This is a genomic window from Cohnella phaseoli (assembly GCF_003386235.1).
In the GTDB taxonomy this organism is placed as follows: domain Bacteria; phylum Bacillota; class Bacilli; order Paenibacillales; family Paenibacillaceae; genus Cohnella; species Cohnella phaseoli.
The window spans coordinates 115,344-173,014 of record NZ_QRDZ01000011.1 but is presented as its reverse complement, the minus strand read 5'-3'; the positions used below and the strand labels follow the sequence as shown (position 1 = coordinate 173,014).

Here is a 57,671-nt window from a genome sequence, read left to right as displayed (position 1 = left end):
GCTCCTGTCATGGGATTGTAACATACTTTTTAGCGAATCTTTGCGAATCCGGGAAGATAACGGGTAGGGTCATTTTCATATTGACGGCATGGCCGTGTTTGCAGTAATGTTTACTTATTGTAGTAAACTTGGTTTTGTATATTGAACTAAACGAAGGTGTCACTTGATGAACGAGAAAAAGTACTGGGCGCCGGCGATCGAGAAAGCGCACTATATCCTCAATCTTATTGCTAGGGAGCCTCACAAGTTGAGGCTAATGGATTTGTCCGCTCGTCTCGGCATTAACAAGAGCTCGATGTTTACTTTGCTGGCCACGCTTGAGGAGTTGGAATGGATCGGCAAGCGGGAGGACGGTACCTATGCGCTTGGTTCCACATTAGGGCATCTCGGCAGTGCATACTTGGGCCAGTATGATTTGGCGGCGCGATTTCGGGAAGAGGCGGCGAAAACGCGCGACCTGCTAAATGAAACGATTCAGCTTGCAAAATTGGATGGGGGCAGCGTGCTTTATCTTGAGAAAGTCGAGGCCCCGTCTCGCGTGAGGCTTGTCTCCGAGCCCGGCATGCGGTTTCCTGCCCATGCGACCGCGCTTGGCAAGGCCTTGCTTGCAGGAGAATCGGAAGATGCATGGTTAACGCGGCTGGGCGAGGAACCGTTTGAAGCATTGACGCCAAACACAATAACGCAGCGGGGAACGTTATCCGCTCAATTGCGCGAGGTCAAAGCTCATGGATACTCGACGGAAGAGCAGGAAGCGGTGATGGGGTTTTGCTGTACCGCGGCGCCCGTGCTCGGACCGGACGGGAAAGCGATTGCCGCAGTCAGCGCTTCCTTGCCTTTGCACAAGTGGCAGGACGGAAAGGAAAAGGCGATCGTCGAGATTAAACGGTTAGCGCAAAGGCTTAGTTTGTCTGAAACAGCAATAGAGAAGGAGTGAAGGGGAAATGGCAAGATTGGAGAATAAGATCGCTCTGATTACCGGATCGGGTTCCGGCATAGGACAGAGCGCAGCGCGATTATTCGCGAAGGAAGGCGCCGTCGTTATCGTGAACGACCTGGATGAGGTCAAGGGCGAAGCTACGGTTGCGGAAATTCAAGCGGCAGGGGGACAAGCCGTATTTATTGGCGCGGACGTGACCAAGGAAGACCAGGTTATGGGGATGGTTAGCGCCGCCAAGGAACGGTTCGGACGAATCGATGTTTTGTTTAACAACGCCGGCATTAGCGGCGTCGGCGCATTGCACGAGATCGAGTCGGACGCGTGGGATCGCGTGATGAACGTAAATATCCGCGGCGTCTTTTTGCCTTCGAAGCACATTCTCCCGCTTATGATGGAGCAGCGCAGCGGGTCGATCATCAACATGTCCTCTTGTATTGCCGAAATCGGGCTTGCCCGGCGGGCGTCTTATTCGGCGACGAAAGGTGCCGTGCTGGCGCTCACCAAGTCCATGCAAGTCGACTATGCGTCTTACAATATTCGCGTTAACGCGCTGCTTCCGGGAACAATCTTGACGCCGTTTGTGGAAAATTATTTGCAAACCTCCTACGATGACCCGGAGGCCGCTATCGCTGCCTTGAAAAGTCGCCAACTAAGCGGGGATCTAGGACGACCCGAGGATGTCGCTCAGGCGGCTCTGTTCCTGGCGTCGGACGAGTCAAAGTTTATGATGGGGTCTCCGCTGTACATAGACGGCGGCGTCACCTTCGGCAAAAACGCATAATAGAGTTGGAGGTCATCATTCGATGAAACTACTTACATTTGTTAAACAGGGACAACTGGCGCTAGGCGTGAAAACTGAAAAAGGCATCCTCGACGTGCAAGAGGCAGCGAAGGGGGCGGGGGTTCAACTTCCCGATTCTATCATGTCGGTTATCGAACAAGGCTCGGCCGTCGGGGAATTGGAGAAATTAGTTTTGTCCGTATCCGATGACAGCCCGGCCTGGCTGCAAGAATCCGATCTCCAGTTCGGCCCATGCGTCACGGAACCCAAGAAGATCATTTGCGTCGGACTAAACTACCGCAAGCATGCGGAAGAGACGAAAGCCGCCATTCCGGAGTTTCCGATCCTTTTTAACAAATTCCATAACACCATTACGGCTCATGGCAGCGAGATAGCGATTCCGCGCACGACGACCAGACTCGACTACGAGGCGGAGCTCGTGATCGTCATCGGCAAGCAGGCGAAATACGTTCCTCGCGAAGAAGCGCTTAACTACGTATTCGGCTATTGCTGCGTCAACGACTTGTCCGCGCGCGACTTGCAGCTGCGTACCCCTCAGTGGATGCTGGGAAAAATCGGGGACGGGTTCAGTCCGATCGGCCCCTACCTCGTGACGGCGGATGAAGTCGGCAACCCGAACGAGCTTGCGATCAAGGCGCGAGTTAACGGCGAACTTCGCCAGAATTCCAACACGGCGGATATGATTTTCCCGTGCGATGAAATCGTTAGCTATATCTCTCAACACTTAACCTTGGTTCCGGGAGACATCATCTTAACGGGTACTCCTGAAGGCGTTGTGCTGGGACTACCGAAGGAACAGCGGGTTTACTTGCAGCCTGGCGACGTCGTCACCATCGAAATAGAAAAACTGGGCTCGCTAACTAATCGGTTAGTGGCAGAGTAAAGTTCAGACCTCCACGATAAGCGAAATAGGGCTGTCCATAAGCAACTTAGCTTATGGGACAGCCCTATTTGCGCACATGAGTTTATGCCTACGAAGAGGCTTTCGCGTGCGAAAGTTAGTCAAACGAAACGGCGGACATTTGTCCGAAAAATCGTACAAAGTAGCTCCAATCAGACTCGACCGGCGCACATTTGTATGGAAAATCGTACAAAGTAGCTCGAATCGGACTCAAACGGCGCACATTTGTATGGAAAATCGTACAAAGCTCGAATCGGCGGACATTTGTCCGGAAAATCGTACAAAGTAGCTCGAATCAGACTCGACCGGCGGACATTTGTCCGAAAAATCGTACAAAGTAGCTCGAATCAGACTCGAACGGCGGACATTTGTAGGGAAAATCGTACAAAGTAGCTCGAATCGGACTCGAACGGCGCACATTTGTATGGAAAATCGTACAAATAGACCAAAATCAAGGGGGGAAGGTCCGATTTTACAGATACAGCAAGCTGCCTTCGTCGCGAATATGCTTCTCCCAGGCTTCTTTAATGCGGGCGAAATCTTGGGAACGAAGCGCTTCAATAAGCTGGTTGTGCTCAGCGGTCATTTGGGCGAGATCGGAATAACGGCTCGTATTTTTCATGAAGTGCAGCCTGATTCGGTTGACGATACCGTTCCAGATTTGCGCGGCGTACGAAGAGTCGTTGGACAAAAACAAAATGAGCTCATGAAATTGAATATCCTCTTCTACCAATCCTGCAATATCTCCGGCAGCGGCCAACTGCTCCATTTGTGCGGTTATTTCCTCCAGTTTGCGGTAAACCTCGTCGTTGATGTCGGCCAGATTATATTTGAGGGAGTACAGCTCCAGTTGAAGTCGGATCGGCAGCAGTAAATCCACGATTTCTTGCTCCTGTACATCGGCGACTACGGTTTCTTTATAAGGCAGGCTCACCACAAGCCCCATGGCCTCCAAATCACGCAAAGCCTCTCGTATAGGTCCCCGGCTTATTCCCATTTGCGCGGATATTTCTTGTTCCTTCAATTTTTCCCCCGGTTTAAGCTCGCCTTGAATGATGGCATTGCGAATATCCGTCGCGATCTTCTGACGAAGCGGGATCGTTTCTTGGCTCTTGAACTGAAATTTGGTCATGGGCATCTCCTCGCGTGTGACTCTCTTTCCAAATCATAACCTAATTTTTAATAAATGTACATTGAAGATAATCTACAGTCTATTGTTGACAATATTACATAGGTTAAATTATATTGAACTTGTATCGGTATTAGGTATAGGTACAGGTTCAACCTATTCCTCAAATCATGTCCTCCAGGAGGCTAATCCCATGAAAATTACAAAAGTCGAAGCAATCCCTGTCCGTCAGAAGGAAAATGTGCAGTTGAACAATGACAGCGCGCAGGACGGCATCATCATTAAAGTTCATACGGACGAAGGCATTGTCGGCTACGGCGAGGTGGATTCGGCGCCATGGGTTGTGAAAGCGATTATCGAGTCGCCATCCTCCCACCGCATTTGCCGCGGGTTGGGCGAGATGATTATCGGGGAAGATCCGTTTGAGATGGAGCGCATTTGGGAAAAAATGTACGTTGGCAGTCAGTTCTACGGAAGACGGGGCGTCGTCATTCATGCGATGAGCGGAATCGATATTGCGTTGTGGGATATTGTCGGCAAAGCGCTCAACAAGCCCATTTATAAACTGCTCGGCGGAGCGCAGCGCGGCAAAGTGCGGGCCTATGCGAGCACACTTATGCCGTATACGCCGGAGGAAGCCTACGACGAGACGAAGAAATGGGTCGAGCAGGGCTATACCGCGATCAAGCTGGGCTGGGGAGGATTCGAGCAGGGCAATCGTGAAATTATAGAGTTGGTCAGAGCCTCTCGCGAAGCGGCAGGGCCTGACGTTGATCTGCTGTTCGATCTCGGGTTCATTCCGTCCGACGATCATCCGATTGACGCCGCATCCCGCATGCCGCTCATTAAAGAGCTGGAGCAATATAAACCGTATTGGATAGAGGAGCCGCTGTTTGCCGACGACTACGACGGCTATCGGAAGCTGGCCGAGACGACGACAATTCGCATCGCCGGCGGCGAGAACGAAACGACGCGCTACGGGTTTAGGCAGCTGATCGAGCAAGGCGGCGTGGACATTATTCAGCCCGACGTAACCCGCTGCGGAGGCTTGAGCGAAGCGAAGAAAATCGCCCAGCTCGCCCATGCCCATCACCTGACCTGCGTTCCGCACGCTTGGAGCAGCGGCATCGTGATCGCGGCATCCCTGCATCTGATTACGGCGATTCCGAACGGCAGCTTGCTGGAATACTGCGTCGCCGAAACGCCGATTCGTCAGGAAATGCTGCAAAGCGATATCGTTGTCCGGGACGGTTATGCGCAGATTACCGACAAACCGGGACTTGGCATTGAGATTAATGAAGAAGCGCTTGAAAAATACCGCTGCGACAAATAAAAACACTGTAGACGCAATTCGAGAGGGTGTGCGGGAATGGAAACGAGAGCATGGGTGTGGAACGGAGCGCTCGTACCCGAGCTGACGTCGCTGCCGCTGCCGGAGCTGCGCGAGTTCGATGTTCTGGTGAAAATCCGGGCAATCGGCATTTGCGCCACGGATTTGCACATTATGGAACGTAAAGTTTCTTTCGCTGAACCGCCGTATGCGCTTGGACACGAAGCGGCCGGAGAAGTCGTGAAATTGGGCGCGGGCGTGACGAGGGTCGGTATCGGAGACCGCTGTACGCTCGATCCTAGTATTGGATGCGGCCGCTGCAGCGCATGCCTTACGGGCAACAAGCACCAATGCGCGCAAAACCGGGAATACGGATTAAATCGGTCGGGCTTCTGGCAGGAATACGTCGTGATCTCGGAAAATAATGTGTACCTGCTGCCCGAATCCGTCGGCTACGATGCGGCGTCGCAATGCGAAACGATTCACGTATGCTTGGGCGGAATGGATAAAATTCAGCTGCGTGCCGGAGAACGGGCGATCATTGTCGGCGACGGTCCGACAGGATTGTTTTTCGCCAGGCTGTGTAAGCTTCAAGGCGCTTCGCAGGTTACGGTGGCCGGGTCGAGAAGGAAACGGCTCGAGCTGGCGCGCGCTTACGGAGCGGATGAAGTCGTGAACATTAGGGAACGGGACTTGCTGTCGGCAGTTGAAGCGCAAAGCTACGACGTCGTGATCGAAGCCGTCGGCAAGGCGGAGACGATTCAACTCGCCCAGAAGCTCGTTGCGAACCGGGGGCGCATCCTGCTATTCGGCTTGCCCGAGCATAAAGTGGAAATCGACGTGATGGATCTCATTTTACGGGAAATCACCTGTATCGGCAGCGCCAATGCTCCGCAGGTATGGTCGCGTGTCGTCGATTTGCTTGCCGCCAAGCGGATTAACGTGGAGCCGATGATTACCGACCGATATCCTTATGAGCAATTGGATCAAGCGATTGCTTGCGCTTTTGCCGGGGGACAGGAACGGATTAAGGTTGTCGTAGAGAACAACGAATGAGGGGATGGGAATTGCGATGCGAGTATTAGCGGTTGGGGCGCATCCCGATGATGTCGAGATTTTATGCGGGGGTACGTTGGCCAAATATGCAGCAAGGGGCGACAAAGTAACAATCATGGTTGCCACCAACGGCAACGTCGGTTCTCCTACGCATACGAAGGAAGAGATCGCCGCCATTCGCCGGACGGAAGCGGAGAAGTCCGCTGCGATCATCGGGGCCGACTTGATCTGGCTCGGTTACGACGATGAATTTCTGTTTCACGACAGGGAGACGAGAATGGCATTCATCAACGCAATTCGCCAAGCGAATCCGGATGTGATGTTCGTGCACGGCGCCAGCGACTATCATCCGGATCATCGGATTAGCGGCGAGATCGCCAGCGATTGCCGCATCCCGGTTACCGTTCGGCTGATCGAGACGGAGTATCCGCATATGGGCAAGGTTCCCCATGTGTTCATCATGGACAATATCGGCGCGATCTCCTTTGAACCGGAGGTGTACGTCGACATCACCGACACGTTTGAGACCAAATGCAAGATGCTGCGCTGTCACGAAAGCCAGGACGCCTGGCTCCAACACTTGTACGGTATGGAATACGTGGAGTTCATGGCGAAAGCGTCGTCGCTGCGCGGCATGGCCATCGGCGTGAAATACGCCGAGGCTTTCCGCAGCTTGCCAATGTACCCGGTTAGCGGCGGACCTCACTTGCTTCCGTAAGCCGTAACGTAAATAGTCTATTATATAATTCCGCGCAAGAGGCCGGGAGTCGGACTGCATTTGATGCAGTTCGATCCCCGGTCTTTATTTGTTTAGCCATGCCCAGCGAAGCGCGCATCTTCTATTCCAACCGGACAACAAAGTACCAGCGATATCAACAGAGTCCGATTGTTGGCTCAAGTCGTTGTTTCTACAATTGTAGTAGAGAGTGCACCTCTACATTAAAGTTCAGAAGGTATATTACCAGGAGGGCGATTATGGCAAACAACGTAAAAAAGATGATTACTATTTTCAGTGCGGCAGCCATGGTGTTCACGATCGCGGCGTGCAGCAATAAAAACGAGTCCTCCGATTCGAGCCCTACGGCATCCGCACCGGCGTCGGCATCGGCAACGAGCCAGACGGAGAGTCAGTCCCCGGAAGCGGTAGATCCTCTTGGCAAATACGATCCGCCGATTGAGATTACTTTTGTCGGCACGATTAGCGACCAATTCGAGAAAACGACTCTGACCGACGGCGTCACGATGGAGGATAACGTCTGGACGAAGGCCTACTTGGATGAGCTTGGCATCAAAGTCAAATACAAATGGATCGCCAAGAGCCCCGAAGAATACAAGCAGAAGCTGAATCTGTCTTTGGCGTCGGGCGATATTCCCAATGTGATGAATCTGGATACGGCTGGCTTGCAGTCCGCTATTAGAGCCGATATTTTGCAGGACGTCGGCGGCATGATCGAACAATACGGAATTGATCAAGTCAAGAGCAACTATACCAGCTATGATTTCGACCCTTATATGGCGGCGAAGAACGACGGAAAGGTATATGCCATTCCGCAGATGTGGTCGGTCAGCGACAATGCCAGCGGTATTTTGTGGATTCGTCAGGACTGGCTGGACAAGGTAGGCCTGACCCCTCCGAAAACGATGGATGACGTCTACGCGATCAGCCAAGCATTTACCCACAACGATCCGGATGGTAATGGCAAGAAGGATACATTCGGACTGTCTATCAGCAAAGATTTTGTAATGGACCTTGGTGGATTTTTCTACGGGTACAATGCTTATCCGGGAACATGGCTGGAAAAGGACGGACAGCTCGTTAACGGCAGCACGCTTCCCGAAACCAAGAACTCCCTTGAGAAATTAGCCGCAATGTATAAGGACGGGCAGATTGACCCCGAATTTTACGCCAAGCCCGCAGACAAGATTGCCCAGGACATTGCTGCGCAAAAGCTCGGTATGATGTACGGATTCATGTGGAACGGCATCTATCCGCTGCAGGACAGCCGCCGCGACCATCCCGAAGCGGATTGGAGACCTTATCTGATCCCGGCTGCGGACGGAACGATTGCGAAACCGAAAGCGGATACGGGAATCGCCGGCTACTATGTGGTCGACAAGAACTTCGAGCATCCCGAAGCGTTGGTCAAGATGATGAACCTGGCTAAAACTCTTGGACAGAAAGATCCTGGCAAATACGGCACTTCTCCGGACGGCAAGGAACTGTGGAAGCTTTCGCCTATATCCGTGCCGACCTTGGAAGAGAATCTGAGCTATCACAAGAGAATGAACGAAATGGCTAAGACGGGCGAGGCTCCTGCCAACGCGGTCGAGCAGTTGATTTCCGACAATGTGAAAAAGTGGACGGAACAGAAGGATGAATCGATGTGGGGATATTACCGCATGCTCGGTCCCGGCGGCGTGGGCGAAATTGCCCAAGCGAATATTGAATATTACTTTGACAACAATTTGTGGGTCTATAATGCCTATCGCGGCGCTCCGACACAGACGATGAGCGATAAGGGCTCCACCATGGAAACTCTTGAATCCGAAACGTTCGTGAAGATGATTATCGGACAGAAGGACGTCGGGGAGTTTGACAAATTCGTAGCCGAATGGAAAAAGCTCGGGGGCGACGAGGTAACCAAGGAAGTAAACGAGTGGTACCAGAACGCCAAATAAACCGCTCAACGTAGAGACATTGCGAGCACGCACAAATAAAGCGCAAGTTGCAAAGAAAGGGGCTGTCTCGTAAGCAGCGCCGTTTGGGATGAGCGAGAGATAAAGCAGGTGTATATACCTCCCGGAGACTGCCTCATACGCCCCTAAAATTACCGTATAACGGGTTTAGCAATTCAAATTTTGGGGGCGTATCGCATCGGAGGGAGGTACATACACCTGTCACCTTATCATCGATTATCTTTCACACAGCAGTCTAAATAGCTTACGAGACGGCCCCGTTTAGCGGAGATGATCAACATGAATTTAATGAAAAAGTCGAAAAACCTTTCCCTACATCTAATGCTGCTGCCGGCGATGATCCTCCTGATTGTATTCAGCTACATTCCGATGGCGGGCATCTCCATTGCCTTTCAGGATTTTATTCCGGCCAAAGGGCTTCTGGGCAATCAGGAATGGGTAGGCCTTAAAAATTTCGAGCTTATTTTATCCAACCCCTTTGTTTACCGTGTGCTGCAGAACACCTTGATCATCGCCTTCGCCAAAATATTGCTCGGACTGGTCGTTCCCATTGTATTTGCTATTTTTCTCAACGAGATTCGCAATACGGCGTATAAACGGACGATACAAACTCTCGTTTATTTGCCTCACTTCTTATCCTGGGTGCTGCTGGCGGGAATTTTAATTGACATTCTCTCTCCTTCCACCGGGATCGTAAACAATATGCTCAAGTCTTTGGGGATGAACCCGATTTTCTTCCTAGGCGATCCGAAGTGGTTTCAGCCAACGATCATTCTTACGGATGTCTGGAAGGAGTTCGGCTGGTCGACCATTCTATATTTGGCGGCTATTACTTCGATTGATCCCAGCTTGTACGAATCTGCGAAAATGGACGGAGCGGGACGGTTCAGACAGATGCTTTCCGTTACTCTGCCGGGAATGAGCATGATTATTGCGATGCTCGCGATTCTCAGCATCGGCAATATTTTGAATGCGGGATTTGATCAGATTTTCAACCTGTACCATGCCGGAGTTTATGAAACCGGCGATATTATCGATACCTTTGTCTACCGGATGGGACTGATCGATGCCAAGTTTGGACCGGCGACGGCTGTAGGGCTGTTCAAATCGGTCGTGTCCTTGATTCTGATCAGCGTTTCCTATTATTGCGCTTATCGATTTGCCGATTATCGGATTTTTTAGAAAGGGGGGAGGAGCTTAGCGATGAACCAAAAGACAAACAAGTCGTATATCTTCCCTATCGTAAATGGAACCGTTCTGGGAATTCTCGCGCTGACGTGCTTGGCGCCGCTGCTGCACATTTTTGCTATAGCCTTCAGCGATAACAACGAGGTGGTTAAGGGCACCGTCACCTTGTGGCCCAGAAACTTTACTTTGAGCTCGTTTACCTTTGTGCTGGAACGCGAGGAATTCTGGAGAGCGTTTGGCGTGACGCTGGAGCGAATCGCCATCGGGCTTCCGCTGAATATGTTCCTTACGATTATTACCGCCTATCCGCTGGCGAAGGAGAGCACGGCGTTCAGGCCGCGGACGTTCTATGTCTGGTTTATGTTTTTTACGATGCTGTTCGGCGGAGGACTCATTCCGACTTACATGCTGGTCAGGCAGCTGGATATGCTCGATAGCATCTGGTCGTTGGTTCTTCCAGGAGCGCTTCAGGTCTACAATATTATTCTTTTGCTGAACTTTTTCCGTCAACTTCCGAAGGAAATGTCGGAAGCGGCCTACATGGATGGCGCCGGGCATTGGCAGACGCTGTGGAGAATTTATGTGCCCACCTCGATGGCGGCTCTGGCCACGCTTATTTTGTTCACGGTGGTCGCCCATTGGAACTCCTGGTTTGACGGGATGATCTACATGAACATGCCGGATAATTACCCGCTGCAGACTTTTCTGCGTACGGTGATCACGATGCCTGATTTTAAGTACTTGAAGGCGGATGACTGGAAAACTCTCCAAAGCATCTCGGACCGTACGACAAGATCGGCGCAGATTATTATTGCTTCCGTTCCGATCCTGCTGGTTTATCCGTTCTTGCAGAAATACTTCGTCAAGGGAATTGTCCTTGGGAGCGTAAAAGGTTAATTGAAGGCTGCGTAAGAAGCTTGAACCAGAAAGGAGAATAGGAGCATGTTGAAAAACAAAAAGCGCTTATACCGGGGATTGCTGGCGTTGGTGACGGCGGTTGTGCTGTTTGGCGGCGCGAATGCCGCGATGGGGCTGCTTGCCGCCGCAACGCCGGGCGAGCAGTTTGTCATTAATAGCGATGGGGTTATCACGGAATACGTAGTAGCCAACGATCAATACGCAGCATATAAGCATATCGTTATACCTGCAACCGTTCAAGGAATCACGGTGAAAGCGATCGGGGAAGGCGCCTTTCAGGAGAAAAAGATTAAATCCGTAACTTTCCCCAGCACCCTTGAGCGCATAGAAAAAAGAGCCTTTTACAACAACTCTATTGAATCGCTTCTGTTTCCCGCCGACTTGCAAGAGATCGGCGTGGAAGCATTTGCCTTGAATCAAGTGAGTGCGCTTTCATTGCAAGAGGGGCTCGATACTCTCGGAGAATCGGCCTTTTCCGGAAATAAGCTGAGCGCGGTAGCCCTGCCGGAAGGGATCGCCAATTACGGCGGGTGGATATTCCAATATAACCGGATCGAAGAGGTGCAGCTGCCGGCGGATATGAGGGAGATCCCGCAAGGGATTTTCAGCGATAATAAGCTTTCTTCAATCGCGTGGCCCGCAGATGTGACCCAGATCGGCGCGGCGGCGTTTGCCTACAATCAATTTGTCGCTCTGGAATTGCCTAGCACTCTTATCGCGATCGGGGACAGCGCCTTTGAGCAGAACGAGCTATCTCAAGTCGCATGGCCGGAAGGGCTGCAGACGATCGGCAGTTGTGCCTTCAGGGGCAATGAGCTGACCGAGCTGGATGCGCCGGACAGCTTGACCGACCTGGGCGACCGCGCCTTCGCCAATAATCTAATTTCTGAGCTGACGCTGCCGCAGGGGCTGGCGGATCATATCGGCGAGTATGCCTTCCGCCAAAATCGGCTGGAATACGTCTATGAGCCTGTATACGAAGGAGAAGGGGAAGTCCGGGGCAAAGCGTTGCCCTATGCAAGGATTGCCGTAAGCGACAAAACGGGACAGGAACTGGGCAGAGCGCAGGCCGACGGCAAGGGCGTCTTTCGCGTTGTTCTCGCCGGCGGACGACAGACCGGAGCGGACGAGCGGTTCTATGTAGCCGTTCAGGGCGGGGATAGAACCGCCATTCAAGCGATTTCTAAAAATTAAGCTTACAGGAAAGGTGTTAAATATGAGGAGAACTATTCATAAATCGATTTCCTGTGTCCTGTTGCTCGCGCTCCTGTTGACCTCCGGTTATGCGGTGCCGTCGGTGCGGGCAGCTCAAGCCGACCCGCCGATCACCGCCATCCATGTCCCCACGGTTGCGAATAAAGCTCCCGTCATTGACGGAGTCATCGAGGATGCGGAATGGGACGAGGCGGCGCAAAGCGCGGGTTTCGTCACCTTTACCCAGTCGGAGGCAGTACCGGAGCCCACCTTCTTTAAGGTTTTCTTTACGGAGGACAAGCTGTATGTTGCGGTTCATTCCATGCAGAAGGAAAGGCCGAGCGCCAGGGTGACGGAACACGACGGCCCGGTGTATACCGAAGATTCGATCGAGATTTTTTTCCAGCCGGACCTTGCGCAGCAGACCTACTATCAGTTTGTTATTAATGCGATGGGGGTCAAATACGAAGGCCGGGAAAGAGATTCTTCATGGGGGAACGACGGGGACTGGAGTGCGCGCGCGACTACAGGGAACGGTTACTGGGATCTGGAAGTGGAGCTTCCCGCAAGTCTGTTCGGACTGAACGGCTTCTCGGCAACGGAATACGGCTTTAATATTAGCCGATCCCAGTCGGCGGGAGATCAGGGCGGTTCCGGACCTATGGCGATTCCTGCCATGATTCAAAGCTCTTGGTCGCCCTACTACGGTGGAACGTTCCACGACTTTACAGCGTTTGGCAGGCTTTACCGGGACGATCAGAATCCTAGCGCGCTGCGTCAGACCGTCCATGCCGCCGATTTGAAGAGCGGGTTTCAGACGGTTTCCAGCGTGACTAATGCAACCTATGGCGATCTGACGTTCAAAGCGGTGCAAGAGGTGAGGAACAGCAGCACCGGCGCGCTGCTGGGGAGCGCTCAGGAACAGACGCTAACATTGGCTACCGGAGGCTCGGGAGATTTGAGCCTGAACAGCCCGCTGGAGCAAGGCAAATGGGAGTGCATCCTGATCGTGACCGACGCGGACAGCGGCAAAGTGTACTACAGCAGAAAAATACCGGTCGATATTCCGCCTCCGCTCAAGGTGCGTTCTTACTGGAGCGAACAGAAGGCGGAGCTTAGTCTGGACAAAAATGATGTGAACACCGCATTTCCTGCGACAAGCGCTCTGTTTGAATTGAAGAATGAGCAAGGAACGGTCATCTCCGCACAGGAAGTGAACGCCGATGCCGCCGGTGTATTCAGGGCATCAATGGATATGAACGCTCATCCGGCAGGAAGCTACCAAATTGTTGCCACGTTAAAAGGCAGCGGGAATTCCCATCCGCTTCCTGCGGTGTCTCTGGAAAAGCCGGTCACGCCGGAATGGTGGAATTCCGATTTGGGTACGGAGGATATTGTGCTCGCGCCTTGGACCGGCGTGAAGACTGTCGGCAATAAAGTGGAGGTTTGGGGAAGGGAATATGCCTTTGGCGGTTCCCCCTTTGTGAGCCAGATTACCAGTCAGGGGCAGGAGCTGTTGGCTGCGCCGATTCGGATCGAGGGAGAGGCTGACGCGCGGGAGCTTCATTTTTACGAAACCAACGATATAGGGATAGAAAAGACGGATACCGCAGTCCAATATTTGAACGAGTCGGTATCGGACGATTTGAAGCTGAGCGTGAACAGCAAGGTGGAATACGACGGATTTATTCGGTTTGACGTGCAGTTGGCATCCGATTCCGACACTCCGGTGCAGCTCCAGAACCTCAAGGTGAACATTCCGATGAGGCCGGAAGCTGCGACGCTGTTCGATGCGGATACGACCGATTCTCCTTTAAGGGGCAGCTATCCTTACTGGAGCGGGGCGCGTTCGGGGAAATTCCCCGATGAAGCTGCGGGCAGCTTTACTCCGCATATTTTTGTAGGAAACGATCAAGTGGGACTGACGTGGGTCGCCGAATCGACGGAAAATTGGTCGTTCCACAATCCCGATGATGTGCTTGCGCTGAAGAAGCAAGGCGGAGCCCATGTGCTGCAAATGAATGTGATTGACAAGGCAATCGAGATTGATCGGGACACGCCTCTGGTCTTCACCTTTGCCATTCAGGCTTCTCCCATCCGGCCTCAGGCGGAAAATAAGCAGGTCTTCATCTATGGAAGCAGCGCGTATGGCGCCGATCTATGGTCAATGAACACCTTCTCGCAGAACAAGGGGCAATTGAGCTATCCCGCCAAGGATTATGTGACGGCAGAGCACGGGGATTTGACGGTTAAAATGTCGCCCAAGGACTGGACCAACTATAGCTGGTCGGGCGGTTATCCGGACGATCCGCAAAATGAAATGGCGACGCCGGTCGTTGCGGTCCGCTTCCCCAACGGCAATAGCTTCGGGCTTTACTATAGTTTGGCCGCTCCCAAGTTCTTCCTGGCCACTGAAACAGGGTTTAATCAGAACCGGGTTCGCCATAAAATTCAGGAGTTCACCTACGATCGCGAGTGGAATTACTCTTGGGAGCGAGAGGTCCGGTTAACATGGGACGAACACTCGCTGAAGGTTGGCATCGGCAACGGATGGCCGATTGAGTATGAAGAGATGGCGGAAATCCCCCTTGATTTCGGCTTGATGAATGCGTCCATGCAAGAGGCCAAAATTGTTTATGGAGCCGGATTTATTTACAACAACTTCACCGCGAGAGCGGAAAATGGCGACCCGATCGTGTGGGAGCTTCAAGTGGAAGATGAGAATGTACCGGGGAGAGTATTGACCGGGCAGTATCAGCTTCTTCCCAATGAGACCTGGCCCACGGAAAGCAGAATCTACGTAGGCGGTCCCGATCTTAACGGCAGTCGCGACTGGCCATGGTTTTTGGATCGATTAAAGAAAGACAACTACCAGCTGCTCAAAATTCACGAGGACTGGACGGAATCCCAAGGCTATCCGATGACGCGAGAGCAAGGAAGAAAAGACGCCCTCCATGCATTGGCGGCAGCGGCCAATGAGAAGGGCATCCCTGTGATCCCGTACATTGGCTTCCAATTGGGGAACAATACGCCGGAATTTCAAACCTACAAGGATGAAATCGTGACGGAACCGTTTTTCCTGCCTAACGGCTGGGTGCGTTCGGATACGAATCATATCGGGGCGAATATTTCGTATGCGGGGCAGTACCAGAATTTCATGCTGTGGAGCATTAACAAACTGCTCCTGGAAGACGGCATCGGCGGTCTGTACATGGATAGCACCGCGATCCCGCCAATGGATCAGAACCTACACCATGGCGCGGGTTATTATGATCGCGACGGAGTTTTGCAGCCCTCCTATTCCATCTTCGAGTACAGGAATTTTATGAAACGTCTTCGTACGATGGGGAAGGCCGTTCGCCCCGATTTCTATATGGACCTGCACACGCCTGTCGGCACATGGACGCCGACTGCGGGATTTTCCGACAGCATATGGAAGGGGGAGCAATTCTTAAATGCGGAGGCCAATCCGTCGGAAAACACCTTCCGCAGAGAGGTGACGCCGGAGCTGCTGCGGGCAACGATGGGAAAACAGACGGGACTGGCTATTAACTTCCTGAATTACGCGCAGGTGGATACCGCATCGGCGGTAAGCGCGGTGCTGGATATTCCGGTGAGGCTGGATGGGCTATTGCGAGCCAAGATGATGAAGTACTACGACCTGAACGACGCGCGGTTTATCCTGTACAGCGACAGCAACATTGCAGGCTCCAATGAAGAGACGCCTATGTCGTACTATAAGCGTTCCGACGGCGCAGTGGTGGCGGTTGCGGCGAACCTGAGCCGGACAGATCAGCCGAGGGATGTGACCTTCACGCTGCCCGAAGGTTTGATTTTGCCGGGAAGTGCGGCGACCGACGCCATCAACGGGGATAATCTGTCATTGAACGGAAACGCATTGACGGTGCATTTTGAGAAGGCGTGGCGGTACAAGTATATTTTGCTGGCTCCCGAAAGCGTGCAAAATCCGGTGAGATATCCTTTCGAATGGCCGACTATCGGTTTTCCCAACTAAATGAAGAAGGAGGCAGATCCGATATGAAAAAAAGAATATGCGGGGCTTTGCTCAGTCTGTGCATGACGATGCCCCTGCTGCCCGCGGCGGCGTCGGCGGCGGGACCGGGAACCGGGGCGATGACTGCCGGGACGGGCGGAATCGTCGACGGAAACACCCTTTATTTCGGCCGGTATACGGAGAATGGTAGAACCTATGAGGTTCCTTGGCTCGTGCTGGATGCCGACAAAACCAATACCCATAAGGGAGGCGCGTTCCTGATTTCTAAATATTTGCTGGGAAGCACGCCCTTTGAAGCCGTATGGGACGGCGACGACAACGACGGACAGGCACAGCCCAACGAATGGCAAAGCAGCGACGCGCAGAGGTGGACTCGAAGCTTTGCCGGATCGGAGCACTTTACGGCTGCGGAGCTGTCGGCCATGCAGGCAACAACGAAAGCGGACGGTCCGTATTTAGAGTACGGCGCAAGCGAGCTGATTGGGGAAAAGGCGTTTTTCCTGTCGGGAGAGGAAGCGGCGACCTATTTTCACAGCGATCAAGAACGGGAAGCGGCATTTATCGCCGATCCGGTCGGCAGCGGCGCCGGCTGGTGGTGGCTGCGGTCGCCGTATGGGGACAAGCCTCATAGCGCCGGCGTAGTCTCGGTAGTTCAGCGCTATACCCGCGTGTCCTACGCCGACGGCGCACGCCCCGCTTTTAACCTGTCGCTGTCCTCGGTTCTCTTCTCCTCCGCGGCCCAGAGCGGCAAGCTGAGCGGAACCGTAGGCGCCGCCGCACTAAAGGCGGTTTCAGCCGGTACGCCGTCGGAATGGAAGCTGACCGTTCGGGATAGCAGCAGAACGTTCACGGCGGAAAGAACGGGATATAACGCGACGAGCAAAGTGATGACTATCGGTTACACGGGCGCGGCGACGGGAGCCAATGAATATATTTCGGCCGTAGTTATGGACCTAAGCGGTGCTGTGAAATACTATGGAAATATCGCACAGCCGCAGAGCGCAAGCGGCAGCGTTAAGCTTGACCTATCCGGCGTGAGCTTGGGTGCGGACGATAAGCTTTATGTGTTCTCCGAAGCGACAAACGGCGATAACAAGACCGACTACGCCAGCGCATTGCAGGAGCTGAGTCTAAGCGGCAGCTCAACGGGCGGTTCATCCGGCAGTTCGTCCGGCGGTGGCGGCACGGTGACAACCGATCCGAAGCTCCCGACCGAGGAAGAAAAGGAAATCTTGCCTTCCACCCCGGTCGGAACAGATCATTTTATCGACGTGAAGAAAACCGACTGGTTCTACGACGCGGTGAAGTACGTCTATGAAAAAGGGCTGATGAAGGGCGTCTCCGATACGGCCTTTGACCCTGGAGCAACGACGGCGCGCGCGATGCTGGTGACGATTTTGTACCGCCTGGAAGGTTCGCCTGCCGTGAGCGCAGCTCACGCTTTCAGCGACGTGGCGACGGCTAAGTACTACGCGGATGCGGTAGCTTGGTCGGTCGAAAACAACATCGTGGGCGGATACGGCAACGGCAAGTTTGGCCCGGAAGACGCGATTACCCGCGAGCAATTGGCGACGATTCTGTACCGGTACGCCGCCTTCAAAGGGTATGACGTGTCCGCCAGAGCCGATCTCTCCGGATTTGCCGATGCAGACTCCGTGTCGGCCTACGCGAAGGACGCCATGCGCTGGGCCAACGCCAAAGGGTTTATTCAGGGGGCCGGCACGAATCTGACACCGAAAAGCAACGCATTGCGCAGCCAGATGGCGGCCATTATACAAAGATTCCTTGAATTTTACAAATCATAATGAAAAAGCGCCGCCGTCACCCCGTTGTGGCGACGGCGCTTTTATAGTTGGACAACAAAGTCCTAACTGCGTCAACAGAATCCGATTGTCCGCTCAAGCCGTTGTTTTTACAATTGCAGTAGAGCGTACTCTACAACGATGGGAGTAACGTCATGGCTAACATCAAGATCAAAGCAGCAGGAGCCGCAACGCTGGCGCTTATGCTTGTGGCGCTCGGCGCTTGCAGCGGCAAAGGGGAGGATCCGGTCGCCGAGGAAACGGCGAAGCCGACGAACGGTCCGATAGGCAAATACGACCCGCCAATCGTGCTGACGACGGGCCGGGAAATATCGGAAACGTTGAAATTCGAGGAAGGGCGCTCGATCGACAACAACGTCTGGTACGATGCTTATCGCGACGCATTAGGGGTTGAAGTCAAGAACGATTGGGTCGTCAAGGGCGGCGAAGCCTACACGAATAAATCGAATATCGCCATTGCCTCGGGCGAAATACCGGACGTTCTGGCCGTGAATGCGCTGCAGCTGAGAAATTTGGTGGAAGCCGACATGATTGAGGATTTGACCGCTGTGTATGACGAGTACGCATCGCCCTTTACGAAAAGTTTGCTGAAGGAAGACGGCGGGCTGGCGATGAAGGCGTCCGCGTTCGGAGGGAAGCTTTATGCGCTCCCGCTGACGAACAGCAACCTGGACGAAGTGTCGATGCTGTGGGTGCGCGACGATTGGATGAAGCGACTGAATTTGCCGGAGCCGACGACGATGGACGGCATGATCGCCATTGCGAAGGCGTTTACCGAGCAGGACCCCGACGGCAACGGCAAGGACGACACGTACGGGCTGGCGCTCGTGAAAGAGGCGCAGATTCCCGGCTTCTTCAACGGCTTCCACGCTTATCCTGGAACCTGGGTGAAGGGGCAGGACGGCCAGGTCGTATACGGCAGCATTCAGCCGGAAATGAAGGGCGCGCTGCTGAAGCTTGCGGACATGTATAAGGCCGGATACTTCGATAAGGAATTCGGCGTGAAGGACGGACCGAAATACGACGAGCTGATCGCTTCCGGAAAAGTTGGCATGATGTACGGGCCGATGTACGCTCCGCTTGCCAATCTCAAGAATAACAAGCTGAACGATCCGCAGGCGGAATGGCGAGCGTATCCGATCCCGTCGGCGGACGGCCAGCCGGCGTTGGCTCAAGTAGGCGTATCGGCAAGCTCCTTCTATGTCGTCAGGAAAGGTTACAAGCATCCCGAGGCGGTTGTGAAGCTGTTGAATTTCTGGAATGAAAAAAACTGGGAAAATGCCGATGTGTCGCTGTCGCGCAACGTGGACAAAAATATTGAGACGTGGCCGTACGGGCTGGTCAAAGCGTTCCCGGTGCTCAAAAACGTGAAGGCGCACCGTGCCGTTAAAGCCGCGCTGGAGAGCCGAAATCCGCAAGGACTCGATCTTGAGCAGCAAATTTATTACGACGCGATTCAAAATTGGTTCGAGACAGGCGACATTGCCGGCAACGGCTGGGGGTTCTATCGCTCCTTCGGCAAGGATGGGGCGGGGATGGAAATGATCGACGGCTACTTAAACGAGGATAAGCTGAAAAATACCGAGTTCCTCGGCGGCTCTACCCCGACGATGGCGGAGAAATGGGCGACGCTGAACAAGATGGAGTCGGTCATGACGATCAAGATCGTCCTTGGTCAGTCGGGCATTGAGGAGTTCGACAAGTTCGTCAAGGATTGGAACGAGCTTGGCGGAGAGAAAATTACCGAAGAAGTCAACGAGTGGGTAAAAGCCGTCAATTAGCAACCGGAAGGGGGACGCATGGAAGGAACGAGGTGAGACAATGCGGCTGGAAACCGGACGCTGGAAACGAAATCTGGCGCTTCATGCGATGCTGATGCCCGGCGCGGTATTTATTTTCCTGTTCAATTATATTCCGCTGGCAGGCATCGCGATGTCCTTTCAGAAGTTTATCCCGAGCAAGGGGTGGTTCGGCTCGAAATGGGTCGGATTGGATAATTTCACCTACATGCTGCGTCTGCCGGATATCGGCCAGGTGATTTACAACACGGTGCTGATCGCCGTATTGAAAATATTATGCGGCCTGATCGTACCGTTTCTCACTGCGCTGCTGCTCAACGAAATCAGGAACGGCCTGATCAAGAGGGGCGTACAGACGCTGATTTATCTTCCGCATTTTTTATCGTGGGTCATTCTCGGCGGCATTCTCATGGATATTTTGTCGATGCAGGACGGGATTGTAAATCGTTTCCTCGGGTTGTTCGGCATTGAGCCGATTTTTTTTCTGGGTTCGAACGCCTGGTTTCCGTATACGCTTGTGCTATCCGATACGTGGAAGGAATTCGGATTCGCCACGATCGTTTATTTGGCGGCGCTGACGGCGATCGATCCGACTTTGCATGAAGCCGCCTATGTAGACGGGGCCGGGCGCTGGAGGCAGACGCTCCATGTGACCTTGCCCGGAATGGCGCCCACGATTGTGCTGCTGGCCGTGCTGAGCCTCGGCAATGTGCTAAATGCAGGTTTCGATCAAGTGTTTATGTTATACAGTCCCCAGGTGTACGAATCGGGAGACATTATCGATACGCTCGTGTACCGTGTCGGGATCGTCGAGACGCAGTACAGCATTGCTGCGGCTGTCGGTCTGTTTAAATCGGTCATCGGCTTTGTTTTGATTGCAATGTCCTATCGCCTGGCGTACAAATATGCCAATTATCGTATTTTTTAGCCGGAACGGCCCTGAAGGAGGCTTCTGGCTGTATGGTCGAATACAAGTCGTTGTCCCGCAGACTGTTTCTGATCTTCAACTACAGCTTGATGATTGCGGTCGGGCTGATCTGCGTCCTGCCCTTCGTACATGTATGGGCGATTTCCTTGAGCGGCTCGGGTGCGGTCTCGGCCGGTGCGGTCAAGCTTTGGCCGGTCGAGGCGACTTTCGACGCTTATAAACACGTTTTAAACAAGCCGGAATTCGGACGGGCGTTTGCCGTATCGCTGCAGCGGCTCGTGCTTGGAACGGCGATCGCCATGCTGATGACGGTGCTTGTCGCTTATCCGCTGTCCAAAGAACCGAGGGCTTTCCGTCAGCGTCCGCTTTATTTATGGTATTTTATCGTACCGATGCTGATTGGCGGGGGGCTTGTCCCGGTGTACATGACCATCCGCAGCTACGGTCTGCTGGACACGATGTGGGCGCTTGTGCTGCCTACCGCCGTGCCGGTCTATCATGCGGTGCTGCTGCTTCATTTTTTCCGCGGACTGCCGAAGGAGCTGGAGGAATCGTCCGTCATGGACGGCGCCGGGCATTGGACGATTTTATTGCGAATTTATTTGCCGCTGTCGCTGCCCGCGCTGGCCACGATTACGTTGTTTACGATGGTGGGGCACTGGAACGCCTGGTTCGATGGACTGATTTATATGAATCGCAACGAGAATTACCCGCTGCAAAGCTACTTGCAGACGATCGTGGTCAGGCCTGACGTCACGCAGACGGTTGATGTGCGGCAGCTTGCCGATATTACGGAGCGGACCGTCAAAACTGCGCAAATTTTTCTTGGAACGCTGCCTATTTTAATCGTTTATCCGTTCTTGCAGAGATTTTTCATTAAAGGGATCGTGCTCGGCAGCGTGAAGGGCTGAATGCCGGGAAGCACGGAGAGGGGCTTACACAAGATGAAACTTAACTATAATATCGACCCGGCTTTGCTTGTGGACGAAGTACAAGGTCCGAGAGTCATTGCGATGATGAAGGAAGCGGGCGTGGATACGATCTGGCTGTGGGGATATTTTTACGGCACGACGTGGAGCAGTCTGGAGACGATTGCCGAGGCCGGAAAAATTGCCAGAAGCCACGGCTTCGAAGCGGCGATTATTCAATTGCCCGTCGGTCATCCCGGCAACAGCTTGAACCCCGACGATGCCGACGTGCTGCTGAAAATTCCCGACCATTGGCGTTATCGTCAGGACAGCGCGGGTAAGCCGAAATACTATATCGGCGACATCGAGCCCGTCATGGTGCGCGAGAACGTCGAGTCGATTGTGGCGCTGCGCGATGCGGGCTTTAAGCGGTTTATGATGGACGACGACTTGCGGCTGGGCGAGCTGGGAGACGAGATTCAGGGCTGTTTTTGCGAGATTTGCGTGAGCGAATTCGGGCAGGTCTCCGGGCGGACGTTGACGCGGGAAGCGCTTGTGCAGACGCTGCAGAACAAGACGGACACGGCATTAATGAAGGAATGGGTGCGCTACAACTGCTCCAAAGTAACCGACATGATGAAGGAAATGAACGTTCCCGGCGTCGAGCTGGGCATCATGGTCATGCATCTCGGCGACGAGCGGCACGGGATCGATATGCGCGAGATTAAAGATGCGGTTCCCGGCGTCGAATTTCGTGTCGGCGAGCTGCACTTCAGCGACGGGGAATTCGGCAGTCCGGAAGGGAAGGCGAGCGAGCTGCTCGGCATTCAGTATCATTTGAACCTGGTCGGCCGCGAGCATGCGGTGAGCGAGACGACGGTGTTTCCGCCTCGTTCGCTGAGCGAGAACAATCTGATCTGCAAGGTGAAAATCGCCGTATCCGCAGGCATTTCGGACATCTATTTCATGAGCGGCACATGGCTGATCGACGAGTCGTATTGGAGCGCCTGGAGCCGGCAGTATCCGGCCATCCGGCAGATCGCGGACTGGTGCGACCCGTACGAGCGGGCCTATCCGGTACACCTGGCCAAAGGCACGCACGGCGCATACGGCGAGCCGGTCGAACCGCCGCTGCTGCCTTATTACGCCGGACTGCCGGTCAAACCGGTGCGCGGCAACGAGCCGGACGCAACGGGAAAGGTGCTGCTGTTTTTCGGGGATTACCGGATCGGCGACGAATGGGAGAAGTGCTTCCCGTTATATAAGACCGTTATCGTCGATCGCAAAGCGGCGGAGCGTAATAAAGGCAATCTGGATCGGTTGCCGGAGAACGTGCGGCTCTGGGAGCATGAGGCGGGCACATTGCCGGCGGAGACGGAGGTTGCGCTGCTAAGGCGCGAGCTTGAAGCTTGCGGAGCGTTTAAGGCTGATTTTCCACGTATTATTGAAGGCGTCAATCTGGCGCTTGTTTCGCTGCCGGAGAGAAACAGCGTTATCGTCATGAACCTGGAGGAGCGCCCGAACGCCGGGCTGCTGGGGCTTGGCGACCGTCGGACGTCCATCGAGCTTCCGGCGCTCGGATTCGCCCTGGTTGAAGAACGGGACGGGCAGTTCAACGTTCATTTGTTTTAAGATATTGGCCTGAGCGCGTACACGACCGAATAACCATGTGGAGGTTAGTGCGTCATGGAGAACATGAACGACAAGGAATCTGAGAAATCCGCCAGCGTGTCCCGACGTCAATTTCTGGCCTATACGCTTGCAGGCACAGCCGCGCTTGCCGCTGGCGGAGCGTTCAGCCCGCTTACGGCTTATGCGCAGGGGGGCGAGCAAGCGGCTGCATTGACTGTTTCGAGCGACACGATTAGCGTCAAAGATTTCGGCGCCGTCGGCGACGGGGTCACGGACGATACGGCGGCGTTGACCGATGCCGCCGATTATGTCAATGCGATTGCGAACACGGACGGAACGCCTGTGCAGCTCTATTTTTCGAACGGCACTTATCGATATTCCTCGGGTCTATATTTCAATAGGCCGGTTATTCTGTGCGGCAGCGGCGGCGCGAAGCTTGTCTATGAAGGGACCGCTCACGCCGTCAAGCTCGGCAAAGACGGGATCGGCTACAACGATCCGGTTAACCCGCAAACGAAGCATGAATTTTACGGCGTTCGCGATCTGATCTTGTCGGGAGGCGCGAATGCGCAGCACGGCATTTATGTGAATACATTCGTGGTGAATCCCCGCATCGACCGGTGCGTGTTCAAAAATTTCGGCAGCGCGGCCGGCTACGCGATCTTTTTTCAATCGGACAACTGGAACTGCTACGTAACGGACTGTATGTACGAGAGCGCCAACGATATTGCCAAAAACTTCATCAGGGCGAACGGAAAATCGGCGGCAGGCGTATCCGACAACGGCAATTCCCGCTTAAACGTCGTAGACTGCTTCGCCAATATCGGCGGTACGACTGCGGGCGGGACGGGCGTCTATGTGAGCGGCTGGAAATCGGTCGTTCGCGGCGGAGGTTTCCAAGGGTTTAAGTACGCCGTGCATATTGCGGACAACACGAATTATGTGGAAGTCGATTCGACGTATGTGGAAACGATCTATAGCGGCTGCGAGGCCGTCATCGCCATGGGCGACCAGCCTACGGCAGCCGTATCGTCGTTTTATCTCACGGGGCTCAAGCTCAAGGACATGTACGTGAATTTGCATAATGTCTCCAACGATTATGTGTCAACCGATACGAAGTTTCTCGTATGTCTGAATGACAAAATCGCGCTCCGCAACGCGGACATCTCCGTCGATGTGTATATGGGCGGGAAATATCCGCTGCTGCTGTTGAACCCGATCGCGGGACAGAGCGGCATTGACATTCGCAGTACGGGCAATCCGAAAATGTACGCCGCATCCGCTCCTAGCATGCCGCTGCTCTCCGATGCCGAGCGCGCGGTCAACTACGGGACGAATACGTGGTTCGACATTTGGCAGCGCGGGAACGGGGCAAGCTATACGATCGCCGGTTCGGGGATATTCAAAGTGGCCGACCGCTATTACGTGAGCCGCGACGGCATCGGCGGCTCAGCAGCCGTGACGAAGGAAACGTTTGCTCCCGGTCAGACGGCGGTGCCTGGGCATCCAAGCTATTTTCTGCGGTTAACGAACAGTCAGACGGCCACGGGAGCGACGTACCATACGCTCATTAATATGATCGAGGACGTGACGAAGCTGTCCGGCGAGCGCGTGTCCTTGTCGCTGTATTTGCGCTGCTCGAAGTCGATCTCCGTGCAGCCGGTGCTGGCGCAAATATTCGGCTCGGGCGGCTCAAGCGCGATCTATACGTCGGCCGGAACCACTGTCATCGGCACTTCGTTCGCGAAGGTTGTGTTTACGTTCGACGTGCCCCGCGTGGACGGCAAAACATGGGGCGCCAATCACCGGCTGGAGATGCATCTTTCGCTGCCGGTCAACCAGACGTTTACGCTCGATTGGGGGCCGTGGAAGCTGAACAAGGGAGAGTATCCGACGGAAAACTACCGGCCCGACAAACTGGAGGAGCTGCGCAGATGCAAAGCGTTCTACGAAAAAGGGAACCTGAACCAGCTCATCGCGACCCACCAGCGGGGCGCGGTCCATTTTGCCAGCGAGAAGTACCGTCAACCCAATTGCAAAGCGCATGTCGTCTATCAAGACGGCTCCGCCAACTATAATGCCGTTGTTTCCATCTTTACGACAACCGACATGGCCTATACACTGAATGCGATGGCGACCGATTCTTCCGTCGATTGGGAAGCGGACGCGGAACTGGTGTAAGCTTGCTGAGGCGGACCTTAGACGGATCTAGACAGTTTAGGCGGATCTAGCGCCAGCATGCGAGAGGGAAGGATGGAGAAGCGAACGATGCCGAGGGACAAGCAGCCGAGATGGGGAATTTACAAGAAGTTGGTAGGCTCGTTCCTTCTCATTCTGATTCCGATCTATGTGATCAGTCTCTGGATGAATCAGCAGGGAGCGGATGTCGTCAGACAGGAAATCGCCAAGTCGATGCAGCAAAAAACGGATTACGTCATGACGTCGCTGGAGAACGAGATCGAGCGGATCACGACGTTGCAGCAAACTTTTATCAACGACGCCGATCTGAACGACTTGAGCATACGGGCGGCGACGCTGACCGATTACGAGCGGACGAAAGCGTTCAAGGATTTGCAAGCCAAAATCGTGATGCTGGCCGAGTCCAGCAAGCTGATTCAGGATGTGTTCGTCTTGATGCCGAAGCTGGACAAGCGGTTGTCGGCCAAATCCAGATTTAACGTCGATACGATGGATCGGGGAGAGTACGAGAGCCTGCTCAAAGCGAAAAATCGGCTGTTCAACCCGGTGTACTACAAGGGGAGATTGCTGCTTCCGCTCGGTTACCCGAGCGCGACGCGCTCGCAATATTTGCTGGTCATCGAGCTGTCGAGCGAGAAGATCGGCCGGGAAATGGACGTGTTCCGTTCTTATGAAGACAATGTCACCTATTTGACGGACGATTATAATCAAGCGACGTTGTATGCGTATGCGGACGGCGTGGAGGCGGCGGACCGGATTCAGTCGCTGGAGCAGGACGGCAGAGGAGAGTTGACGATAGACGGCATGCCTTATCTCGTATTTTCGAAGCGATCCGATATGCTGCAATGGAGTTTGAGGACGGCTTTGCCGGAAAATATCGTGCTTGATCCGGTCTATTCGATCAAGCGCTGGTACGGGTATTTGTCGGCAGTGTCGATTGTCATCGTGCTGATCGCTTCGCTGATGATTTTTCGGCTGATTCATCAGCCGCTCAAGAAGCTCGTTACGGGCTTTCGCAAGGTGGAGCAGGGCAAGCTCGATATTGTGATCGAACGCCGCGAGCATGACGAGTTTGCTTATCTGTACACGCAGTTTAACCGGATGGTCGCGAAGTTGAACGAACTGATCCAGGAAGTGTACGAAAAAACGATCTACAGCCAAAAGTCGGAGCTCAAACAGCTGCAATCGCAAATTAATCCGCATTTTTTGTACAACAGCTTATACATTCTCTATTTGATGGCCGACGAGGAGGATTACGACGGCATTCGGATATTGTCCAGACATCTCGGAGACTATTTCAAATTTCTGACCCATAACAAAGCCGACATTATCCCGCTTGAGCAGGAGCTGAACCATGCCCGCGTATACGGAGCCATTCAGGAAATCCGCTTCAGCAACCGCATTTCGTGCGAGTATACGGTAGAGGGCGATCCGTCCGAGTGGCAGGTGCCGAGGCTGATCGTCCAGCCGGTGCTGGAAAATGCGTTCATCCACGGCCATGAGCATACGGAGGAGAACGGACGAATCTCTGTACGTGTGCGCTGCGAGCACGAGGCGCTTACGATTACGGTGGAGGATAACGGCAACGGGATCGATGAGGAAAAGCTGGCGGAAGTCCGGAAAAAGCTGACGCTTCGGCACGATGAGACGGAAACGCACGGCATTGTCAACGTCCATCGGAGATTGGGGCTGTTGTACGGAAGCGCCAGCGGAGTTCGCATCGATCCGGTAGCGGGGGGCGGGACGGCGGTTACGCTGCGGATAGAGGCGCGGCCCGTCGATAGGGGAGAAGAAGGGGAGTGGCAGCTTGCATCATATTCTGGTCGTCGATGACGAGCCGTTGATCGTACGCGGAGTGTGCAACATTCTAAGCGAGCTGGAGCAGGCGCACCTCCGCTACGCTTATACGCCGCGCGAGGCGAGACGGCTGGCGGAAGAGAGCCGCATCGATATTCTGATCACCGACGTGCGGATGCCGGGCATGAGCGGCCTGGACTTGGCTCTTCACATCCGCGAGCTGTGGCCGCGCTGCAAGGTTATTTTTTTGTCGGGACATGCGGACTTTGAATATTTGCAGTTTGCCTTGCGTCACGGCGCCTTCGACTACTTGCTGAAGCCGGCGGACAGGGAGACGATCCTCGGCTTGTTTCGCCAAGCGACGGACCGGATCGAGCAGGAAATCAACGAACAGGCCGTCATGGAGAGGACGCGGCAGCAGATCAAGGACGCCCGGCCGCTGCTTGTCGAGACGCATCTGCGCGAGCTGCTGGCCGGAGACGCCGCTGCGCTGGAAGAATTGCCGGAGCAGTTGGAGATGCTCGACCTTCCGTTGCGCGCCGACATGCCGTTAGTCGTGCTTGTCGGGCGGATCGACAGTTGGCCTTCGCATCTGTCACCGAAGGACAGGCTGCTGATGGAGTACGCGGCCTGCAATATTATGGAGGAGTATTTGCAGTCGTTCAGCCGGATTGTTGCGATTAAAGACGGCAAGAGCTTCGTGTGGCTCATCCAACCGCTGCGCGATGAGGAAGGCGAGCAGCGGCATCATCTGTATATTCGCGAAACGCTGGAACAAATACAGCAGTCCATCCGACAGCTGCTCCGGCTGCCGCTGTCGATCGTGCTGTCCCCTCCTGCCGTGGCCTGGAGCGCACTTGCCGGCGAATACCGCGCGATGTGCGGTTTGCTGCAGCAAGGAATCGGTCTGGATGAAGAAATTATTATAAGCGGCGCGGATGAGAAAGAGGCGGTTGGCGAGGAGGAGCGAGGCGGCGGGGAGCACGAGCATATCGCGACTGCCGTCGGCCGGTTGCGGCTGCAGTTGGAGACGCGGGAACGGGAAGCCTTCGGCAAAACGTTGTCGGCGCTGTTCGAGTGGGGGCAGAAGACGGTATTTGTCGGCTATCCCGTTCAGCTTGAGCTGTTCAGCTCCGTATCGGCGATGTTTCTGGGGTTTATGAACAAGCGCAAGCTGGCGCAGACGATCGGACAAGCCTTCGATCTGGCACTGCTGTCGGCTTACCATGCGCACGATACTTGGAACGATCTGCTCGACTACTATTTGCGCTTGGGCGATGCGCTGTTTAACCGGATCGAGGCGGAGCGGACCGATCAGAAAAGAGAAATTATCGATAAGATCGACCGTTATATCGCCGACAATCTCGACAAAGACTTATCGCTGCCGCGGCTGGCGGACCTCGTGTATTTGAGTCCGCATTATTTGTCGCGGACATATCATGCGGTCAAAGGTTATCCGCTGGCGGATCACATTGCGGAGATGAAGCTCGCCACAGCCAAGCGGCTGCTTGCGTCGCAGGATATGAAGGCGCAGGATGTCGGCCGGATGGTCGGCTTCGAGGATATGTCGTATTTCGGCAGGTTTTTCAAGAAGCATGCGGGCATGACGCCCGGCGAATATAAGGAAGCGGTGAAGAGCGGGATATGAATGAGAATGCGAATGCAGGTGTGAGTGAGGGTGCGAGTGTGGGGGCGAATGAGAATGCGAGTGCGAGTGCGAATGCGAATGTGAATGTGGATGCGTCAAGTTGGGTGTCCCCTTCTCAGCCGGTCAAAATCATTCTCGATACCGACATCGGTCCGGATTGCGACGATGCGGGCGCGCTGGCGGTTCTTCATGCGTTGGCCGACAGAGGCGAAGCCGAGATCGTCGGCGTGATGCACAATACGTCCAGCCCGTGGGGAGCGGGGTGCATCGATGCGATCAGCGCTTATTACGGGCGTCCGAATCTTCCGATCGGCACCCTGAAGGACGAAGGGTTCCTCGTCGGCGAGCCGTACGAGAAATACAACAAATATGTGTCGCAGCATTATCCGAATCGTTACCCCGACGGCTCCGGCGTGCCGGACGCGACGGCGCTGTTTCGCAAGTTGCTTGCTGCGGAGCCGGATCGCGCCGTGACCGTGGTCGGCATCGGGCCGCTGCGCAACTTGCGTCTGCTGCTCGAATCGGGGCCGGATGAGGCGAGTCCGCTTGACGGGGAGGCGCTTGTCGCGGCGAAAGTTCAGCGGCTCGTCGTGATGGGCGGCGCGTACCCTTCCGGCGAAGAGTGGAACTTTCAGATGGACCCGGCTTCCGCCAGTCAAGTATGTGAGCGGTGGCCGACGCCGATTCTGTTCTGCGGCTTCGAGATCGGGGAGAACCTGTTGACGGGAGGTCGGATGTTCGAGGAATTGCCGGTCAACCATCCGGTGAGGCAAGCCTACGCGTTATTTCTGGACGGCAAAACCGACCGGAGCAGTTGGGACTTGATTACTGTGCTGTGCGCTGTGAGAGGCTTCGTACCTTATTGGGATATAGAAGCCGGAGGGAAAGTCGACATCGATGAGCGCGGCGGGAACGTATGGCGGCAGGCGGATTCCGGCAATCACGCTTATTTGAAGCCGAAGCTTGATCCGATTCAGGCGCAGCGTCTTTTGGACGAGTTGCTCGTATGGAGGCGATAACGGTGACCATGGAGCCGCTTAACCGTAAAGTCGTTGTTTTCGGAAGCTTGAATATGGATATCGTCGTTAGCGTGGACAGATTGCCGCAAGCGGGGGAGACGGTCACTGCGCGGGGAAGCCGATTGTTGCCCGGCGGCAAAGGGGCGAATCAAGCGGTCGCTCTCGCCCGCCTTGGCGCAGATGCCGTGCTCGTCGGCGCAGTCGGGGACGACGAGTTTGGCGTACGTCTTGTCGAAGCGGCGCGCCAAGAGGGGCTGTCCGCAGAAGCGATTCGCATCGTTCCTTCCACGCCGTCCGGAACGGCGATGATCTATCACGCCCCGAGCGACAATTGCATCGCCGTCGTGCCGGGCGCCAATGCGTGCTGGGATGCTGAGCTCGTCGCTAGCTGCCACGAGATGATCGCCGGCGGGACGATCGTGCTGGCGCAGCTCGAACTGCCTTGGCAGGCGGTCGCCCGCGCATTCGAGCTGGCCAGGCAACACGGCGTTCGAACGGTGCTGAATCCGGCGCCTGCGCCCGCGAGCGGCATTCCCGAATCGCTGCTGCGGCTGACCGATATTCTCACGCCTAACGAAAGCGAATTTCGAGCGCTCTGCGGCCGCGATTGCGATACCGACGAGCTTCTTGAGGCAGCGCTGCTGGAATGGGAGGCGGCATACGGTCATCGGGTGCTCGTCACGCGCGGAGCGATCGGCGCCTCTTATCTGGAAGCCGGACATCTGCGCACGGTCCCTTCCCTTGCCGTCGAAGTCGCCGATACGACGGGGGCCGGCGACACGTTTAACGGCGCATTATGCTTCGGCCTCGCCAGCGACTGGCCGTTCGAGCGGGCCGCGCACTTCGCTGCCGCTGCGGCTTCCCTATCGGTGACCCAGCTCGGCGCGCAGGCAGGCATGCCGACTTTCGCAGCGGTCATGCGCCGGCTATCCCCGGAGCCGCAAAGTATATGAGCCGGTCGGCCTGGCCCGGCGGCCCGCCAAGGCGGATTATCCGCCTTAATTCCGGCCGCCGGGCCAATTCGGTTCAAATAAGACGGATTATCCGCCTTGTTTTTCCACAAATCAGCTTTTCTCGAATTTAAGGCGGAAAAGCCGCTCTGTTTTTCGCGGAATGGCCGGATTCTCAGATTTAAGGCGGATTTTCCGCTCTGGCGCGCCATGGTAGGAATGTAAACTGCCCGCTCGCACTCCCATAACGGTCCCGCAGACCGCTAGACGCGCCAACTCCCCCACCCACACGCCTATAACGGTCCCGCAGACCGCTAGACGCGCCAACTCCCCCACCCACACGCCCATAACGGCCCCGCAGACCGCTAGACGCGCCAACTCACACTCACCCGCTCACACGCCTATAACCTACTTTCCACCCTCCCCCACGTAATAGATTGCATCCCTATACGTTCGCTTCAAGAAAATCAGCCTCCGCTATCGTTTTCCCTGCTTGAACCGTCGAGAAAGGAACTTGAACAACGCGCTCCGAAGCTTTAGACTCGAATTATGGCCGCTTGGTTAGGAAAGCGAGGGGAACGTACAATGATCGTAATAGGTTTGACCGGGTGGAGGGATCACGATTCGCTGTACGCGCCCGGAACGGCGGCGAAGGACAAGCTTAAGGTTTACGCCAGGCATTTTGCCATTGTGGAGATGGACAGCGCCTTCTATGCGGTGCAGCCTCCGGACAGGATGGCGCGTTACGCGGAGGAGACCCCGGAGGGTTTCGGCTTTGTCGTCAAAGCTTACCAAGGGATGACGGGACACTTGAGAGGCAAGCCGTATTACGACAATGACAACGATATGTACGGCGCGTTCCGAGACAGCTTGACGCCGCTCCGAGAAGCCGGGAAGCTGACGGCCGCGCTGTTCCAATATCCGCCCTGGTTCGACTGCAATAAGGAAAACGTTCGTTTGCTGCGCGAGACGAAGAAGCGAATGGAAGGCTTTCCTTGCGCGCTCGAATTCAGGCATCAGAGCTGGTTCGCTCCCGAGATGAAGGAGAAGACGATTGCGTTCATGCGCGACGAAGGCTGGATTCATAGCGTCTGCGACGAGCCGCAGGCGGGCAGCGGCTCGATTCCGACCGTTCCTGAGGCGACCTGTCCGGATTTGACGCTTGTCCGCATGCACGGCCGGAACGTTGGAGGCTGGAATCAAAGCGGCAACGCCAACTGGCGAGAAGTTCGCTATTTATACGATTACAACGAGAGCGAGCTGAACGAATGGGGCGCGACCCTTGCTCGATTGGCGGAGGGCAGCCGCTGCGTCGGTGTCATTTTCAACAATAACTCTGGCGGGCATGCGGCAGGAAACGCCAAGCAGATGATGCGTTTGCTGGGACAGGCCGTATACGAGCTTCCGGTCGTTCGCGAGCCGGAGCAGCTTGATTTGTTTAATTTCTAGCTAAGGCGGAACAAAGGCGCAGCGAAGTATACGCCATTTTCGCGCTGTTTTTTTGTCGTTCCTTCCGATTTACGCGAGGGAGACAACGAATAAGGATCAGATTAAGGAGCATTTTTCTTTTATAACGGAGGGGGACACTAGCGATGGAGACAGCTAAAATCAAATTTGATCGCTTTCCGGGCGATGTGCATCGGGCGGTTACATTCAGCTTTGACGATGGGCGGGAGCATGACCGCAGACTTGTGGCGGCGATGAATCGTTACGGGTTGAAAGGAACCTTTCACCTGAATTCCGGCTTCTTCGGGAAGGAAGGGTACATTCGCGCAGAAGAGGTTGCCGAGCTATTCAGAGGGCACGAAGTATCGGCTCATACGGTTGACCATCCGTTTCTGGATCAATCGCCCGACGACCAGATCGTACACGAAATTATGACGGACCGCGCGGCGCTGGAGGAACTGGTCGGATACCCGGTACGTGGCATGAGCTACCCTTTCGGCACCAGCAATGACCGCGTCGTAGCCATATTGCCGTCGCTCGGCATCGAGTATGCCCGCACCACGGGGAGCCATGGCGAGTTTCGTATGCCAGACGATCCGTTGCGTTGGCATCCGACCTGTCATCATAAAGAGGGGCTTCAAGCGACTGAACGTTTTTTACAGTCACAGCCTCACCAGAGTCGGATGGAGCTGTTGTTCATATGGGGACATAGTTACGAATTCGAGCATGACAACAATTGGGAGCTGATGGATCAAATCGGTGAACGGCTTGGCGGCCATCCTGCCATCTGGTCTGCAACAATGGCAGAGTTGATCGCTTATCGCAGGGCGCTGGATGCACTGCGATTCTCGGTAAATCGGAAATTGGTACATAACCCGTCCGCCATCGAAGTATGGTTCAGCGTTGATGGGGAACCGGTGAAGGCTGAACCGGGAGCGACGCTCTCATTATAGGCTTTTTACCTGTTCGGGTTTCAGGAGGGAGATAGCATCGGAGGGAGCTTTCGGAATGCAATGAGCTTCCTATTCATTGGTTTAACCTATATAAAGACGAGAGGATTGGCAACTTATGCTTAGATTCGGCATCATCGGAACGAACTGGATTACGGAGGATTTCATCGACGCGGCAAAAAGAAACAACGATATTGAGCTGACTGCGGTCTATTCCCGAACAGAGGAGAAAGGCCGCGCGTTCGCGGACAAGCATGGCATTCCGCACGTGTATACGGATCTGGAACGGTTCGCCACCAGCGCGGAGCTTGATGCCGTCTACATAGCCAGCCCGAACGCGGCTCATGCCGATCAAGCCATCATGTGCATGAGCAAGGGAAAGCATGTGCTGTGCGAGAAACCGCTGGCCTCCAACGCTCGCGAGGTGCGTCGCATGGTCGAGGCTGCGAAAGGGGACGGCGTGCTGCTGATGGAGGCGATGAAGTCGACGTTTACGCCGACGTTCCGCGCGCTGCGGGACAATCTGCATAAAATCGGAAAAGTGCGCCGGTACTCCGGAAGCTACTGTCAATACTCTTCGCGCTATGATCTGTACAAACGCGGAGAACTGCCCAACGCCTTTAACCCGGCCCTGTCGAACGGCTCGCTGATGGATCTGGGCGTCTACTGCCTCTATCCGCTCGTCGTATTGTTCGGAGCGCCGGAACGCATTCAGGCTAGCGCCTATATACTGGAATCAGGCGCGGACGGAGCAGGCAGCCTGCTGCTCGGCTACGAGGGAATGGACGCGGTCGTCCATTATTCAAAAATTGTGGATTCCTACGCCAGCGCAGAAATTCAAGGGGAGCTCGGCACGATCGTATTCGATAAAATCAGCCGCCCGGACAATGCGCACATTCGATATCGCGACGGTTCGATCGAGGAGCTGACGCAGCCTCAAGAAGATAACGCGATGTATTACGAGGTACGGGAGTTTGCGGATTTGCTCGCGGACGGGAAGCGGGAATCCGACATCAATTCCTATGACAGCTCGATTAAGGTGATGGAGCTGATGGACGAAGCCCGCAGGCAGACGGGACTCGAATATCCGGCGGACAAGGAGTAAGGCGTGTCGGCCGTTAATCGGCTTCGGGCATTCAATTCTGTACTTCGCAGATCGGAGGCTGGGTGATCGAAGAGTTCGGCGGAGCCGTTTTGAACCGCGGCATGGCCGGTTTCGCGTTTCTCGGGCTGCTGTTTGGCCTCTATTTGGTCAAACGACCGTCCGCAAATCTAGCGCAGCGAGGCGAATAATCGTGGAAAATAAACAAATCGGAGTTATCGTGGAGCAAGGGCCGCAGCAATGGGCGATCGTGCAGCAGAGAAACGGAGCGGCATCTATCGGTTTGTCCGGCAAGTGGCGCATGGACGAGCCGGTTCGCAAGGCTCAGGCTTATGCCCGCGTCATTCGCGAAGAGAGCGGGGAGACGGTCGTCGATTGGACGATGGCGGAGATGCTGGAGGAACGCGGCTGGAGCGTCGTCTTGAACAACGTTCCGGCAGGCGGCCTGTACCGCATCGAGACATGCTTGCAAATCGACGGCAATCCCGCGATGGAATGGGCCGCTCGAGGCGATATGATTCACCATATCGGCGTCGGCGACCTGTGGATTATCGCCGGTCAGAGCAATGCGGCCGGCTACGGCAAAGGACCGGTCAACGATCCGCCGGAGCTCGGCATCCATCTGCTTCGCAACAACGGCAAGTGGGATCTCGCTACCCATCCTTTTAACGAATCGACCAATACGCTTCATATCGTCAATCGCGAGATGACGAACCCGGGGCATTCTCCTTTTCTCTCCTTTGCCAAGCTGCTGAAGAAAGAGCTCGGCTATCCGATCGGCCTCTTGCAGACGGCGCTCGGCGGCTCGCCGCTGAAGGCATGGAATCCCGCGGAGGACGGGAGGCTTTACCGCAACATGCTGAGCACCGTGCATGAGGCGGGCGGTTTGGTAAAAGGAGTCGTCTGGTACCAAGGCTGCAACGATTGTTATCCGGGAGAATACGAATCTTACGGGGCGCGTTTTCGGCAGATGGTCGACCAGTGGCGGGCCGATCTGGGCGAACCGGAGCTCCCGTTCTCCACCGTGCAGTTGAACCGTTATACGGGAATCGACACGAAGGAGGAGGACGACCAAGCGTGGGGGCTTGTGCGGGAGCATCAACGCCAAGCGGCTCGCCACATTCCGCACGTTACGGTGATCCCGGCGATCGATTGTCCGTTGTCCGACGAAGTTCACAACAGTCCCGCCGGCAATCTGCTGATCGGCGAACGAATGGCCCGAGCGGTTCTGGCTTCCGTCTATGGCAGAGACGTCCATTTCCGGGCCCCGGAAATCGCCGACGCACGCTATTTCGTCTCCGATGACGGAACGCCTGCCGTCGAGCTTGCCTACGACCATGTCGGAGGATATCTGCTGACGATTGGGCCGAACCAGCCGGTGTTTACGATCGAGGACGAGGCTGGCCGGGCGGAGATCGAAGCCTGGTCGATCTCCGGGAGAAACGCTATCCGGATTAAGCTGAAGCGTCCTCTCGAAGGCCAAGCTCATCTTTATGGCGGATACGAGAGGAATCCCGCGGTCTACTTTCCGCTCGACAGCTTGACGTACATGCCGCCGTTGTCGTTTTACCGCTATCCTGTTCACAACTGAGAAAGGCGGTGCCGCCAATGGCGAATACCCACGTCTATACGAAAAAAGAAGAGATCGCCAACGCGATCACGCACGGGATCGGAACGCTGCTCAGCATTGCCGGACTTGTGCTGTTGATCGTCTTCGCAAGTCTGGAAGGCACGGCTTGGCACGTCGTCAGCTTTACGATCTACGGCGTAACGATGCTGCTGCTATACACAGCTTCGACGCTTGTGCACGCTTTTCCGGAAGGCAAGGTCAAGGATCTGTTCGAGACATTCGACCATTCTTGCATCTACTTGTTCATCGCGGGCACGTATACGCCGCTTCTGCTGGTAACTCTGCGTAGCCCGCTTGGCTGGTCGCTGTTCGGGGTGGTCTGGGGGCTGGCGATAGCCGGCGTCGTGTTCAAAGCGTTCTTCACAAAAAAGTTCTTGGTGCTGTCTACGCTGTTCTACGTTCTGATGGGCTGGTTGATCGTCTTCGCCTGGAAACCGCTGAACGCGCTGCTCGTTCCCGAAGGGCTCAGACTGCTGATCATCGGGGGGCTGCTCTACACGATCGGCTCCGTGTTCTACGTGTGGCGCGGTTTTCCTTATCATCACGCGGTCTGGCATCTATTCGTCGTCGCGGGGTCCGTGTTTCATTTCTTCGCGATCCTGCTGTACGTGCTGTAACCCGTTGTTCCTCATGGATCCTATCCTTGCCGCCTGTCGACTATTATTAAGGGATTGAAGGTGATCAAATGGCCAAACGAAAAACTTTACCCAAGGATTTTGACGCTTTGATTGAGAAAAAGGATATCGAAGCTTTGAAGGCCGTGTTTAGAAAATGCGAGTTGGATGCTTACAGCGGCAACTATATGAAAGAGCCGGCGCTCAGTTGCTTCAATATCCCTGATGAATGGGTGCGCTGGCTGGTAGAGCAAGGGGCCAATATTAACGCGGTCGATGCCTATGGCAGGGCCCCGCTGCATGCACATTCCATGCGAATGAGCGGAGATGTGGAAGTGTTTTTGAAGCTGGGCGCCGATGTTGAGCTAAAGGACAAATATGGCGATACGCCGCTGCATATGGCCGCAGGTTCTGCCAACTTTCGTTGTGTGCAACAGCTAGTTAATCATGGCGCTAATATTCGGGCTGTGAATGACAGCAGGATGACTCCGCTGGATAAAGCCCTTATAAACGGTGGAAACATTCACCTTGCCAACCTCGCGAAAATATCGGACTTATTGTTAAGCAAGGGTGTGGAGACAACCGAAACGATGCGGGCAGCGGTGACGCGTTTAGGAGAAAATTTCGAGTTCCATAGAGCCAACTTCAATAAAGATATGTTTGCGGAGACGGAAGAAGGGTTGTATCGCTTGTACGAGCTGTTTGCGGTAGAACCTGTTGCCAGACGGCAAATGCACGACGGCAAAGCGCCGATCCTGTTGCAGAAGCAGAACTGGAAGGAAAATTTCAGCGATTTGTGGGCCTTGCTGGTTCCATCAAGCGGTTCTGCGCAAACGGCGCAAGGCGAGGTTGTCCGGATCGCAGGCAAGGTGCGTGACGAAATATTCCGCAACGGCGGCGGAAACTGGGGGCCCTATTTTAAAAAAATGCTGGATAAATACAAGGAAGTGCTCGCTGCCGGGAATCCGCTGCCTTCCGAGTTGCTGGAAGAAGCGGGGCTGGTGGTCGACAAGGTTCGAAGAAGCGGCGATGGCGATGAGGAGTTGAACCGTTTATGCGAATGGGCTGTGATCTGGGTTAGGCAAAATCCCGACCCTCTCCCGTTGGGCAAGACCGATTATTGAGCAAGGGTGAACCGGGCCCCTTCCCTTCCAGTCGGGTGCGATCAAATGTAATGGACATTCGCTGCCAAGGGGCGAGTCCGTTACCATTTCCGCAGGTTAATGATAAAGAGGCGGGGGCGCCGGTTCCGAGCCGATTGCAGTCATCCTATCGATAGAAACCGATTGCTTTCACGTTCTTTCTATTGCTATAATCAAGTAACTTACAGATGTTACATTTGCACAATTGGGAGATAACAAGATGGCAAACATTCGATTGCTACAAACGGCAGTTGAGAAGGAATCGGCAATACGGCTGGCGGACAGCGTATTCCGCAATGAGCGGCAGATTTCAATGGGGACAGCCTATCCCAACGTTTTTTCATTAAGTCTGGGACAGTCGTTCGGTGCGTTTGTAGAAGACAGGCTGGTCGCTTTTATGGGCTTTGTTCCCGCGATTATACAGATCGGGAAAGCGAGATTGCGCATCTACTCCGTTGGGGCAGTGTGTACGCATGCGGAGGCGAGAGGGAAAGGGTATGCAAGCGGCTTAATGTCCGCGGTTATCGAGCATGCCCAAGCATCGGAAGCCTCGTTGATTCTAGTGTCCGGACATCGCTCTCTCTACGAGCGAGCAGGTTGCTATCCGTTCGGCAGTATGAAGCGCTATTCTTTGTCTGCCAGGAATGTTCAGGGGGCAGCTTCTGGAATTCAGGTGAGGAGATGGCTGCCTACGGATTTGTTCCGACTGACCGAATTGGCCAGGGCGAGATTCAGCTGTTATGAGCAAAGCTTGACGGATATAGCCGCATTGATCTGTAGCGAAGCGTATGCAAGCAATGTTATGTTTCACCATCAAGTATGGGTTGCCGAACAGGGCGGGCAAGTTAAGGCTTTTGCAGTCATTGCGGCTCCTGACGAGGGCGACGTGTCAGAGTCATTATCCGCACGTTCCCCATTCGTAGTGGAGTGGGCCGGCGATACCGAGGCGCTATGTGCGATCTATGCCCATAACCTTGGAGCGGGGGTGTGGGATCAGCTTGAGGTTCAAGTCAATTGGTACGAGCGGCAGTTGCATGAATATTTCCGAGCGATTCCGAGCGAGACGTTGCAGAATTCAGGTTTGATCCATTTGGTCAATCTGCGGCAGCTATGCGTTCAACTGGAACCGTATTTGATGGAAACAAATCGATCGGCGTCGGAACTGGAGGCGCAGTTGGAACCGCTCGACGATGAGCGGCGTATTCGAGCTTTATTCGATCCGCCTTCCTCCGGTCATCCCGGAACGGAAGATTTGCCTTTGCCGTTTCCGTATACCGTGGGATTAAATTATGTGTAGGCATTGAAGTGTAAGATGCATTTGATCGCGAGCGAGGGATAGTTATGAATAAGCCAACAACGATACATGATATAGCCAGAGCGGCCAATGTCTCATCGGCGACGGTGTCGCGCGTACTCAGCAATAGCAGCTACCCGGTCAGCAAGGCAAAGCGAGAGCGTATATTGTCGCTTGCCGAGGAGATGAATTATGTTCCGAATCTGCTTGGCCGGCAACTGAAGGGAAGCAAGAGTACAACAATCGGGGTCATTGTTCCTTCGATTATGAACCCGTTCTACTCGTCTGTCTTGTTCGGGATTGAAGAGATTGCCCGGCAAAACAATTTTACTGTCATTGCTTGCAATTCGCTTCATGATCCGCTGCTGGAAGATGAATATATACGGACGATTCTGGAGAAACAAATTAAAGGCGTTGTGATCTCCTCGATCTCCAGCGACAAGTCTCAATTTAAGAGCATGATTAAAGCGGGCGTACATGTGATCGCCATTGATCAGAAGATTGAAGAAGATCAGATCAGCCAGATCGAATTCGACTACCAGAAAGGGGGGCACTTGGCGACGAAGTTCCTACAATCCAAAGGGCATACGCGGATCGGCTATGTGACTTCGAAAGTCGATCGACCAAGCCGCAAAAGCATCCTGTCCGGTTACATGGAAGCGATGAAGCTGGAGGGGCTTGAACCACTGGTGGAAGAATCGAAGGCGGACTTCGTCGACAATGCCTTATCGGAATTCGATACAGGCAAGATGCTGACGGCGAGGCTGCTAGGAAGGCCCGTACCGCCGACCGCTATATTTGCTTGTAACGATATGATGGCGTTCGGCGTCATTCGCGAATTGTCGGAACGGAATATTCGCGTGCCGCAAGACATATCGGTTATCGGCTTTGACGGCATTGATCTTGGTCAGATGATTAATCCGCAGCTAACGACAATTAAACAGCCGGATTATGAAATGGGCAAGCTTGCTTGCAAAATGCTGCTGGATAAGATGAATGGAGCGGATGTGCCCGCGTATGATATTATTCTTCAGCCGGAGCTGCTGGAAAGGGGCTCTGTCGAGCCGCGATAGACTAGAGCTATGGCATGTACAGCTCTGCACACTAAAGTACTCGATTACTAAATATACTGTTTAAAAATGGATTTATGAGTGATTTCACATAGAATTCTCGACAGAAAAGTTGCCTTGAAAGGGTTTCCATGCTATAATCCAAATAGAAATCGATTACTTTTACTTCTTTCTGTGGACGTTAACGATTTCTGTTATCCCGATTAAACGCAATTTATAAGACGAAAAGGGAGCTGGTAGGTTTTGAAAAAGAAATACGGGTTATGGACGACGATGTTAGCTATGTCTCTAGTGTTCACGGCGTGTTCGTCTAACAACGGCGGTTCTGGGAATTCGCCGGCCGCGTCGCCATCGAACGCATCCCCGCAAGCGAGCGAGTCGTCGGCGCCGCCATCGAGCGAGCCTACGAAACAGCTATCGTTGACCATCGGTTTGCCGGGCTCCTATGATGTTACGAAGAAAGAGATTATCGATCAGTTCATCGCCACTCATCCGCATATTACAGTCAAGGTTGAAGACGCGCCATGGGGCGATTTCGTATCCAAGATCGCCACGCAAATTGCCGGCAATTCAACGCCCGATGTGTGGTTCCAAGAGAACGCTACCATTCTGGGCTATGGCAAGCGCGGCGTTGCCGAAGACTTGGGGCCTTACATCGAGCGCGATCTGAACGCTTCGGATTATATTGATGCTCTATTCTCGGCCAAGACATCGGAAGGTCAAGTGTGGGGAGTTCCTCACGGTATTAATGCGGTGGCGTTGGCTTACAATAAGAGCGCTTTCGCAGCGGCCAACGTAGATCTGCCGACAGACGATTGGACTTTCGCCGACTTGATCGAAGCGTCGAAGAAGCTGACGATCAAAGAAGGCAAAGATACGAAGCAAGTCGGGTATATCGGAAATACGTCGATTGCAACGGGATGGTTCCCGTGGATCAAGCAAGCGGGCGGCTTGGTTCTCGACGATACCAAAACGAAATCGATGCTTAACGATCCGAAAACGCTCGAAGGATTGAAGCAATTGCGGCAAGGCATCGAAGAAGGCTACTTTACGAATAACGACTTCATAAAAGTGAACGGCACCGAGATGGATGTGTTCGCAACCGGTAAAGCGGCTATGTACCTGATGCAATACAGCCAGCAAGTCGGAATGAATACGAGCTTCCCGGATGCGGATTGGGATGTCGTGAAGGTGCCGAAAGCGGTAGACGGCAATCGCTACGTGCCGATGGTTACAAATTCCTGGCTGATCTCGTCCAGAGCATCGGACGATAGCAAGGAAGCGGCATGGCAATTCCTGAAGTTCTATCTGGGCGATGAAGCGCAGAAGATTGTTGCGGAAAGCGGTGCGTCGATCCCGGTCAAAAAATCCGCTTACGAAGTGTTTGGAACGAGCACAACTAAGCCATTGAACAAAAATGGCTTTATCGAAGGCGTATCCGAGGGCGGCGTAACGACGGATGAGAACGCGAGCTGGGCGGAGTGGAGATTGCTTGTTCAGCAAGAGGTGAATGATGCGGTTGTTCAAGGGACGAAGAGTGTAGAAGACGCTTTGACAGCCGCTCATAAGAGCGTTCAGCAAGTGTTGGACGAAAATCAATAATCCATCGTTCGTATATCGTTGAAAGGTGCTGTCTTGTTGGGGCTGGCGCCTTTCAATGCGTAGAAAGGCAGGAGCTTTATGCGCAAGCAAAATTACTGGGGTTATCTATTTACGCTCCCGTTCGTCATTAATGTCGTTGTATTTCTAATATTTCCTGTTGCTTTCTCCGCCTATATTTCCTTTACGCAGTACGATTTGTTTAACGCTCCCAAGTGGGTGGGGTTAACAAACTGGACGACGATGTTTCATAAGGATGAATTCTGGATTTCGATGCGAAACGTGTTTGCATTTGCGCTAATTTTCGTACCCATGCAAACGCTATTTGCTTTTTTGATCGCATTTCTGTTAAATCAGGCGATTCGGGCCAAATCCATGTTCCGTTTGTTCTATTTTATGCCCGTTGTGACGCCTTGGCTTGCGGGCGGCGTGGTCTGGACTTGGATGTTTAATTACCAGTACGGGGTGATCAACTGGTTTCTTAGTCTGTTGCATATCGATCCTATTCATTGGATAGACAATAAATCGTGGATTGTCGTCATCGGCAGCGTTGCGCTTGTGAACGTGTGGAAGGGCGTAGGGCAATCGATGATTATATTGCTTGCCGGCATGCAGAACGTACCTAAGGAAGTGCTGGAAGCAGGCCAGATCGACGGCGCCTCCGGCTGGAAGCAGCTTACGCACATTGTATTCCCGATTGTAACGCCGATGGTTTATCTCGTTGTCATTCTATCAACGATATCCGCGTTTCAGGCGTTCGATGTATTTCTCGGGATCTTCGGGGGAATCGAAGCGGGCATTTCACGAGAGATTATGATCCCGAATCTTGTCGTATACCGCGATTCGTTCATTCTATTCAAAATGGGGCCTGCATCCGCGATGGCTTGGATACTATTCTTTATTATTCTGGCTGTGACGCTGTTCCAACGGTACTTTGAGAAGAAGTGGGTGCATTATGACTAGATCTACTCCCCTCCCGATCAAAATGATCATTTACCTGTTTCTGATAGCCGGTGCAATCGTCATGTTTTTCCCTTTCGTTTGGATGGTTTCTACATCGCTGAAGACAACCGGGGCATTGGCCGCGATGCCGCCGCAGATCATTCCCGATCCCGTCGACTTCGGAAATTTTACCGAGGTTTGGAACAAAGTTAATTTTGAACGCTATACATTGAACAGCTTTATCATCGTATTCTTTGACATGATCGGGGCGCTTCTGAGCTGTGCGGTCGTCGCTTTCGGACTGGCCATGTTCGAGTTCAAGGGCCGATCTCTGATCTTCATTACGATGCTGGCGACCTTGATGATCCCCGGTCAAGTGACGATGATCCCGACCTATTTCATCTGGAAGCAATTCGGCATGCTGAACACGTATTATCCGCTTATTATTCCAAGCTTTCTGGCCGGCGCGTTCGGAATCTTCCTGCTGCACCAATATATCAAGTCGCTGCCGAAGGAGCTTTACGAATCGGCTGTTATCGACGGGTGCAGTCCGCCGGGCATTTTTGTCAGAATTTATTTGCCGCTGTGCAAGCCTGCACTCGCCGCTCTCGGCGTTTTCACCTTTATGGGGGCCTGGAACAATACGCTGGGGCCGCTCATTTATTTGCAGACGAAGGATTTATACACGCTGCCGCTTGGCATGCTGTATTTGAAAAACCAGACGGGGAGCGTAAGTCAGGCAGTCATTATGGCGGGCGCGGTCATTACGACGCTGCCGGTAGTCGCTGTATATCTGGTTGCGCAGAAGCAGTTCGTGCAGGGCATCGCTTCGACTGGAATGAAAGGATAGGAGAGAACAATGGTGACGAAGAAAAAATACGTGCTTGTCGGGGCTGGCGGAAGGGCATTGTATATGTTCGCTAAGCCGATGGCGACGGAGCTGCGAGAGTATGTGGATTTCTGCGGTGTGTTTGATCCGAATCAGGCGCGGGCGCGGCTGCTGAGCGAAGAATGCGGTCAAGTGCCGGTATATGCCGATTTTCATCGCATGCTAAGCGAGGTCAAGCCGGATGTTGTCGTCGTCGCGAGTACCGACTACACGCATCATACCTATATTATCGAGTCGCTTCAGGCGGGGTGCGATGTCGTATCCGAGAAGCCGATGACGATTGATGAAGAGAAGACGCGGGCCATCGTCGAAGCGGAACGGAGAAGCGGCAAGAAAGTAGCGGTAACGTTTAATCTGCGGTTCGCTCCTTATTTCGCCAAGATCAAAGAGTTAATTATGACTGGAACGATTGGCGATGTCTATCACATCCAGCTGGAATGGTTTCTCGATCGCGATCATGGCGCCGATTATTTCAGAAGATGGCATGCGGAGATGAAGAACAGCGGCGGTTTGCTCGTGCACAAGTCTACGCATCACTTTGATATTATCAACTGGTGGGTGGACAGCAGGCCGAAGCGGCTTCAGGCATTCGGCGCTCGGCGCGTATATGGCGATCAAGGTCAGGGCGGCCCTAAGGGCGAGCGCTGCATGACCTGCGACTATCAAACAACCTGTTCATTCTATAAAGATATTACGGCGGACTCGTTCATGAACCAATATTATGTCGGTGCGGAGCATGAAGACGGCTACTGGAGAGATCGGTGCGTATTCGATGAGCGCATCGATATTTACGACACGATGAGCGTCAATCTGGAATATGAGAGCGGAGCGGTTCTGACGTATTCCTTGGTCGCTTACAGTCCGTATGAAGGTTGGAAAGCGACGATTAATGGGAGCAAAGGGAGATTGGAAGTTGGCGAGACCTATCGCAATGCGGATATGAGTGCGGCGAACGCGAGTACAATTACGCACATTAAGCTGGACGGCACTACAGAGCGTATTCAAGTCGCAACGCAGCTTGCCGGTCATGGCGGCGGAGATGAGAAGCTGCGCAAAGCGATATTCATAGGCGGCGTCGAAGACCCGCTCGGCCAACAGGCAGATAGTTTGGCAGGGGCAGACTCATGTTTGATCGGCGCTACCGCTAATCGTTCGATTGCGGAAGGAAAATTACTTCAGGTGGCTAATTTGCGATGATCGACTCTATTCGTGAACTTGAACGGTATATATGCTCGCTGTACGAGACGAAGGACCAGCTCAGTCGGCACATCTATCAACGCGCAGACCGGGCTTTCGAAGCCGGCGATGCGGCGCGAGATCGCATCGATAGCCCGGAGCAATTAGCGGCGCGTCGTCAAGCGATGAGAATGGCATTTATGAAGTCGATGGGCGGCTTGCCGGTAAGCGACGCCTCCCTAAATGCTTCCGTTACGAATGTAATCGTCGGCGAAGGTTATTCGGTGGAGAATATCGTCTTCGAAGCCAGACCGCATGAATATGTGACGGGTAATCTGTATTTGCCCGAGGAGCGGGCAGAAGTCGCCTCCGCAGTCTTGTTTCTGAACGGTCATGAAGAGGAAGGCAAGCATGGCTTGTATTATCATGAAGTCTGTTTGCGTATGGTTCAGGCGGGGCTAATTGTGTTCTCCATCGACCCGATTGGACAAGGCGAAAGATTATCGCTGCTGCGCAATGCGGAAGGGCAAGAAGTGTGGGGAACAGGAGAACACCAGCGTCTGGGCGTTCAATGTTATGCGCTTGGACAGGGGTTAGCCCGATATTTTATCCACGATGCGATGCGTGCGGTGGATTATCTGGTCTCGCGTCCTGAGGTAGATCGCACCCGTATTGGCGTAACGGGCAATTCCGGCGGGGGGCTGCAGACGGCGATGATGATGGTTTGCGATGAGCGGATTGCGGCCGCTGCGCCAGCAACTTTCATTATGAACAGACAGCAATACATGTATGCCGGCGGTGTTCAAGATGCGGAGCAGATCTGGCAGGGATTAAGCGGCCTTGGCTTCGATCATGAGGATTTACTGTTGGCATTTGCGCCGAAACCGTTGCTTGTCTGCGCCGCTACGTATGACTTCTTCCCGATTGAAGCTACGCGGCGTACGGTTGAGCGTTGCCGAAGATTCTGGGAAATGCTTGGAACGGAAAAAGGGTTACGCCTGGTGGAGGATCAATCTGTCCATCGGTATACCGATAATCTGGCTATTGCGGCGACGGAATTCTTCGCCGAGCATTTGCTAGGGTGCAATGAAACGGAGCTTGAAGCGTATCGGAACAGGGCGAGGCAGAGCAAGCTTGCGCCGATTAACCCCGAACTATTGAAATGTATCTCCGGCGGACAGGTCAAGCGGGAATATGCCGATGCCAGAACGCTGAGCGATACGTTCGCGATTCAGGCTGCCGAGCTTGCGCGGGCTCGTGCTTCCGCTGTGAATGAACAGTCTCCTGCTGCAGAGGAATGGTTGAAGAACATAGTGCTGAAGGATCGTGAACTGTGTCCGCTGAACCCCCGATTCGTTCAATTGGGATCGTTCGAGGGTGTCGGCACCCAGTACGCGCTGTGGTGGTCGCAGCCTGGAGTCATGAACAGCGGGTATTTGTTTCGCGCCAGCGACGATACGGACAATTCGACAGGCGGAGACCCTACTTCAACAATAGCGATCGCGTTATGGCCGGGCGGTACGACGCAGTTGACGGAGCGGTGGGATTGGATTCGATCTATGTGCGCCTCGGGGCGCCAAGTGCTTGTGCTGAATGTTTCCGGGGAAGGGCCTCATGAACCGGGCCTGCTCTATGGCAGACCGAACGATCATTTCTTCGGGATGATGCATAAGCTCGCGGATGAATTGATCTGGCTTGGGGACAGTTTGGCTGCATTACGGGTCTATGATGTGCTTCGCGCGGCGAATTTTGCAGCGACGTTATACGAAACGGGAGATTGCCGAATCGAGTTGTATGGTGTCGGTTTGTTCCGTGTCTATACGGAGCTGGCGGCTCGGTTGGATACGAATCTTCTAAGTAAGCCGTTGTTCGATGCCGACGAATCCATTCGCATGTCGGAGTGGCTGGCGCAAGGTATAGCAGATGAACGCGATGTGATGAGCGTCGTTCTACCTGGAATATTGCATCACTACGATTTACAGATAGACCAATATGAATAGAACGGATGGAGCTTGTATGAAACCAATTACAATTACGATAATCGGCGCAGGGCTCCGGGGAATCCGATATGGTGAATATGCACACACGCGTCCGCAAGAAATGAAGGTTATTGCTGTCGCAGAGCCGGATGATTTCAAGCGCAGTCGAGCTCAAGAAGCCTTCAACCTTCGGGAAGAGAAGTGTTTCACAAGCTGGGATGAGCTGTTCGCTGCGGGCAAACAATCCGATGCGGTGTTTATTTGTACGCGAGATCGGGATCATTATGCGCCGGCAATAAAGGCGCTGGAGGCCGGCTATCATGTCATGCTGGAAAAACCGATGTCGCCAAGCTGGGCAGAGTGTATCGAGCTTGAGCGGATCGCGGAAAAACACAACCGTATTCTTACGATTTGTCATGTGCTCCGTTACGCCCCTTTCTTCCAGACGATCAAGCAACTGTTGGATGGAGGAAGAATCGGCCGGTTGATGTCTATTCAGCACAATGAGAATGTCGGCTATTGGCATCAGGCGCATAGCTACGTGCGCGGCTACTTCAACAGCGCAGAGAAATCCAGTCCGATGATTCTGGCCAAATCGTGTCACGACATGGATATTATCCAATGGTTTGCCGGCGGCAAATGCGAGAGCGTCTCCTCTTATGGGCACTTGTCTTATTTCAATAAAAACAATGCGCCCGAGGGAGCGCCGGAATACTGTATTGACGGTTGCCCGGTCGCCGATTCTTGCCTCTATTATGCGCCGAATACGTATATGATCGAGAACGGCGGATGGAAGGCGGAGGCCGCTAGCACGGATCCAAGCTTCGAAGCGAGATACAAGGCGATGAAGGAAGGTCCGTTCGGTCGCTGCGTGTTCCAGAGCGATAATGACGTAGTCGACCATCAAGTCGTCGCGATGGATTTCGATAATGAAGTTACGGCAGCCTTTACAATGAGCGCATTTACGGAGAAGTGCAATCGTACGCTCAAACTGATGGGGACGACGGGCGAGATTCGGGCAACGATGGAAAGCGATGAAATTGAAATCCGTCCTTTCGGTGCGGGACGGACTGAATTAATCAAGCTGCAGCCGGCGGAAGGGCATGTCGGTCATGGCGGAGGAGACGGACGTCTTGTGCAGGACTTTGCGCGAACGGTCCGCGCGGCGGAACTCGGGCAAGGCATGCAAACGAGCCGCACATCAGCCAAAGAATCGGTGCAAAGTCATCTGATGGCTTTTGCGGCCGAACGTTCCAGAGTAGAGAAAAGAATGGTACAACTCGGAGAATTTTATCAGGAGGGCAATTCGAATGAAAATTAACATCCTTGAATCGGCGGATCAATCGGGGTTAGAGGCGGCCAGAGAAAGTGCAAAATTAATTAATGAAGCGATATCGGTGAATGGGACAGCCAGAATTGTACTTTCGACGGGGGCATCGCAATTCGAATTTCTGCAGCATTTCGTCAAGATGGATATCGCATGGGACAAAGTAGAGATGTTCCATCTGGATGAATACGTCGGTTTGCCGGAGGCGCATCCCGCCAGTTTTCGCAAGTATCTCAAGGAGCGCTTTTTGCAGCATGTAGATGTAAGGAAGTACTGGCTGGTAGATGGCGAAGGCAATCTGAACGAAGTGCTGGACCGGCTTAACGAAGAGATCGGCAAGGCTCCGATTGACGTGGCGCTGATCGGAATAGGCGAGAATGCGCATATTGCCTTCAATGATCCGCCTGCGGATTTTGACGACGATCGACCTTTTAAAATCGTGGATTTGTCGGATACTTGCAAAATGCAACAGGTTGGAGAAGGATGGTTTGCCACGTTGGAAGATGTGCCTAAGCAAGCCATTTCGATGTCGGTTCAGCAAATACTGAAAAGCCGCAATGTCATATCGGTTGTGCCTCGTCAAGCAAAAGCTCGTGCAATTATGGATACGTTGAAGAACGGCATTGACGTTAACATTCCGGCCACCATTATGAAGTCGCATGCCAATTGGAGTCTATATTTGGATAAACAATCATCCTCGCTAGTTTACGAGTGGTGCTAACTGCTGCAGGTGGAGGCGATGCGGGTGACATGGCAGGGCAGGTTGACGACGACAGGAGAAGCGGTACAAATTGAGACGGCAAACGGCGTAATTACGCAAATTACCCGGTTGTTGCAGTCCGACAGCCGTTTGCCTTGGGTTTCGGCAGGGTGGACCGACTTGCAGGTGAACGGTTTTGGCGGGTATGACTTAAACGCGGAGCAAACGACGACGGAGGACATTGAAGGCGTGACCAGGGCGCTTCATGCCAAGGGAGTCGCAGCTTACTTGCCTACGGTCATTACGGGAAGCTTTGAGCGAATGCATCAAGCGATGGCGATCATTGCCCGATATTGCCGAACGAATTCGTACGCCAGCGCTTCAATTAAAGGCATTCATATGGAAGGACCTTATCTGTCCAGCGAGGATGGGAGCAGGGGGGCGCATCCGCGAGCTTACACGAGAGACCCGGATTGGGACGAATTCATGCGTTTGCAGGATGCGGCGGAAGGGCGGATCGTCATGGTGACGCTCGCTCCGGAAAGAGAAGGTGCGCTTGCGTTTATCGAACGACTGGCCAAGTCGGGCGTAGTGGTTGCTATCGGACATACGATGGCAACCGCTCAGCAACTGGATGACGCGGTTCAAGCCGGAGCTGCGGTATGCACGCATCTGGGCAACGGATCGCATCCGGTGTTGCCGCGTCATCCGAATTACATCTGGCATCAATTGGCGGACGATCGTCTATGGGCGACGTTTATCCCGGACGGACATCATCTGACTCCGCCGGTATTGAAGGCCATGCTTAGAGTCAAACGCGACAAAAGCATATTGGTCAGCGATACGACGCAGTTCGGGGGCATGCCTCCCGGACAGTATAACAGTTTAATTGGCGGCAAAGTCGTGCTTCACGAGAACGGACACTTGCATACGGCGGATAATCCGAATATTCTCGCAGGATCAGCCGCTTCGCTCGACAGAGGAATCGAGAACGCGATTCGTTATACGGATATGAACTTAATGGAAGCCGTCGAAGCCGTAACGTTAAGAGTTGCCAAGGTCATGCAGGACGACAAGGCAGGGCGGGTGCAAATGGGCAGCCCGGCGGATTTAACCTTGTTCGATTATGACGGACAGAGCGGTGCGATTGCAGTTAAAGAAACGATTGTGGCCGGGCAATCCGTCTATAGTCGGGCATAAGTAAGCTGATAACGTCTTTAGTCGTCTTGAAGCAGGCCAAGCCTCTGCGCCGCAACGACGGCCTGGGTTCGCGAAGAAACGCCGAGCTTGCCGTAGAGGCGGGAGGAGTACACTTTGACGGAGCCTTCCGATAGAGACATTTTTTCCGCGATCCGCTTGTTGGACTCTCCTTGGCGAATGAGGTCCAGCAGGCGGATTTCCGTGCGCGTAAGCGGCTCGACAAGAGCGGGCTGCTCCGTCGTCGCGGCTATCTCCTCAAACGCTTTACCCATAAATCGGGCAAGCAGTTCTTCCGCATAAGTCTTTAATCCCGCCGCGACTCCCGCGTCTTCCTCGCTGCTTTCCTTTTCGCTTATCCAGAACGTATATTTTCGCAGCAGCTTCTCCGTTTGCTCCTCCTCATCGAGGAACGTTCTTATATACGCATTGGTCTCCCCGATCGTCAACGCTTCGCGTAAAGCATTCATCGCCTGCTCCCGCCGTCCCATCCGATCGAGAAGCACGGCCTGCAGCAGGCTGATTTCCGCCTGCCCCATCCAATTCCCCTCGCGTTCCGTTTGAGGCTTTAACAGTTCGAGCAGCCGAAGCGCTTCGGGCTCCTTGCGCTGCGCCGACAGCAGCCGGCATAGCGTCAAATAATCGTATTCGCGATGATAGGAGGGTCGGTCTTTGGCCCCTACCCGCAGCTTCGCGACTTCCTTCTTCGCCATGCTTAGCGAGCCTTCCCGCAGGAAAAAACGCGCTTTGGCCGAGGTCAAGTAACCGGTCCAGATGTCATCGGACTTGTCGAGGAGAGCTCTAGCTTCGTCCAACGTTTCGTAAGCGAGCGCGCGCTGCCCGGAAGCCCAATACAGATTCGCTTGAGTAATCCGGCAAGGGACGAACAGGCCCGGCACAAGATTATAGCGCGAGGCGCGCTCGACTCTGCGAAGCAGCTCGGCGCTTTCTTCGAAGCGGTCCCATTCGTAGTAGCCCTCCGCCAAAGCCTGTAAAACATACAGACTGATCAGAGAGTCGCCCCAGCCGTGTCGCTCGAGCGCGCCGACGAACAGCTTCCCGATCTCCTCGGTCTGATTGGATAGCATGCCCTTCAGCCCGAAAGCGGTTCGCCGGGCGAACGGTTCGGTCAGATTGTAGTTAAAGCTGTAGAAGAAGGGGGTGTGCGGCAGAAACTCGTCCAGAATGCCATCGGAAAAAGCCATCCACTGCTCGAATTCCCCGAACATGAACAGCAGGTTCGATTTGACGAACAATAAGCCGCTGCGCAGCTGCCTGCGGGCGTCTTCGTCTTTCGTCTCGCGCTCCTGCGTCTCCAGCTTCGCCAGACTGCGTCCGGCGGACTCGCGTTGGCCGGTCACAATATACAGGAAGGTGCGAAGCAGCGACATCTCCGTAGACAGCTTCGTTTCCGGAGGGAAGCAATCGAACCATCTTAGCAAAGTGGGGAACTCCCCGAGCTTGAGCACATTCGGAGCGTGCTGGGCCAGGCAGCTTTCCGCAAGCTCGTAATCCTCCGCCGCTAGAGCGTGGTCAATCGCTTCATCGAGCAGGCCCCGGGCGGCAAAGCCTCTGGCAGCGGCCAAGTTGGCGTTCCTCCAAAGCGCGGGCTCGGCTTCCTTAACCCGATTGCGCAGAAAATCCGCGAACAGATGATGATAGCGAAACCAGGTGTCGGAGTCGTCCAGCGAAACGAGGAACAGGTTTTGCGATTTGAGCCGTTCCAGCAGGCTTCTTCCGTCCGCACGTCCGGTGACGGCGTCGCAGGCTTTGGCGTCCAGCCGCCGCAGCGCGGAAGTGGCGTACAGGAAATGCCGCACCTCCTCCGGCAACGTGGCGACGACCTCGTGGAATAAGTAATCCGCTACATGACGGTGATGTCCTTTGAAGCGTTCGATGAATGTGTCGCGATCTTCGGCGTCGCGCAGGGAAATCGAGGCGAGCTGAAGCCCTGTAATCCAGCCCTCGGTCCGCTCGTGCAGCATGCGGACATGGCGAGATTCAAGGAAGGGGGAAGCGCTGCTGTAGAAGCTTTCCGATTCGTCTTCCGTGAACAGCAGCTGGGCGGCGTCGATCAAGGCAAGCTCGTCCCGGGCGACCCAGCGAGATATGGAGAAGGGAAGTTCGCTGCGGCCGGATAGCACGAGATGGAGATCAAACGGCTTATGCTCGATGAAATAAGCGACGCTCTCGTGAACTCGCGGCTCCGCGATCGTATGGTAATCGTCAAGCACGAGTACGGTCGGTCGACTTAGAAAGCGCAGCTGGTTGATAAACGCATCGAGAAAGGTGCTTGTCGACACGCTGGGGAACGAGCGGATGAGCTGTTCGTATTCCTGGCGGGCGGTCGGCTCGATCCGGGGCGAGAGCGCTTCCGATACATATCTCCAGAAACGAACGGGATCGCTTTCCGTCTCTTCTAGCGATACCCACGAGGCTTCGCGGCCGCTTAGGCCGAGCCACTGACCAAGCAGCGTCGTTTTACCGAAGCCCGCGGGAGCGCTGACGAGCGTAAGCCTGCCGTGGACTCCCCGTTCCAGGCGTTCAATAAGCCTACTTCGTTCGACCAAGCTTTTCCTAGGGAACGGAAGGCTTGTTTTGGAATAGAGCAGTACCGATTCCGGCGTTCGTGTCATGTTATCCCCGCGCTTCCTGGCGAATCTTGTGATCTCTCTATTATAACCGCTATGCCCGCGGAAGATCGACCGCCGCTTGCTTCCTTTTTCTAAGCATTCATTAAGGTTTCTTCTATAAAATGGACTGATATAAGCGAAAGGGAGAGCCTGATGAGAATTTTGGTGGTGGAGGACGACGGCCTGCTGCGAGAGGCGGTGGCGACCGTGCTTAAGGAAGAAGCCTACCAGGTGGACGAGGCCGATAATGGACCGGACGGCTTGTATTTGGCGCAGCAGCGCGTCCATGACCTGCTCGTGCTTGATATTATGATTCCCGGAATGGACGGCTTGACGGTTCTCTCCGAGCTGAGGAGGCAAGGAGCTGCGATGCCCGTGCTGCTGCTGACGGCGCGGGACGCCGTGGCCGACCGCGTCAAGGGATTGGATTCCGGGGCCGACGACTATTTGGTCAAGCCCTTTGCGACGCTTGAGCTGCTGGCGCGCATCCGTGCGCTGCTGCGCCAGCTGTCGGCGGGAGCGCCGGACGGCGAACTGCAATACGGGCAGCTCGGCTTGAAATGTCAGCACAAGGAGGCTTATGCGCAAGGGAAGCCGCTTAAGCTTACGCTGAAGGAATACGAATTGCTGGAATATTTCATGCTCGGAAGAGAGCAGATTTTGACGAAGGAGCAGTTGCTCGACCGGGTGTGGGGAATCGACTCCGACGCGGGGCTGGGCGTCGTCGACGTATATGTTCATTATTTGCGGAGAAAGCTTGCGCCGTTCGGACTCGACAGCTGCATCCAAACCGTGCGCGGAGTCGGCTATCTACTGAAGGAGAAGAAGTGATGATTAATCGTACCCGCATGCAGCTTACGATTCGGAACGCCGCCGTGCTGTCCGTCATTTTGATCGGCTTGAATTTGACGGTGTATATCGTGATGAAGCAGATGTTGTTCGCTCAGGTCGATAAGGCGATGAACGGCGTTAACGGCACGACGACGGTGGCTACCGTGTCGCCCCAGATTTCCAGCCTGAAGGGGCTTGCGCTGGATAGGGCCGTGACGTTTCGGGTTGCGCAAATGGACAGGCCCGTGATTCAACTGCTATGGACGGATGAGGACGAGGCGCTGCCGCTGCCGAATAAAAACGGATTTACCGACGAGCAATTGGAACGGCTGAAGCCGTCGAAGCTGGATGAGCTTTATACGGTGAAGGCGGGGAATCAGTATTTTCGGGTGCTTAATATCGCCAATAGCGGTCTGTCGGTATCCAGCGGCGTTGAGGATGTGACCTATACGGTCAAAACGCAGCAATTTCTCAGCAATGTATCCGCCGAAATCGGAATGCTGGACAGGCTGCGTCTCATTCTGCTGCTCGGAGGCGCCGCAGGGCTGCTCGTGGCGATCGGGGCAGGATTTTACCTGGCCAACCGCGCGCTGATCCCCATTCGTCTGTCGCTGGAGAAGCAGCAGCAATTCGTGTCGGACGCCTCTCACGAGCTGAGAACGCCGCTGTCCGTTATTCAAGCGCACGCGGAGCTGCTGCTGCGCCATCCCGATCATACCATCGAGGAGGACAGCAAGCATGTATCCACCGTTCTGCAGGAAGCCCGGCGGATGAACAAGCTCGTTGGAGGCTTGCTGACGCTGGCGCGGTCGGACTCCAATCAGCTGGAGCTGGAACGCAAGCCGGTTCGGCTGGATCTCATCGTTCGCGAGAGCGTGAATAAGATGGAGATGCTGGCGGAAGTGAAAGAACTTATTTTGAATGCCGAGATCGATGATTGTATTCCGCTGGAAGCGGACGAAGAGCGTCTACACCAACTGCTTGCGATACTGCTGGACAATGCGATCAAGTATACGTCGGAGGGGGGCGTCGTGCGCGTCGTCTGCCGAAAATTAGCTCATACCGTGCAGCTTGAAGTCGAGGATACGGGCATTGGCATCGCGCCGGAGGATCTGCCCCGCGTATTCGACCGTTTCTATCGCGGCGATAAGGTCCGCGGGCGGGAGGGCGGCACGGGGTTAGGGCTGGCGATCGCGCGCTGGATCGTGGAGCGGCACGGGGGCAAAATCCGACTCGAGAGCAAGCCGTCCGTCGGAACTCTCGTAAGCGTAACGCTGCCTTTGTAGCAAGTGATGCGAAACGGGGTTGTCTCTTAAATAGAGGGGGATGTACCTCCTGGGGGCCTTATCATGACCCTTAATGTTCCCGATTGCCTGGGAATCGAACTTTTACTGCGGATTTATCTATTTGCACACAAAATTTTACGCAGGGAAGTTAGTCGGAAAATCGTACAACGCAGCTGAAACGGGCTTGAAATAAAAATATTTGTTCGAAAAGTCGTACAAAGCAACTCGAATCGGGCTCAAACGATGGAAGTTTGTAGGGAAAACCGTATAAGTTGACCAAAATCAACGGTTGCAGGTCATGATTAGCCTGGAGACTGCCTCATACGCTCCTGAAATTACTTTGCATCGGGTTTACCCGTTCAGATTTCAGGAGCGTATAGCATCTTTTTATCGATTCGGAGCGGACACGGTCAGACCTTCGCGAAGCGAGACGGGAATGACCAGTTGCTCCAGCACCGACGGATCGCGAATGACTCTCAGAAGCAGATTGACGGCTTCGGTCCCCATCCATTCGATATTTTGCTCAATCCACGTGAAGTAATCGCCGTGCATATCGCGGATTTGCGGATTGTCGAAGCAGATAATCGAGAGCTCCTCGGGAATCTTTCTCCCCAGACGTTCGGCCGCCCGGGCCGCGCATATTGCGATTTGCGGAGAGAAAGCGAATATGGCGGTAATATCGGGCTCCTGCTGAAGCCAATCGAACACTTCATCGTTGATGCTTTGTTCGTCCTGGAAGGAAACGTCGTCGAACTGGGTCAGCCAATAGCGATGCTGCAATGGAAGACGATTCTGCTTGGCGGCGCCCAAATAGCCGCTGAAGCGGTCTTCGGAGCTGGAAGTTTTGGATTTGGTAAAAGAAACGATCCCGATATTCTTGTGGCCGCGCTGCGCCAAATAATCCGTTCCGACGAATCCTCCTTGCTGGTTATCCGAAAAGACGGCGTTCGTCTTAATGCCGGGCAAGTACCGGTCGACAAGCACGAACGGGAACTGTTCCGATTTCAGCTTGAGAATTTCCTCGCTGTAGGCTTCGCCGTCCACCGGAAAAATGATCAATCCCTCGGCGCCTTCGGAGATCATCTCCCGGATCGCCAGCCGTTCCTCCAACTGGGTCAACACCGACTTTACCATCAGGACGAGGCCTTCCTCGCGGCATACCTCTTCAATCCCCCGAAGCAGCTGAATGCTTAGCATATCTCCGAGCTGAGGCATCAAAAATCCGATTTTGGTCTTGGGCGTATAAACGGATTCCTCCTCCTGCGGCAGGCCGTGCGATTCTTCCGAAGAAACGAACGAGCCTTTTCCGGCCACACGATAGATCAAACCTTCGTCCACCAAATGTCTTAGCGCCGATTTGATCGTGATTCGGCTGACTTGGAATTTATTCGTTAAATCCGTCTCCGTCGGAATCTGATCTCCAGGCTTAAGGACGCCGCTTTCGATTTGGTTTTTGATATACTCTCGGATCTGGATATAAAGAGGAGCCTTTTTCTCCTTCTCTCCCATAATGCCCTCCACTGAACACTCGTTCTTTTTAAAATGTTATATTTGTTATGTAATAATAACATATAAAGAGCTGGAAATGCAATTTGATTAAGGAGTTAAGCATGATTCATCCTATTTAACTATTCCTGTACTCAATCCTATTCCTCTTTTTAAGAAAGAAATGATTCTATTCGAGTGATTGACTCATGACATTTTAAATTGTAATATGATAAATGAAGTAAATGTACTATTTGTAATGGGTGGTTGGTTTGGACCGAGTTGGTTCGAAATCCTTTATATAACGGAGGTGACACGGAAAGGCGAAACAGGAAATTAAAATAACGAAACATCCAATCCGCACGCGGAAAAGTCTTTTCCAGATCAAAAGGGGAGGCAACAAAAGTGAAAAACGGAAAAAAGTTTGGATTTAGATTAGGTTTGATGGCGCTGACATTCTCTCTCGTGCTAGGCGCCTGTTCCAGCAACGGCGGATCAAGCTCCGGCAACGCGACGGCGACTTCTTCCGGATCGTCGGGCAACGGACCGGTTACTTTGACCGTATGGGGAAGTCCGAGCCTGTCCTTGCCGAATAACGAAAACTTGTCCACTCCGGAGGAAATCGAAAAAAATCAAGACATTTACGCTTACATTCAAGCGGAGATGGAGAAGAAGTTTCCGGGAATCAAGATCGAGTATGTCAACAAGGGGTGGGCGGACGAACTGCGGCAAAACCTGATGGTCTCCGTCATGGCCGGCAATCCGCCGGACGTCTCCTTCGGCGAGGAATTCATTCCCGAATTCGCTAAAATGCATGCGCTTTCAGAAGTGCCGGAGGAATATACGAAAGATTTGGTTCCGGGTCCAATGGCCGCGGCGAAGTTCGACGGGAAAAATTACGGCGTATCCGGCATGACGGGCATTTTCGCTCTGATGTACAACAAAGACGTCATGAAGAAGGCCGGACTCGATCCGAACGCGCCGCCGAAAACGTGGAACGAATGGCTGGAGATGTCCCGGAAAATTACGGAGGCGGGCAAAGGAGAGTATTACGGTTCGGTCGTACAGACGACGGGGCTCGGAGGGACGTTCCGCATCGCGCCGTTCATGCGTCAGCTCGGAGGCGACTTGACGACGCCGGATTGGCAGCAGGTGACGTTCGATACTCCGGAAAACGCGAAAGCGTTGGCTTTCCTGAAAGAGCTGTCGAAAACCGCGCCATCCGGATCGACTGCGCTCAACGACGAAGGCGCTTTATACAATATGGTTCACCACGGGAAAGCGGCGTTCGGCGTGGCGGGGCCTTGGCACATTTCCTGGTCCGCGACAGAGAATTGCGATTGCGGCTTCGTTCCGCTGCCGGTGCCGGATGGCGGGAAACGCGCCAACGTGATCGTGGGCAACACGATCTGGTTCGTGCTGAAGCAATCGAAAAATCAAGAGGCGGGAATGGAATACTTGCGAATCATCGCCAGCCAGGGGTATCAAGAAAAATACGCGCTTGCT

At 54.1% G+C, this 57,671-nt stretch carries 44 protein-coding genes (1 of these 44 only partly in view); 41 read left to right on the top strand and 3 right to left on the bottom strand.

The window, feature by feature from the left end; all coding sequences use genetic code 11:
- Window positions 1–166: 166 nt before the first annotated feature.
- From DFP98_RS15630 to DFP98_RS15620, 3 genes are read left to right on the top strand one after another with little or no spacing between them, the layout of a single operon-like run.
- Complete coding sequence (locus DFP98_RS15630; RefSeq protein ID WP_116061542.1) at window positions 167–937, top strand: IclR family transcriptional regulator; 771 nt, start codon at window positions 167–169, stop codon at window positions 935–937.
- A gap of 7 nt (window positions 938–944) precedes the next feature.
- The gene (locus tag DFP98_RS15625; protein WP_116061541.1) at window positions 945–1,721 is read left to right on the top strand and encodes an SDR family NAD(P)-dependent oxidoreductase; all 777 of its coding nucleotides are present in this window, start codon (window positions 945–947) and stop codon (window positions 1,719–1,721) included.
- A 22-nt stretch (window positions 1,722–1,743) separates the two neighbouring features.
- Window positions 1,744–2,625 carry a fumarylacetoacetate hydrolase family protein gene (locus tag DFP98_RS15620; protein WP_116061540.1) on the top strand — a complete coding sequence of 294 codons (882 nt, stop codon included), beginning with the start codon at window positions 1,744–1,746 and terminating at the stop codon, window positions 2,623–2,625.
- Window positions 2,626–3,115: 490 nt separating this feature from the next.
- Here the strand turns inward: DFP98_RS15620 and DFP98_RS15615 are convergent, their stop codons facing one another.
- Window positions 3,116–3,775, bottom strand: coding sequence for a GntR family transcriptional regulator (locus DFP98_RS15615; protein WP_181917718.1), 660 nt, complete (start codon window positions 3,773–3,775; stop codon window positions 3,116–3,118).
- Window positions 3,776–3,965: 190 nt separating this feature from the next.
- Between DFP98_RS15615 and DFP98_RS15610 the strand changes: the two genes are divergently transcribed.
- The 35 genes from DFP98_RS15610 to DFP98_RS15445 all read left to right on the top strand — a co-directional run bounded on the left by DFP98_RS15610 (window position 3,966) and on the right by DFP98_RS15445 (window position 49,933).
- A complete protein-coding gene (locus tag DFP98_RS15610; RefSeq protein ID WP_116061538.1) occupies window positions 3,966–5,105 on the top strand; it encodes a mandelate racemase/muconate lactonizing enzyme family protein in 1,140 nt (379 codons plus the stop codon).
- Window positions 5,106–5,141: 36 nt separating this feature from the next.
- Window positions 5,142–6,158, top strand: a complete 1,017-nt coding sequence (locus tag DFP98_RS15605) for a zinc-dependent alcohol dehydrogenase (RefSeq protein ID WP_116061537.1) — start codon at window positions 5,142–5,144, stop codon at window positions 6,156–6,158.
- 16 nt (window positions 6,159–6,174) lie between these two features.
- Window positions 6,175–6,876, top strand: a complete 702-nt coding sequence (locus DFP98_RS15600) for a PIG-L deacetylase family protein (RefSeq protein ID WP_116061536.1) — start codon at window positions 6,175–6,177, stop codon at window positions 6,874–6,876.
- A 257-nt stretch (window positions 6,877–7,133) separates the two neighbouring features.
- Window positions 7,134–8,837: an extracellular solute-binding protein gene (locus DFP98_RS15595; protein ID WP_181917717.1), complete on the top strand. Its 1,704-nt coding sequence runs from the start codon at window positions 7,134–7,136 to the stop codon at window positions 8,835–8,837.
- Window positions 8,838–9,134: 297 nt separating this feature from the next.
- On the top strand, window positions 9,135–10,037 hold the full coding sequence (locus tag DFP98_RS15590) for an ABC transporter permease (protein ID WP_371822702.1): 903 nt from the start codon (window positions 9,135–9,137) through the stop codon (window positions 10,035–10,037).
- A 21-nt stretch (window positions 10,038–10,058) separates the two neighbouring features.
- Window positions 10,059–10,940, top strand: coding sequence for a carbohydrate ABC transporter permease (locus DFP98_RS15585; RefSeq protein ID WP_116061533.1), 882 nt, complete (start codon window positions 10,059–10,061; stop codon window positions 10,938–10,940).
- A 45-nt stretch (window positions 10,941–10,985) separates the two neighbouring features.
- On the top strand, window positions 10,986–12,155 hold the full coding sequence (locus tag DFP98_RS15580) for a leucine-rich repeat domain-containing protein (protein WP_116061532.1): 1,170 nt from the start codon (window positions 10,986–10,988) through the stop codon (window positions 12,153–12,155).
- A 22-nt stretch (window positions 12,156–12,177) separates the two neighbouring features.
- Window positions 12,178–16,170, top strand: a complete 3,993-nt coding sequence (locus tag DFP98_RS15575; RefSeq protein ID WP_116061531.1) for a glycoside hydrolase domain-containing protein — start codon at window positions 12,178–12,180, stop codon at window positions 16,168–16,170.
- Window positions 16,171–16,193: 23 nt separating this feature from the next.
- Window positions 16,194–17,975: an S-layer homology domain-containing protein gene (locus DFP98_RS15570; RefSeq protein ID WP_181917716.1), complete on the top strand. Its 1,782-nt coding sequence runs from the start codon at window positions 16,194–16,196 to the stop codon at window positions 17,973–17,975.
- Window positions 17,976–18,127: 152 nt separating this feature from the next.
- Window positions 18,128–19,774 (top strand): extracellular solute-binding protein, encoded by a 1,647-nt coding sequence (locus tag DFP98_RS15565; protein ID WP_116061529.1) that lies wholly within the window; start codon window positions 18,128–18,130, stop codon window positions 19,772–19,774.
- A 40-nt stretch (window positions 19,775–19,814) separates the two neighbouring features.
- Window positions 19,815–20,720 carry an ABC transporter permease gene (locus tag DFP98_RS15560; protein ID WP_116061528.1) on the top strand — a complete coding sequence of 302 codons (906 nt, stop codon included), beginning with the start codon at window positions 19,815–19,817 and terminating at the stop codon, window positions 20,718–20,720.
- Between the two features lie 32 nt (window positions 20,721–20,752).
- On the top strand, window positions 20,753–21,631 hold the full coding sequence (locus DFP98_RS15555) for a carbohydrate ABC transporter permease (protein WP_116061527.1): 879 nt from the start codon (window positions 20,753–20,755) through the stop codon (window positions 21,629–21,631).
- A 33-nt stretch (window positions 21,632–21,664) separates the two neighbouring features.
- Complete coding sequence (locus DFP98_RS15550; protein WP_116061526.1) at window positions 21,665–23,260, top strand: hypothetical protein; 1,596 nt, start codon at window positions 21,665–21,667, stop codon at window positions 23,258–23,260.
- Between the two features lie 54 nt (window positions 23,261–23,314).
- Window positions 23,315–25,441 carry a glycosyl hydrolase family 28-related protein gene (locus DFP98_RS15545; protein ID WP_116061525.1) on the top strand — a complete coding sequence of 709 codons (2,127 nt, stop codon included), beginning with the start codon at window positions 23,315–23,317 and terminating at the stop codon, window positions 25,439–25,441.
- Between the two features lie 72 nt (window positions 25,442–25,513).
- On the top strand, window positions 25,514–27,292 hold the full coding sequence (locus tag DFP98_RS15540) for a sensor histidine kinase (RefSeq protein WP_181917715.1): 1,779 nt from the start codon (window positions 25,514–25,516) through the stop codon (window positions 27,290–27,292).
- On the top strand, window positions 27,267–28,904 hold the full coding sequence (locus DFP98_RS15535) for a response regulator transcription factor (RefSeq protein ID WP_116061523.1): 1,638 nt from the start codon (window positions 27,267–27,269) through the stop codon (window positions 28,902–28,904). Before DFP98_RS15540 ends, DFP98_RS15535 begins: the two co-directional genes overlap by 26 nt.
- On the top strand, window positions 28,901–29,923 hold the full coding sequence (locus DFP98_RS15530; RefSeq protein WP_116061522.1) for a nucleoside hydrolase: 1,023 nt from the start codon (window positions 28,901–28,903) through the stop codon (window positions 29,921–29,923). Before DFP98_RS15535 ends, DFP98_RS15530 begins: the two co-directional genes overlap by 4 nt.
- A gap of 8 nt (window positions 29,924–29,931) precedes the next feature.
- Window positions 29,932–30,876, top strand: coding sequence for a ribokinase (locus DFP98_RS15525; RefSeq protein WP_116061585.1), 945 nt, complete (start codon window positions 29,932–29,934; stop codon window positions 30,874–30,876).
- A 582-nt stretch (window positions 30,877–31,458) separates the two neighbouring features.
- A complete protein-coding gene (locus DFP98_RS15520; protein ID WP_116061521.1) occupies window positions 31,459–32,322 on the top strand; it encodes a DUF72 domain-containing protein in 864 nt (287 codons plus the stop codon).
- A gap of 143 nt (window positions 32,323–32,465) precedes the next feature.
- Complete coding sequence (locus DFP98_RS15515) at window positions 32,466–33,272, top strand: polysaccharide deacetylase family protein (protein WP_116061520.1); 807 nt, start codon at window positions 32,466–32,468, stop codon at window positions 33,270–33,272.
- 115 nt (window positions 33,273–33,387) lie between these two features.
- Window positions 33,388–34,374, top strand: a complete 987-nt coding sequence (locus DFP98_RS15510; RefSeq protein ID WP_116061519.1) for a Gfo/Idh/MocA family protein — start codon at window positions 33,388–33,390, stop codon at window positions 34,372–34,374.
- Window positions 34,375–34,436: 62 nt separating this feature from the next.
- Window positions 34,437–34,562, top strand: a complete 126-nt coding sequence (locus tag DFP98_RS40010) for a hypothetical protein (RefSeq protein ID WP_281275135.1) — start codon at window positions 34,437–34,439, stop codon at window positions 34,560–34,562.
- A 2-nt stretch (window positions 34,563–34,564) separates the two neighbouring features.
- Window positions 34,565–35,962 carry a sialate O-acetylesterase gene (locus tag DFP98_RS15505; RefSeq protein ID WP_116061518.1) on the top strand — a complete coding sequence of 466 codons (1,398 nt, stop codon included), beginning with the start codon at window positions 34,565–34,567 and terminating at the stop codon, window positions 35,960–35,962.
- 17 nt (window positions 35,963–35,979) lie between these two features.
- The gene (trhA, locus tag DFP98_RS15500; RefSeq protein WP_116061517.1) at window positions 35,980–36,618 is read left to right on the top strand and encodes a PAQR family membrane homeostasis protein TrhA; all 639 of its coding nucleotides are present in this window, start codon (window positions 35,980–35,982) and stop codon (window positions 36,616–36,618) included.
- Between the two features lie 68 nt (window positions 36,619–36,686).
- The gene (locus tag DFP98_RS15495; RefSeq protein WP_116061516.1) at window positions 36,687–37,739 is read left to right on the top strand and encodes an ankyrin repeat domain-containing protein; all 1,053 of its coding nucleotides are present in this window, start codon (window positions 36,687–36,689) and stop codon (window positions 37,737–37,739) included.
- Window positions 37,740–37,977: 238 nt separating this feature from the next.
- Window positions 37,978–39,054: a GNAT family N-acetyltransferase gene (locus tag DFP98_RS15490; RefSeq protein WP_116061515.1), complete on the top strand. Its 1,077-nt coding sequence runs from the start codon at window positions 37,978–37,980 to the stop codon at window positions 39,052–39,054.
- A 44-nt stretch (window positions 39,055–39,098) separates the two neighbouring features.
- Window positions 39,099–40,124 (top strand): LacI family DNA-binding transcriptional regulator, encoded by a 1,026-nt coding sequence (locus DFP98_RS15485; RefSeq protein ID WP_116061514.1) that lies wholly within the window; start codon window positions 39,099–39,101, stop codon window positions 40,122–40,124.
- Between the two features lie 240 nt (window positions 40,125–40,364).
- Complete coding sequence (locus DFP98_RS15480) at window positions 40,365–41,723, top strand: ABC transporter substrate-binding protein (RefSeq protein WP_116061513.1); 1,359 nt, start codon at window positions 40,365–40,367, stop codon at window positions 41,721–41,723.
- Between the two features lie 78 nt (window positions 41,724–41,801).
- Window positions 41,802–42,683: a carbohydrate ABC transporter permease gene (locus DFP98_RS15475; protein WP_116061512.1), complete on the top strand. Its 882-nt coding sequence runs from the start codon at window positions 41,802–41,804 to the stop codon at window positions 42,681–42,683.
- Complete coding sequence (locus DFP98_RS15470; RefSeq protein WP_116061511.1) at window positions 42,676–43,512, top strand: carbohydrate ABC transporter permease; 837 nt, start codon at window positions 42,676–42,678, stop codon at window positions 43,510–43,512. The genes DFP98_RS15475 and DFP98_RS15470 overlap by 8 nt, the downstream gene beginning before the upstream one ends.
- A 9-nt stretch (window positions 43,513–43,521) precedes the next feature.
- Window positions 43,522–44,748, top strand: a complete 1,227-nt coding sequence (locus DFP98_RS15465; protein ID WP_116061510.1) for a Gfo/Idh/MocA family protein — start codon at window positions 43,522–43,524, stop codon at window positions 44,746–44,748.
- Window positions 44,745–46,727 (top strand): alpha/beta hydrolase family protein, encoded by a 1,983-nt coding sequence (locus tag DFP98_RS15460; protein WP_116061509.1) that lies wholly within the window; start codon window positions 44,745–44,747, stop codon window positions 46,725–46,727. The genes DFP98_RS15465 and DFP98_RS15460 overlap by 4 nt, the downstream gene beginning before the upstream one ends.
- 16 nt (window positions 46,728–46,743) lie before the next feature.
- Window positions 46,744–48,027, top strand: coding sequence for a Gfo/Idh/MocA family protein (locus DFP98_RS15455; protein WP_116061508.1), 1,284 nt, complete (start codon window positions 46,744–46,746; stop codon window positions 48,025–48,027).
- Complete coding sequence (locus DFP98_RS15450) at window positions 48,017–48,754, top strand: glucosamine-6-phosphate deaminase (RefSeq protein ID WP_116061507.1); 738 nt, start codon at window positions 48,017–48,019, stop codon at window positions 48,752–48,754. Before DFP98_RS15455 ends, DFP98_RS15450 begins: the two co-directional genes overlap by 11 nt.
- An 18-nt stretch (window positions 48,755–48,772) precedes the next feature.
- The gene (locus tag DFP98_RS15445; protein ID WP_246016554.1) at window positions 48,773–49,933 is read left to right on the top strand and encodes an N-acetylglucosamine-6-phosphate deacetylase; all 1,161 of its coding nucleotides are present in this window, start codon (window positions 48,773–48,775) and stop codon (window positions 49,931–49,933) included.
- Window positions 49,934–49,950: 17 nt separating this feature from the next.
- Here the strand turns inward: DFP98_RS15445 and DFP98_RS15440 are convergent, their stop codons facing one another.
- The gene (locus DFP98_RS15440) at window positions 49,951–52,566 is read right to left on the bottom strand and encodes a winged helix-turn-helix domain-containing protein (protein WP_116061505.1); all 2,616 of its coding nucleotides are present in this window, start codon (window positions 52,564–52,566) and stop codon (window positions 49,951–49,953) included.
- A 150-nt stretch (window positions 52,567–52,716) separates the two neighbouring features.
- Between DFP98_RS15440 and DFP98_RS15435 the strand changes: the two genes are divergently transcribed.
- Together DFP98_RS15435 and DFP98_RS15430 are read left to right on the top strand one after the other, a co-directional pair.
- Complete coding sequence (locus DFP98_RS15435) at window positions 52,717–53,394, top strand: response regulator transcription factor (RefSeq protein ID WP_116061504.1); 678 nt, start codon at window positions 52,717–52,719, stop codon at window positions 53,392–53,394.
- The gene (locus DFP98_RS15430; protein WP_116061503.1) at window positions 53,394–54,680 is read left to right on the top strand and encodes a sensor histidine kinase; all 1,287 of its coding nucleotides are present in this window, start codon (window positions 53,394–53,396) and stop codon (window positions 54,678–54,680) included. Before DFP98_RS15435 ends, DFP98_RS15430 begins: the two co-directional genes overlap by 1 nt.
- Window positions 54,681–55,067: 387 nt before the next feature.
- Here DFP98_RS15430 and DFP98_RS15425 read toward each other — a convergent pair whose 3' ends face one another.
- On the bottom strand, window positions 55,068–56,189 hold the full coding sequence (locus DFP98_RS15425; RefSeq protein ID WP_116061502.1) for a GntR family transcriptional regulator: 1,122 nt from the start codon (window positions 56,187–56,189) through the stop codon (window positions 55,068–55,070).
- A gap of 381 nt (window positions 56,190–56,570) precedes the next feature.
- On the opposite strand from DFP98_RS15425, the gene DFP98_RS15420 reads away from it, so the two are divergent.
- Window positions 56,571–57,671: the 5' portion of a sugar ABC transporter substrate-binding protein gene (locus tag DFP98_RS15420; RefSeq protein ID WP_116061501.1), read on the top strand. It continues 249 nt past the right edge of the window; the window shows 1,101 of its 1,350 coding nt (coding positions 1–1,101); the start codon lies at window positions 56,571–56,573; the stop codon falls past the right edge of the window.

Bases quoted from the DNA above. Each gene is read 5' to 3' on its own strand.
- DFP98_RS15630 (WP_116061542.1), top strand. From the start codon at position 167: ATGAACGAGAAAAAGTACTGGGCGCCGGCGATCGAGAAAGCGCACTAT.
- DFP98_RS15625 (WP_116061541.1), top strand. From the start codon at position 945: ATGGCAAGATTGGAGAATAAGATCGCTCTGATTACCGGATCGGGTTCC.
- DFP98_RS15620 (WP_116061540.1), top strand. From the start codon at position 1,744: ATGAAACTACTTACATTTGTTAAACAGGGACAACTGGCGCTAGGCGTG.
- DFP98_RS15615 (WP_181917718.1), bottom strand. From the start codon at position 3,775: ATGACCAAATTTCAGTTCAAGAGCCAAGAAACGATCCCGCTTCGTCAG.
- DFP98_RS15610 (WP_116061538.1), top strand. From the start codon at position 3,966: ATGAAAATTACAAAAGTCGAAGCAATCCCTGTCCGTCAGAAGGAAAAT.
- DFP98_RS15605 (WP_116061537.1), top strand. From the start codon at position 5,142: ATGGAAACGAGAGCATGGGTGTGGAACGGAGCGCTCGTACCCGAGCTG.
- DFP98_RS15600 (WP_116061536.1), top strand. From the start codon at position 6,175: ATGCGAGTATTAGCGGTTGGGGCGCATCCCGATGATGTCGAGATTTTA.
- DFP98_RS15595 (WP_181917717.1), top strand. From the start codon at position 7,134: ATGGCAAACAACGTAAAAAAGATGATTACTATTTTCAGTGCGGCAGCC.
- DFP98_RS15590 (WP_371822702.1), top strand. From the start codon at position 9,135: ATGAATTTAATGAAAAAGTCGAAAAACCTTTCCCTACATCTAATGCTG.
- DFP98_RS15585 (WP_116061533.1), top strand. From the start codon at position 10,059: ATGAACCAAAAGACAAACAAGTCGTATATCTTCCCTATCGTAAATGGA.
- DFP98_RS15580 (WP_116061532.1), top strand. From the start codon at position 10,986: ATGTTGAAAAACAAAAAGCGCTTATACCGGGGATTGCTGGCGTTGGTG.
- DFP98_RS15575 (WP_116061531.1), top strand. From the start codon at position 12,178: ATGAGGAGAACTATTCATAAATCGATTTCCTGTGTCCTGTTGCTCGCG.
- DFP98_RS15570 (WP_181917716.1), top strand. From the start codon at position 16,194: ATGAAAAAAAGAATATGCGGGGCTTTGCTCAGTCTGTGCATGACGATG.
- DFP98_RS15565 (WP_116061529.1), top strand. From the start codon at position 18,128: ATGGCTAACATCAAGATCAAAGCAGCAGGAGCCGCAACGCTGGCGCTT.
- DFP98_RS15560 (WP_116061528.1), top strand. From the start codon at position 19,815: ATGCGGCTGGAAACCGGACGCTGGAAACGAAATCTGGCGCTTCATGCG.
- DFP98_RS15555 (WP_116061527.1), top strand. From the start codon at position 20,753: ATGGTCGAATACAAGTCGTTGTCCCGCAGACTGTTTCTGATCTTCAAC.
- DFP98_RS15550 (WP_116061526.1), top strand. From the start codon at position 21,665: ATGAAACTTAACTATAATATCGACCCGGCTTTGCTTGTGGACGAAGTA.
- DFP98_RS15545 (WP_116061525.1), top strand. From the start codon at position 23,315: ATGGAGAACATGAACGACAAGGAATCTGAGAAATCCGCCAGCGTGTCC.
- DFP98_RS15540 (WP_181917715.1), top strand. From the start codon at position 25,514: ATGGAGAAGCGAACGATGCCGAGGGACAAGCAGCCGAGATGGGGAATT.
- DFP98_RS15530 (WP_116061522.1), top strand. From the start codon at position 28,901: ATGAATGAGAATGCGAATGCAGGTGTGAGTGAGGGTGCGAGTGTGGGG.
- DFP98_RS15525 (WP_116061585.1), top strand. From the start codon at position 29,932: ATGGAGCCGCTTAACCGTAAAGTCGTTGTTTTCGGAAGCTTGAATATG.
- DFP98_RS15520 (WP_116061521.1), top strand. From the start codon at position 31,459: ATGATCGTAATAGGTTTGACCGGGTGGAGGGATCACGATTCGCTGTAC.
- DFP98_RS15515 (WP_116061520.1), top strand. From the start codon at position 32,466: ATGGAGACAGCTAAAATCAAATTTGATCGCTTTCCGGGCGATGTGCAT.
- DFP98_RS15510 (WP_116061519.1), top strand. From the start codon at position 33,388: ATGCTTAGATTCGGCATCATCGGAACGAACTGGATTACGGAGGATTTC.
- trhA (WP_116061517.1), top strand. From the start codon at position 35,980: ATGGCGAATACCCACGTCTATACGAAAAAAGAAGAGATCGCCAACGCG.
- DFP98_RS15495 (WP_116061516.1), top strand. From the start codon at position 36,687: ATGGCCAAACGAAAAACTTTACCCAAGGATTTTGACGCTTTGATTGAG.
- DFP98_RS15490 (WP_116061515.1), top strand. From the start codon at position 37,978: ATGGCAAACATTCGATTGCTACAAACGGCAGTTGAGAAGGAATCGGCA.
- DFP98_RS15485 (WP_116061514.1), top strand. From the start codon at position 39,099: ATGAATAAGCCAACAACGATACATGATATAGCCAGAGCGGCCAATGTC.
- DFP98_RS15475 (WP_116061512.1), top strand. From the start codon at position 41,802: ATGCGCAAGCAAAATTACTGGGGTTATCTATTTACGCTCCCGTTCGTC.
- DFP98_RS15470 (WP_116061511.1), top strand. From the start codon at position 42,676: ATGACTAGATCTACTCCCCTCCCGATCAAAATGATCATTTACCTGTTT.
- DFP98_RS15465 (WP_116061510.1), top strand. From the start codon at position 43,522: ATGGTGACGAAGAAAAAATACGTGCTTGTCGGGGCTGGCGGAAGGGCA.
- DFP98_RS15460 (WP_116061509.1), top strand. From the start codon at position 44,745: ATGATCGACTCTATTCGTGAACTTGAACGGTATATATGCTCGCTGTAC.
- DFP98_RS15455 (WP_116061508.1), top strand. From the start codon at position 46,744: ATGAAACCAATTACAATTACGATAATCGGCGCAGGGCTCCGGGGAATC.
- DFP98_RS15450 (WP_116061507.1), top strand. From the start codon at position 48,017: ATGAAAATTAACATCCTTGAATCGGCGGATCAATCGGGGTTAGAGGCG.
- DFP98_RS15445 (WP_246016554.1), top strand. From the start codon at position 48,773: ATGCGGGTGACATGGCAGGGCAGGTTGACGACGACAGGAGAAGCGGTA.
- DFP98_RS15440 (WP_116061505.1), bottom strand. From the start codon at position 52,566: ATGACACGAACGCCGGAATCGGTACTGCTCTATTCCAAAACAAGCCTT.
- DFP98_RS15435 (WP_116061504.1), top strand. From the start codon at position 52,717: ATGAGAATTTTGGTGGTGGAGGACGACGGCCTGCTGCGAGAGGCGGTG.
- DFP98_RS15430 (WP_116061503.1), top strand. From the start codon at position 53,394: ATGATTAATCGTACCCGCATGCAGCTTACGATTCGGAACGCCGCCGTG.
- DFP98_RS15425 (WP_116061502.1), bottom strand. From the start codon at position 56,189: ATGGGAGAGAAGGAGAAAAAGGCTCCTCTTTATATCCAGATCCGAGAG.